General features: G+C 61.7%; 60 protein-coding genes (1 of these 60 only partly in view). 27 read left to right on the top strand and 33 right to left on the bottom strand.

The features are described 5' to 3' along the window. A protein-coding gene (rpoD, locus tag AB8A23_RS00300) for an RNA polymerase sigma factor RpoD (protein ID WP_089262093.1) crosses the window boundary here: on the top strand, window positions 1-975 show its 3' portion. The gene continues 1,155 nt to the left of window position 1, outside the view; 975 of the gene's 2,130 nt are visible here — the last part of the coding sequence; its start codon lies beyond the left edge, outside the window; the stop codon is at window positions 973-975. Between the two features lie 190 nt (window positions 976-1,165). Here the strand turns inward: rpoD and AB8A23_RS00295 are convergent, their stop codons facing one another. Continuing rightward, the gene (locus AB8A23_RS00295) at window positions 1,166-1,990 is read right to left on the bottom strand and encodes a LytTR family transcriptional regulator DNA-binding domain-containing protein (protein ID WP_439057224.1); all 825 of its coding nucleotides are present in this window, start codon (window positions 1,988-1,990) and stop codon (window positions 1,166-1,168) included. A gap of 120 nt (window positions 1,991-2,110) precedes the next feature. Here AB8A23_RS00295 and AB8A23_RS00290 point away from each other — a divergent pair, with 120 nt between their 5' ends. From AB8A23_RS00290 to AB8A23_RS00275, 4 genes are all read left to right on the top strand, one after another. After that, a complete protein-coding gene (locus tag AB8A23_RS00290) occupies window positions 2,111-3,055 on the top strand; it encodes an alpha/beta hydrolase family protein (RefSeq protein ID WP_439057225.1) in 945 nt (314 codons plus the stop codon). Between the two features lie 199 nt (window positions 3,056-3,254). Beyond that, window positions 3,255-4,190 carry a non-homologous end joining protein Ku gene (locus AB8A23_RS00285; RefSeq protein WP_309947517.1) on the top strand — a complete coding sequence of 312 codons (936 nt, stop codon included), beginning with the start codon at window positions 3,255-3,257 and terminating at the stop codon, window positions 4,188-4,190. Next, window positions 4,187-4,534, top strand: a complete 348-nt coding sequence (locus tag AB8A23_RS00280; RefSeq protein WP_089262085.1) for a hypothetical protein — start codon at window positions 4,187-4,189, stop codon at window positions 4,532-4,534. Before AB8A23_RS00285 ends, AB8A23_RS00280 begins: the two co-directional genes overlap by 4 nt. Before the next feature lie 385 nt (window positions 4,535-4,919). Beyond that, a complete protein-coding gene (locus AB8A23_RS00275; protein WP_439057226.1) occupies window positions 4,920-5,330 on the top strand; it encodes a DUF4345 domain-containing protein in 411 nt (136 codons plus the stop codon). Between the two features lie 70 nt (window positions 5,331-5,400). On the opposite strand, the gene AB8A23_RS00270 is transcribed toward AB8A23_RS00275, so the two are convergent. Beyond that, a complete protein-coding gene (locus tag AB8A23_RS00270) occupies window positions 5,401-5,679 on the bottom strand; it encodes a hypothetical protein (protein WP_439057227.1) in 279 nt (92 codons plus the stop codon). 149 nt (window positions 5,680-5,828) lie between these two features. Here AB8A23_RS00270 and AB8A23_RS00265 point away from each other — a divergent pair, with 149 nt between their 5' ends. Together AB8A23_RS00265 and AB8A23_RS00260 are read left to right on the top strand one after the other, a co-directional pair. Then, window positions 5,829-6,413, top strand: a complete 585-nt coding sequence (locus AB8A23_RS00265) for a hypothetical protein (protein ID WP_439057228.1) — start codon at window positions 5,829-5,831, stop codon at window positions 6,411-6,413. Next, window positions 6,410-7,615, top strand: coding sequence for an ImmA/IrrE family metallo-endopeptidase (locus tag AB8A23_RS00260; RefSeq protein ID WP_439057229.1), 1,206 nt, complete (start codon window positions 6,410-6,412; stop codon window positions 7,613-7,615). The genes AB8A23_RS00265 and AB8A23_RS00260 overlap by 4 nt, the downstream gene beginning before the upstream one ends. 243 nt (window positions 7,616-7,858) lie before the next feature. On the opposite strand, the gene AB8A23_RS00255 is transcribed toward AB8A23_RS00260, so the two are convergent. Next, window positions 7,859-8,095 (bottom strand): hypothetical protein, encoded by a 237-nt coding sequence (locus AB8A23_RS00255; RefSeq protein WP_068733419.1) that lies wholly within the window; start codon window positions 8,093-8,095, stop codon window positions 7,859-7,861. Between the two features lie 829 nt (window positions 8,096-8,924). Here AB8A23_RS00255 and AB8A23_RS00250 point away from each other — a divergent pair. Then, window positions 8,925-9,752, top strand: a complete 828-nt coding sequence (locus AB8A23_RS00250) for a lytic murein transglycosylase (protein WP_309947500.1) — start codon at window positions 8,925-8,927, stop codon at window positions 9,750-9,752. 273 nt (window positions 9,753-10,025) lie between these two features. Continuing rightward, complete coding sequence (locus AB8A23_RS00245) at window positions 10,026-11,255, top strand: GGDEF domain-containing protein (RefSeq protein ID WP_439057230.1); 1,230 nt, start codon at window positions 10,026-10,028, stop codon at window positions 11,253-11,255. 5 nt (window positions 11,256-11,260) lie between these two features. Here the strand turns inward: AB8A23_RS00245 and AB8A23_RS00240 are convergent, their stop codons facing one another. Continuing rightward, window positions 11,261-11,446, bottom strand: coding sequence for a hypothetical protein (locus AB8A23_RS00240; RefSeq protein WP_439057231.1), 186 nt, complete (start codon window positions 11,444-11,446; stop codon window positions 11,261-11,263). 10 nt (window positions 11,447-11,456) lie between these two features. Beyond that, complete coding sequence (locus AB8A23_RS00235; protein ID WP_439057232.1) at window positions 11,457-11,762, bottom strand: hypothetical protein; 306 nt, start codon at window positions 11,760-11,762, stop codon at window positions 11,457-11,459. Between the two features lie 173 nt (window positions 11,763-11,935). Between AB8A23_RS00235 and AB8A23_RS00230 the strand changes: the two genes are divergently transcribed. Beyond that, window positions 11,936-12,454 (top strand): DUF4112 domain-containing protein, encoded by a 519-nt coding sequence (locus AB8A23_RS00230; protein WP_414716915.1) that lies wholly within the window; start codon window positions 11,936-11,938, stop codon window positions 12,452-12,454. Between the two features lie 38 nt (window positions 12,455-12,492). On the opposite strand, the gene AB8A23_RS00225 is transcribed toward AB8A23_RS00230, so the two are convergent. The 6 genes from AB8A23_RS00225 to AB8A23_RS00200 all read right to left on the bottom strand — a co-directional run bounded on the left by AB8A23_RS00225 (window position 12,493) and on the right by AB8A23_RS00200 (window position 16,577). Then, window positions 12,493-12,777: a hypothetical protein gene (locus AB8A23_RS00225; protein WP_068733430.1), complete on the bottom strand. Its 285-nt coding sequence runs from the start codon at window positions 12,775-12,777 to the stop codon at window positions 12,493-12,495. Window positions 12,778-13,023: 246 nt separating this feature from the next. Beyond that, the gene (locus tag AB8A23_RS00220; RefSeq protein WP_139285870.1) at window positions 13,024-13,404 is read right to left on the bottom strand and encodes a hypothetical protein; all 381 of its coding nucleotides are present in this window, start codon (window positions 13,402-13,404) and stop codon (window positions 13,024-13,026) included. A 165-nt stretch (window positions 13,405-13,569) separates the two neighbouring features. Continuing rightward, the gene (gene msrB, locus AB8A23_RS00215) at window positions 13,570-13,983 is read right to left on the bottom strand and encodes a peptide-methionine (R)-S-oxide reductase MsrB (protein WP_093759446.1); all 414 of its coding nucleotides are present in this window, start codon (window positions 13,981-13,983) and stop codon (window positions 13,570-13,572) included. Between the two features lie 41 nt (window positions 13,984-14,024). Beyond that, window positions 14,025-14,741 carry a peptide-methionine (S)-S-oxide reductase MsrA gene (gene msrA, locus AB8A23_RS00210; protein WP_120288505.1) on the bottom strand — a complete coding sequence of 239 codons (717 nt, stop codon included), beginning with the start codon at window positions 14,739-14,741 and terminating at the stop codon, window positions 14,025-14,027. A gap of 217 nt (window positions 14,742-14,958) precedes the next feature. Continuing rightward, a complete protein-coding gene (locus AB8A23_RS00205) occupies window positions 14,959-15,348 on the bottom strand; it encodes a BA14K family protein (RefSeq protein ID WP_120288506.1) in 390 nt (129 codons plus the stop codon). A 119-nt stretch (window positions 15,349-15,467) separates the two neighbouring features. Continuing rightward, entirely contained in the window at window positions 15,468-16,577 is a 1,110-nt protein-coding gene (locus AB8A23_RS00200) for an ATP-dependent DNA helicase (protein ID WP_093759443.1), read from the bottom strand. Window positions 16,578-16,751: 174 nt separating this feature from the next. Here AB8A23_RS00200 and AB8A23_RS00195 point away from each other — a divergent pair, with 174 nt between their 5' ends. Next, window positions 16,752-17,138, top strand: coding sequence for a DUF4345 domain-containing protein (locus AB8A23_RS00195; protein WP_158596755.1), 387 nt, complete (start codon window positions 16,752-16,754; stop codon window positions 17,136-17,138). Then, window positions 17,135-17,317, top strand: coding sequence for a hypothetical protein (locus AB8A23_RS00190; protein ID WP_093759441.1), 183 nt, complete (start codon window positions 17,135-17,137; stop codon window positions 17,315-17,317). Before AB8A23_RS00195 ends, AB8A23_RS00190 begins: the two co-directional genes overlap by 4 nt. Here the strand turns inward: AB8A23_RS00190 and flbD are convergent, their stop codons facing one another. The 8 genes from flbD to AB8A23_RS00150 all read right to left on the bottom strand — a co-directional run bounded on the left by flbD (window position 17,318) and on the right by AB8A23_RS00150 (window position 25,294). Continuing rightward, a complete protein-coding gene (gene flbD / locus AB8A23_RS00185) occupies window positions 17,318-18,703 on the bottom strand; it encodes a sigma-54-dependent transcriptional regulator FlbD (RefSeq protein WP_068733445.1) in 1,386 nt (461 codons plus the stop codon). Window positions 18,704-18,756: 53 nt separating this feature from the next. Then, window positions 18,757-19,101 carry a flagellar motor switch protein FliN gene (gene fliN, locus AB8A23_RS00180; protein WP_439057233.1) on the bottom strand — a complete coding sequence of 115 codons (345 nt, stop codon included), beginning with the start codon at window positions 19,099-19,101 and terminating at the stop codon, window positions 18,757-18,759. A 21-nt stretch (window positions 19,102-19,122) separates the two neighbouring features. Continuing rightward, window positions 19,123-19,743: a FliH/SctL family protein gene (locus AB8A23_RS00175; protein ID WP_093759440.1), complete on the bottom strand. Its 621-nt coding sequence runs from the start codon at window positions 19,741-19,743 to the stop codon at window positions 19,123-19,125. Further along, window positions 19,743-20,834, bottom strand: coding sequence for a flagellar motor switch protein FliG (gene fliG / locus AB8A23_RS00170; RefSeq protein ID WP_089262059.1), 1,092 nt, complete (start codon window positions 20,832-20,834; stop codon window positions 19,743-19,745). Before fliG ends, AB8A23_RS00175 begins: the two co-directional genes overlap by 1 nt. 5 nt (window positions 20,835-20,839) lie before the next feature. Next, window positions 20,840-22,453, bottom strand: a complete 1,614-nt coding sequence (gene fliF / locus AB8A23_RS00165; RefSeq protein ID WP_120289119.1) for a flagellar basal-body MS-ring/collar protein FliF — start codon at window positions 22,451-22,453, stop codon at window positions 20,840-20,842. 171 nt (window positions 22,454-22,624) lie between these two features. Continuing rightward, window positions 22,625-22,900 carry a CtrA inhibitor SciP gene (gene sciP, locus AB8A23_RS00160; RefSeq protein ID WP_002714638.1) on the bottom strand — a complete coding sequence of 92 codons (276 nt, stop codon included), beginning with the start codon at window positions 22,898-22,900 and terminating at the stop codon, window positions 22,625-22,627. A gap of 146 nt (window positions 22,901-23,046) precedes the next feature. Next, window positions 23,047-23,760 carry a flagellar hook assembly protein FlgD gene (locus AB8A23_RS00155; protein WP_439057234.1) on the bottom strand — a complete coding sequence of 238 codons (714 nt, stop codon included), beginning with the start codon at window positions 23,758-23,760 and terminating at the stop codon, window positions 23,047-23,049. A 10-nt stretch (window positions 23,761-23,770) separates the two neighbouring features. Next, complete coding sequence (locus AB8A23_RS00150; RefSeq protein ID WP_439057235.1) at window positions 23,771-25,294, bottom strand: flagellar hook-length control protein FliK; 1,524 nt, start codon at window positions 25,292-25,294, stop codon at window positions 23,771-23,773. A gap of 320 nt (window positions 25,295-25,614) precedes the next feature. Here AB8A23_RS00150 and mnmA point away from each other — a divergent pair, with 320 nt between their 5' ends. From mnmA to AB8A23_RS00135, 3 genes are read left to right on the top strand one after another with little or no spacing between them, the layout of a single operon-like run. Continuing rightward, the gene (gene mnmA, locus AB8A23_RS00145; RefSeq protein ID WP_439060424.1) at window positions 25,615-26,811 is read left to right on the top strand and encodes a tRNA 2-thiouridine(34) synthase MnmA; all 1,197 of its coding nucleotides are present in this window, start codon (window positions 25,615-25,617) and stop codon (window positions 26,809-26,811) included. Between the two features lie 17 nt (window positions 26,812-26,828). Further along, window positions 26,829-27,467: a class I SAM-dependent methyltransferase gene (locus tag AB8A23_RS00140; RefSeq protein WP_089262053.1), complete on the top strand. Its 639-nt coding sequence runs from the start codon at window positions 26,829-26,831 to the stop codon at window positions 27,465-27,467. Window positions 27,468-27,517: 50 nt separating this feature from the next. Then, window positions 27,518-27,889, top strand: coding sequence for a hypothetical protein (locus AB8A23_RS00135; RefSeq protein WP_439057236.1), 372 nt, complete (start codon window positions 27,518-27,520; stop codon window positions 27,887-27,889). A gap of 15 nt (window positions 27,890-27,904) precedes the next feature. Here AB8A23_RS00135 and AB8A23_RS00130 read toward each other — a convergent pair whose 3' ends face one another. From AB8A23_RS00130 to AB8A23_RS00095, 8 genes are all read right to left on the bottom strand, one after another. Next, window positions 27,905-29,764 (bottom strand): bifunctional sugar phosphate isomerase/epimerase/4-hydroxyphenylpyruvate dioxygenase family protein, encoded by a 1,860-nt coding sequence (locus AB8A23_RS00130; RefSeq protein ID WP_439057237.1) that lies wholly within the window; start codon window positions 29,762-29,764, stop codon window positions 27,905-27,907. Further along, on the bottom strand, window positions 29,761-30,501 hold the full coding sequence (locus AB8A23_RS00125; RefSeq protein ID WP_439057238.1) for an ABC transporter ATP-binding protein: 741 nt from the start codon (window positions 30,499-30,501) through the stop codon (window positions 29,761-29,763). Before AB8A23_RS00125 ends, AB8A23_RS00130 begins: the two co-directional genes overlap by 4 nt. Window positions 30,502-30,513: 12 nt before the next feature. Further along, window positions 30,514-31,257, bottom strand: coding sequence for an ABC transporter ATP-binding protein (locus tag AB8A23_RS00120; protein WP_439057239.1), 744 nt, complete (start codon window positions 31,255-31,257; stop codon window positions 30,514-30,516). Beyond that, window positions 31,254-32,249, bottom strand: coding sequence for a branched-chain amino acid ABC transporter permease (locus AB8A23_RS00115; RefSeq protein WP_089262043.1), 996 nt, complete (start codon window positions 32,247-32,249; stop codon window positions 31,254-31,256). Before AB8A23_RS00115 ends, AB8A23_RS00120 begins: the two co-directional genes overlap by 4 nt. Next, the gene (locus AB8A23_RS00110) at window positions 32,246-33,121 is read right to left on the bottom strand and encodes a branched-chain amino acid ABC transporter permease (RefSeq protein WP_093759434.1); all 876 of its coding nucleotides are present in this window, start codon (window positions 33,119-33,121) and stop codon (window positions 32,246-32,248) included. Before AB8A23_RS00110 ends, AB8A23_RS00115 begins: the two co-directional genes overlap by 4 nt. A gap of 183 nt (window positions 33,122-33,304) precedes the next feature. After that, window positions 33,305-34,447, bottom strand: coding sequence for an ABC transporter substrate-binding protein (locus AB8A23_RS00105; RefSeq protein ID WP_089262041.1), 1,143 nt, complete (start codon window positions 34,445-34,447; stop codon window positions 33,305-33,307). Window positions 34,448-34,507: 60 nt separating this feature from the next. Beyond that, a complete protein-coding gene (locus tag AB8A23_RS00100) occupies window positions 34,508-35,398 on the bottom strand; it encodes a shikimate dehydrogenase (RefSeq protein ID WP_439057240.1) in 891 nt (296 codons plus the stop codon). Between the two features lie 104 nt (window positions 35,399-35,502). Continuing rightward, window positions 35,503-36,441 carry a LysR family transcriptional regulator gene (locus AB8A23_RS00095; protein WP_320446899.1) on the bottom strand — a complete coding sequence of 313 codons (939 nt, stop codon included), beginning with the start codon at window positions 36,439-36,441 and terminating at the stop codon, window positions 35,503-35,505. Window positions 36,442-36,705: 264 nt separating this feature from the next. Between AB8A23_RS00095 and AB8A23_RS00090 the strand changes: the two genes are divergently transcribed. Next, a complete protein-coding gene (locus AB8A23_RS00090) occupies window positions 36,706-37,917 on the top strand; it encodes a glycosyltransferase (protein WP_089262037.1) in 1,212 nt (403 codons plus the stop codon). Between the two features lie 10 nt (window positions 37,918-37,927). Here AB8A23_RS00090 and AB8A23_RS00085 read toward each other — a convergent pair whose 3' ends face one another. Next, window positions 37,928-38,350, bottom strand: a complete 423-nt coding sequence (locus AB8A23_RS00085) for a hypothetical protein (RefSeq protein ID WP_116661170.1) — start codon at window positions 38,348-38,350, stop codon at window positions 37,928-37,930. A 95-nt stretch (window positions 38,351-38,445) separates the two neighbouring features. Further along, a complete protein-coding gene (locus tag AB8A23_RS00080; protein WP_158596757.1) occupies window positions 38,446-38,583 on the bottom strand; it encodes a hypothetical protein in 138 nt (45 codons plus the stop codon). A 79-nt stretch (window positions 38,584-38,662) separates the two neighbouring features. On the opposite strand from AB8A23_RS00080, the gene AB8A23_RS00075 reads away from it, so the two are divergent. The 4 genes from AB8A23_RS00075 (at window position 38,663) to zigA (ending at window position 44,250) form a co-directional block, all read left to right on the top strand. Next, the gene (locus AB8A23_RS00075) at window positions 38,663-39,676 is read left to right on the top strand and encodes a nitronate monooxygenase (protein ID WP_120288515.1); all 1,014 of its coding nucleotides are present in this window, start codon (window positions 38,663-38,665) and stop codon (window positions 39,674-39,676) included. A gap of 218 nt (window positions 39,677-39,894) precedes the next feature. After that, the gene (gene ggt, locus AB8A23_RS00070; RefSeq protein WP_439057241.1) at window positions 39,895-41,472 is read left to right on the top strand and encodes a gamma-glutamyltransferase; all 1,578 of its coding nucleotides are present in this window, start codon (window positions 39,895-39,897) and stop codon (window positions 41,470-41,472) included. A gap of 235 nt (window positions 41,473-41,707) precedes the next feature. Continuing rightward, window positions 41,708-42,856, top strand: a complete 1,149-nt coding sequence (locus AB8A23_RS00065; protein WP_093759426.1) for a GGDEF domain-containing protein — start codon at window positions 41,708-41,710, stop codon at window positions 42,854-42,856. 182 nt (window positions 42,857-43,038) lie between these two features. Then, complete coding sequence (gene zigA, locus AB8A23_RS00060) at window positions 43,039-44,250, top strand: zinc metallochaperone GTPase ZigA (protein ID WP_439057242.1); 1,212 nt, start codon at window positions 43,039-43,041, stop codon at window positions 44,248-44,250. Window positions 44,251-44,254: 4 nt separating this feature from the next. Here zigA and AB8A23_RS00055 read toward each other — a convergent pair whose 3' ends face one another. The 3 genes from AB8A23_RS00055 to AB8A23_RS00045 are packed head-to-tail and all read right to left on the bottom strand — an operon-like array spanning window position 44,255 to window position 46,811. Beyond that, window positions 44,255-44,956, bottom strand: coding sequence for a DUF1045 domain-containing protein (locus AB8A23_RS00055; protein ID WP_184513635.1), 702 nt, complete (start codon window positions 44,954-44,956; stop codon window positions 44,255-44,257). Window positions 44,957-44,976: 20 nt separating this feature from the next. Next, a complete protein-coding gene (locus tag AB8A23_RS00050) occupies window positions 44,977-46,164 on the bottom strand; it encodes an alpha-D-ribose 1-methylphosphonate 5-triphosphate diphosphatase (RefSeq protein ID WP_439057243.1) in 1,188 nt (395 codons plus the stop codon). After that, window positions 46,161-46,811, bottom strand: coding sequence for a chloramphenicol acetyltransferase (locus tag AB8A23_RS00045; protein WP_089262021.1), 651 nt, complete (start codon window positions 46,809-46,811; stop codon window positions 46,161-46,163). Before AB8A23_RS00045 ends, AB8A23_RS00050 begins: the two co-directional genes overlap by 4 nt. A gap of 224 nt (window positions 46,812-47,035) precedes the next feature. Between AB8A23_RS00045 and phnC the strand changes: the two genes are divergently transcribed. From phnC to phnE (AB8A23_RS00025), 4 genes are all read left to right on the top strand, one after another. Next, on the top strand, window positions 47,036-47,845 hold the full coding sequence (gene phnC, locus AB8A23_RS00040) for a phosphonate ABC transporter ATP-binding protein (RefSeq protein WP_120288521.1): 810 nt from the start codon (window positions 47,036-47,038) through the stop codon (window positions 47,843-47,845). Window positions 47,846-47,958: 113 nt separating this feature from the next. Continuing rightward, complete coding sequence (gene phnD, locus AB8A23_RS00035; protein WP_093759422.1) at window positions 47,959-48,897, top strand: phosphonate ABC transporter substrate-binding protein; 939 nt, start codon at window positions 47,959-47,961, stop codon at window positions 48,895-48,897. A gap of 80 nt (window positions 48,898-48,977) precedes the next feature. Further along, the gene (gene phnE / locus AB8A23_RS00030) at window positions 48,978-49,862 is read left to right on the top strand and encodes a phosphonate ABC transporter, permease protein PhnE (protein WP_093759421.1); all 885 of its coding nucleotides are present in this window, start codon (window positions 48,978-48,980) and stop codon (window positions 49,860-49,862) included. Further along, on the top strand, window positions 49,859-50,707 hold the full coding sequence (gene phnE / locus AB8A23_RS00025; RefSeq protein WP_439057244.1) for a phosphonate ABC transporter, permease protein PhnE: 849 nt from the start codon (window positions 49,859-49,861) through the stop codon (window positions 50,705-50,707). Before phnE (AB8A23_RS00030) ends, phnE (AB8A23_RS00025) begins: the two co-directional genes overlap by 4 nt. Window positions 50,708-50,832: 125 nt before the next feature. Here phnE (AB8A23_RS00025) and AB8A23_RS00020 read toward each other — a convergent pair whose 3' ends face one another. Next, on the bottom strand, window positions 50,833-51,483 hold the full coding sequence (locus tag AB8A23_RS00020) for a glutathione binding-like protein (protein ID WP_439057245.1): 651 nt from the start codon (window positions 51,481-51,483) through the stop codon (window positions 50,833-50,835). A gap of 99 nt (window positions 51,484-51,582) precedes the next feature. Here AB8A23_RS00020 and AB8A23_RS00015 point away from each other — a divergent pair, with 99 nt between their 5' ends. From AB8A23_RS00015 to AB8A23_RS00005, 3 genes are all read left to right on the top strand, one after another. Continuing rightward, window positions 51,583-52,245: a TetR/AcrR family transcriptional regulator gene (locus AB8A23_RS00015; protein ID WP_439057246.1), complete on the top strand. Its 663-nt coding sequence runs from the start codon at window positions 51,583-51,585 to the stop codon at window positions 52,243-52,245. A 90-nt stretch (window positions 52,246-52,335) separates the two neighbouring features. After that, window positions 52,336-52,701, top strand: a complete 366-nt coding sequence (locus AB8A23_RS00010; protein ID WP_092139199.1) for a YciI family protein — start codon at window positions 52,336-52,338, stop codon at window positions 52,699-52,701. Next, window positions 52,698-54,032 carry an RNA polymerase sigma factor gene (locus AB8A23_RS00005; RefSeq protein ID WP_439066010.1) on the top strand — a complete coding sequence of 445 codons (1,335 nt, stop codon included), beginning with the start codon at window positions 52,698-52,700 and terminating at the stop codon, window positions 54,030-54,032. The genes AB8A23_RS00010 and AB8A23_RS00005 overlap by 4 nt, the downstream gene beginning before the upstream one ends. Window positions 54,033-54,054: the final 22 nt, after the last annotated feature.

Below are 54,054 nucleotides of genomic sequence, written 5' to 3'. Positions count from 1 at the left end.
CTCGGCGACAGCCACGGCGTCGCGCGCGAGGACTTCCTGCGCAACTATCAGGGCTCGGAGCTCGATCCGCGCTGGCTCAACCGCGTCTCGAAACTCTCGGCCAAGGGCTGGAAGAACTTCGTCGCCATCGAGAAGGACCGCATCAAGGAACTGCGCGGCGAAATCCAGCAGCTCGCGGCCCTCACGGGTCTTGAGATCGGCGAATTCCGCAAGATCGTGCACGGCGTGCAGAAGGGCGAGCGCGAAGCCCGCCAGGCCAAGAAGGAGATGGTGGAAGCCAACCTCCGTCTCGTGATCTCGATCGCCAAGAAGTATACCAACCGCGGCCTGCAATTCCTGGATCTGATCCAGGAAGGCAATATCGGCCTGATGAAGGCCGTCGATAAATTCGAATATCGCCGCGGCTACAAGTTCTCGACCTATGCGACCTGGTGGATCCGGCAGGCGATCACGCGTTCGATCGCCGACCAGGCCCGCACCATCCGCATTCCCGTGCACATGATCGAGACGATCAACAAGATCGTGCGCACCAGCCGCCAGATGCTCAACGAGATCGGCCGCGAGCCTACTCCTGAGGAACTGGCTGAGAAGCTGGGCATGCCGCTGGAGAAAGTTCGAAAAGTTCTCAAGATCGCCAAGGAGCCGCTGTCGCTCGAAACCCCCGTGGGTGACGAGGAAGACTCGCATCTCGGCGATTTCATCGAGGACAAGAACGCGATCCTGCCGATCGATGCGGCGATCCAGTCCAACCTGCGCGAAACCACCACGCGCGTTTTGGCCTCGCTGACGCCTCGCGAAGAGCGCGTGCTGCGCATGCGCTTCGGCATCGGCATGAACACCGACCACACGCTGGAAGAAGTCGGCCAGCAGTTCTCGGTGACTCGTGAGCGTATCCGCCAGATCGAAGCCAAGGCGCTGCGCAAGCTCAAGCACCCGTCGCGGTCGCGCAAGCTGCGGTCGTTCCTGGATAACTAACGGTCGCTGTCGATCACTCGATCCTTCTGATGATGCCCGGCCTCGCGCCGGGCATTTTCGTGTGGGCGTGCCGCGCTCTCACGCGCTCGTTGCCGAGGTATGTGGCTATAAATATGTTCATGATCTGTTCTTTTCGTCAAGAGGCTTTGTGTCGCGCGTGTCCTTCACCCGCTGCGGAGCGGATGGCGGATTACGTGTCGCCAATCGGCCCTGCGCGCGCTGGTTCGACGCCGCGGTTGTCCGGCGCGGTCTCTGTCGTGAGCCAGCCGGCCTCGCGCACCATGGCCACGGCCGAGCGCGAGACAGGGGCGGTGATCCCGTTGACGAGTTGCAGGCGCAGATTGCGGCCCTCGGTCACGACGCGCACAACGGCCTTTCGCGCGACCCACCATGACCGGTGCACCTGCAGGCCGTCAGCGGTGCCGAGAGCCGTCATGGCCTGATTGAACGTTGCCAGCACCAACCGGGAGTGGCCGGCGATATGGTGGACGCGGACATAGTGATCTTCCATCTGCAGGCAAAGCACCGCGAAGGGCGGCGCACCGAGCAGGCCGAAAGCCGTTGGCGGCGCGTCGTCGGCTTCCTTGGCCTGGTGCCGCTTGTGTCGTCGCGCCTGAAGCAACAGGGTGAAGCCGAGCACGACGGGAAGGGCGGTGATCAGTCCTTGCACATACCAGTCGAGCGGGCCCAGCCTTCTCAGGAACGGCCATATCGATACGCCGATCCACGCGGTCCAGATCTGAAATGGGACGGTCAGGATGGCGGCGCCGAGGACGATCGCCGTCCACGTCATCCACGGCCTCAACTGGAATCGCAGCACCACGCGGATCAGGGAGCCATACAGCAGGACTCCCGGCCAGAAGCAGGCAAGCTGAAACGCCACGCGCTGCCATGCCGGTCCATTCAGATAGCTGCCGAATGGTCCGATCAGGCCGAGGAAGATGGCGCAGACGGTCGCGATCGCCAGGTCGACGGCCCAATCCCGCAGAAAATCACGTTGCCAAGCGTTGCTCATGACGTCTCATCGCAGCGGTCCGCCCACCGGCGAACCCGTTCGCCCATTGGCGAACAACGGCTGGCGCAGGGCGTCGCCCTTTGCAGAACTCGGGTGTCATCCCAATCCGCAGGAGGTTCCATGCGCAGCATCATCGCACAGGTTTTCGTCGCATTCATTGCTATCGCCGCCGCCAGCCAGGCCGACGCCGCGGTCGGCTTCCAGCATTTCAGCATCAGCGATCCACAAGGGCCACCCATCGAGGTCGGCGTTTGGTATCCCACCGGCGCTGCGCCGAAGCTGCAGGCGCTTGAGTCCGATCAACAGATGGTTGCCCGCGATGCGGCACTCGCGGGCGACCGCCTGCCGCTGGTGGTCATATCCCATCTCGACACCGCCATGGCTCTGGCCAATGCAGGTTTCGTCGTCGCCGCCCTCACGCATAACGGCGATAGCTGGCGCGACCCGGGCAACCCCACCGCGATCTGGGAACGGCCGCGCCAATTCAAGCTGGTCACGGATTATATGCTGGACGCATGGGGTGACCATGGGCGTATCGATGCGACGCGCGTCGGCGCGTTCGGCTTCTCGGCCGGCGGATTCACGGTGCTCGCGGTGGCCGGTGGCGAGCCGGACCTGCGGACTCTCGGGGATCACTGCAGGGCGCATCCCGCTTTTGAAGATTGCCAGATCGTCGAACGGCACCCGCTTCCGCTGGATGCCGATATCGTCTGGGCCCACGATCCGCGCATCAAGGCGGTTGTCTCCGCGGCGCCCGCCCTTGGTTTTGCCTTCGGTCGCAAGGGCCTGGCGGCGGTCCGTCAGCCGGTCCAGCTTTGGCGGGCCGAGGACGACCAGGTCCTGCCACATCCCTATTATGCGGAGGCCGTCCGCCTCGCTTTGCCGACGTCGCCCGAGGCGCATGTCGTGGCGAATGCCGGGCACTACGATTTCTTGACGCCATGCTCCGCGCAACTGGCAACACGCGTGCCGGCGATCTGCACCAGCAGGCCGGGGTTCGACCGCGCTGCATTTCATGAGCGCTTCGATCGCGACATCGTCGCGTTCTTTACACGGGCGCTGTAGTCGCGGCCTGGATTTGGTCAGCCCGACAGCTCTCGTCATCGAGATGGGCGCGCGCACCTGCGGTGCGCGTCGGCGACCTCGGCCGCGTGCTGTCGATTGCAAAGGTCGGCCTGCCGAACTGGTTCCGGCACCGGGAACAAATCAGGCGGGTCCCGCTTGAGTCGGGATTGTGTCGCGTCGTGTGAGTTGGAGTATTGTCATGGCCCCGCGTGCCAATTGGAAGGGCTTTTTGCGCCTGTCCCTCGTGAGCTGTCCGGTCGCGCTGTTTCCCGCCACGTCGGATTCCGAGAAGATCAGCTTCAACCAGATCAACCGCAACACCGGCCATCGCATCAAATATCTGAAGGTCGATGCGGATACCGGCGAGGAGGTGGCGGCGGACGACATCATGAAGGGCTTCAAGGTCGATACCGATACCTATGTCGAGGTGTCGAAAGACGAACTCGACAACATCGCCCTCGACTCCACCCGGACCATCGAGATCGACGAATTCGTGCCGAAGGCCGATATCGACCCGCGCTACGCCATCCGTCCTTACTACCTCGTGCCCGACGGCAAGATCGGCCATGACGCCTATGCGGTGATCCGCGAGACCATCCGCGACATGGGCAAGGTGGCCATCGGCCGGCTCGTGCTCACCAATCGCGAGCACATCATCGCGCTGGAGCCGCTGAAGAACGGGCTGATGGGCACGCTGCTGCGCTATCCCTATGAGGTGCGCAGCGAGGCGGAGTATTTCGACGACATCCAGGACGTCAAGGTTACCAAGGACATGCTCGATCTGGCGCGGCATATCGTGGAGCAGAAGGCCGCCGAATTCGAGCCCGGCAAATTCGAGGATCGCTACGAGTCCGCGCTGGTCGATCTCGTCAACCAGAAGCGCAGCGGTGTCGCCCTCAAGCCGCATGGCAAGGCGCGGCCCGGCACCAATGTGGTCGACCTGATGACCGCCCTGCAGCAGAGTCTCAAGGGCGGCGGCGCCGCGCCGAAGCCGAAGGCGAAGAAGCCGCCGAAGCGCGCCACCGGCCAGAAGGAAATGCTGCTGCCGATCACCGGCAAGAAAGAGCCCGCGCCGGCGAAGAAGGCGGTGCGGCCGGTGGCCAAAGGGGTGACCAAGGGCAGGAGGGCGGGATGACGCGCGCCTGGACCCCGTCGCTGGTGCCGGATGCCGGCGAGCAGACCGTCTATCTCGTGCTGGATTGTTTCGACCGCGCCGGCTGCGCCTGGCGCGAGGCCGATGTCGCGGCGACCGATCTCGAAACCGTCATCGCCGACCTGATGTCCGGCCAGTACAACGATCCGCAGCGCGTGATCGCCTTCAACACGGCCGAGCGCTGGGCCGACGACGTGTCGGAAGACGTCGCCCGCGAGATCCGCCGCCGCGCCGACCGCAATTACGAGGACGTCACCTCGTCGCTCGACGACTTCGTCCAGCGCCACGCCGGCCGCGAGCAGCAGCTCACGCTCAGGCTGGCGTGACAAGGGGCCTGAGATACTTCTCCGCGACGAAGGGATGACCGAATAAACAAGGCGGGACCGCAAGGTCCGCCTTGTTTATCGTGCGCGCTCTTAACCTCTCCCCGCCATGCGGGGAGAGGTCGACCGGCGGTGCCGGTCGGGTGAGGGGCCGTCACCAGCGCAGCCGCAATCGCCACCTTTCGGGTCGCACCGTCTCGAACCGGGAGAATGTCCGCATCCCGCCTGGCACAGCTCGCTGTGCGCGGGAGCGGGAGAGGGGCGCCGCACACGACGCAGCCCACGTTGATAATTCCGCCACACCCTTTGATTGTGCCGCGTCCCGCGCTAGCGTCACGCATTGCCCGATCAATTGTCTTGAAGCACATTTTCATCCGAGGACATTGCCATGACGTCGCTCGCCCCGATGCTGCTCAGTCAGCGCGTTGCCCAGGTCTGCCTGTTTCTGGTGGGCGCCATCGCCAGCTTCGGCGGCTCGCTGCAGATGTATCTCGGCCAGCCCGAGACCGCGCCGCGGCTCGACAACGTGCATCGCTTCATGGGCGGCATCTATCTGATGTCGGGCGTCATGGGCCTGTGGGCGGCATCGACCATTCGCGAGCACAACACGCTGGTTGTCCTGATGGCGGCGACGGTGTTCGTCGGCGGCCTCGGCCGCGTGCTGTCGATCGCGAAGGTTGGCCTGCCCGAACCGCATGCTTTGTGGATCACCTATCTGGTGCCGGAGCTGGTGCTCCCGTGGATCATCATCGCGGCGCAGGTGATGACGAACAGGCAGATGGCGGGCGGGGCGGGGTGAGCGTGTAAGTGTTGGCAAGAAAACGGCCGTCGATTTACTGATCTGACGGCCGATTACTTTGTATTGGTAACTAAGCCGCCTTCTTGATGCGGCTGTTGATCCAATCCCAGGCTTCCTTCGGCAACCAACCGGAATTGTCATTGGTGACACCGATAATCAACATATAGTCGTTCTTGTCGACATGGGGCTGGAGATGGTTCCAGATGCCGCTCGCGTTGCGCGTCGTGTCCACCAACCAAGTGGAGCCAAGATAGTGCCACCAACTGCTTCCGCTCGACTTGATAGCTTCGTAGAGTCCTGAGTAGTCACGGCCCGGCATTTTCAGATCGTAGTTGATTGCGTAGATCATTTTATATCCCTCGGTGCGCCGGCAGCATCATTGTTGCCGGATACCCCCGAAGGCGACAGATTGGGGTCTTTTCAGACAAACTAAAAAAATATTGAAAGGCTGTCTGAGGGCACTGTTTGGCGGCGCATAGAGTGTCAAAGGATGCTTGCATGGCGACAACTAGTCTTTTGACGGATGACGCGTACTCGGTAGTCGAGATCACCGAGATCATCACGAATCTATCCGACGCAGAGTTGCTGAGAATTGCGAAGGCATCACAATACCTGAGTTTTGGTGGATCTCGCTCACCTCAAGATCTTCGCCAAGAAGCGATCAAGAGAGCAGTCGCGGGAAGCCGCAAATGTCCTCGGCGATTGAATGTTGTGATTTTTCTATACGGCGCAATGCGCAGCATAGCGTCAGCAGACCGCAAAGCGCTTTGTCGTTCGCAAGAAATCTCAGCAGTTCCCAAGCAGGGGTCCGAAGGAGTGACCGTCCTTGAAGGACGAGACTATCGCCTTAGTCCTGAAGATGAACTCTTACAGCAAGAAGGGCCGGAGGAAATCAGGAGGGTGCTATTTTCTCTTTTCGAAGATGATCTTGTCGCTCAAACTTTGGTCGAGGGCATGATTGAAGGCATGGAAGGTCGGGAATTGCGCGAGTTTGTTGGTCTAAGTGAAGTCGACTTTGCTACGAAACGTCGTCTTGTTCGCCGCCGAATTGACAAGGCTTTCCCGAAGGGATGGAAGCGATGAGCAGGAATAGAAAAGACGAAATCTTTCTCTCGTTGGTGGATGACCTTTTCCAAGATCTCCAGGCGACTTGCGATGATGATATCGTTTCTGAATTCATCGAAGATGTTGGTGAAATAGATGCGGTGCTGGCGGATATTCGGTCCGAGATTCATGCTGCCATAACCAGCGTAGCCAAAGATAAGTTGTCGCATGCTCGTTCTGCTGTCCTTGATTATAAGGCGCGTCCTGTTGTGAACGAGGTCGATGCCAAGAATGCGAAGAGACTGCTTGATGAATTTCTGTCGTCTGAGGACGGCCGGTCCCGGTTAACTATGGCTGCTCGTAAGGGGAGAGGTTCTGCAGAAACGGACATGATCAGCGCCTTGTCGGACCTGTGTCACTTGCAGAGCTGCGGTCATTCTGGGGAATCTTACAATTTTGGAAGTTCGCCGAAAGCAGAGCATATTTTGAGGGTGCTTGGCGTCACAGACCCTGCGGAAATAGATGTGGAGGCTATCGCTTGGCATCTAGGGGCGGAAGTTCGCTATGAGGCGCTCCAAGGATGTGAGGCTAGAATTATTGGAACAGACAATGCTGCTGTCATCACAGTAAACAAAGCATCATCTCGGCAGAGGCAGAGGTTCTCTATTTGCCACGAACTTGGACATTGGATTTATCATAGGCGGCGCATACTCCTCTGTCAGGGGAGCGATATTGAGCGGCCAAGTTTGGAAACCTCAAGCGTTGAACGGGCGGCAGATCGTTTTGCTTCCGAGTTGCTGATGCCTAGTTATTTATTCGTCCCTATGGCGGAGAGTTTTGGGCGCCCAAGTATGAGTGCTGCATGCAAGCTGTCCAGATCATTTAATACCAGTCAAACTGCGGCGACTATTCGCTTAGTAGAAACAAGCGCGCTTCCCATGTTTTTGGTTTGCCACGCGCCGAATGGCAGGAAGTGGTTTGCCCGCTCTAAAGTCGTTGCAGACGATTGGTTTCCAAATAATGATCTCAGTCCGGAAAGTTCGGCCTTCACTATGATTTATGGCAAGGCTCCTAATGCTATGCCGACTAAATCTGTTAGCGCGTCGGCGTGGTTTAGCAGGCGTGACGCATCTAGATATGAGGTGACCGAGGAGTCTTTTCGTGTGGGGAATGACGAGGTGCTAGTATTACTTGCGTTCAAGAATCCTCATAAATTTCTTGAGGATCAGTCACATTCGTGATGCGTGTGACTAGCTAGGCATGCATGTGCCATACTAGCCATGCTTAAAGCTTGGCTATATTTGCATGCCAAGCCCAAATTTCTTTTTGATGTTATTCCGGGAGGCCGCTCTCCAGAATGGCATGTGTCCGGAATTCTGGATTGGCTCAAGCTCGGAGACTCTAAAGTCGAGATTCCGAGCTCGGTCCCAGATGGCGCGCCCGGAATGACACTGGGAGGATACCGAGGGGAAAGAGGAGAGGCGCTACTTCTTCTTCGCGCCCACGCGCTCGACGCTCTTGATCTCCAGCGCCGGACGGCCGGACTTTTCGGCGATCTCGCGGTCCTGCTCGGCGATGGCGGCTTTGGCCGGCTCGTCGCCGTCGAGTCCCCCAAGCAATTCGGAGGGCACGCGGCGGTTGGAGCGCTGCGAGCCGTCTTCATAGAAGACGTTGAAGAAGGCGAATTCGCCTTTGGGATTGGTACCGGGTTTTTTGGCCATGGCGGTTAAGTGGGGGATGGCGCAGGCGAAGTCAAAGCCTTAGCGCGCAAAGCGTGCATGCATCTGTGGGCAAAAGCGGGCAGTGGTTACCGGCGGGGCGCGCCGCCCGGCCGGCGACCAAAAGTTCATGGTTTGTTCTTGACGTTTCAGGAATAAGGATTATTATCCCCTCCGTCCTGCCCCACCGAGAGGGGCGATCGCGATCGTCACGTTCGCGGGGTGGGATGCGGTGGACGCCGGAGATGCGGCGTCACGCGGTTCATGGGGGAACGTCTGTCTTCGGGCAGGACGGATCTGCGCCAGCACTGCCACTGGCAAGGAGACGGCCGATCTTGGGATGGAAAGACTCCCTGGACAGCGTGACGGACGACCAAGTCAAAACGCGTTCGGCTTACTCGCTTGAGGCTACCCTGTCCCTCCGCCCTGGGACATTAATTTTGGTGATGGGACCGTTCGCCATGGCAGATGTGCAAGCAACCGAAAAAACACCGTATGCGGAACGTCGGGCACTGGCTCGGCGCCTCCGAAAGTCCTGATGCACTCACAATTGCGGAAGACCGCATTCGCATCAGGCCCACGGGTGCAACGGGCACCTGGCGTTCCGCACGCCCTCTCTCAGGAGGGTGGGAATGCGACAGACGAGGGCGCCCCCGCGCCGCAAACAACAGGGGTGATGACGCATGTCTGAAGATCCCACGCACGTCATTCCGGGTTCACGCTTGCCGCCTTCGGCGTCGCGCGCGCCCCGGAATGACGAGGACAAGGCGCGCCGTTGTTCGGACACACCGGTCATGCCACACTCCGGTATCGCCAACCCAACAGGTTTTTCATGACCAATCGTATCACCGCCATTGCCATTGCCGCTGTGTCCTTCGTCTCGGTTGCGCTGACGGCCACATCCTCGCAGGCCGCCAAATGCGGCGGCGACTTCCAGGGTTTCATCGCGGCCATGTCGCAGGAGGCGGCCGCCGCCGGCGTGTCGCAGGGCGTGATCTCGCAGGCCTTTGCCGGCGTGACGCAGGACCCCGCGGTGCTGTCGTTCGATCGCCGCCAGCGCGGCACCTTCAACAAGAGTTTCGAGCAATATGTCTCGACCCGCGTCGGCCAGGGCCGCATCTCCATGGGCCTGCAGATGATGCAGCGTCACGCCTCGCTGCTGTCGCGCATCGAGCAGCGCTTCGGCGTGCCGCCTGAAATCGTGGTGGCGATCTGGGGCCTCGAGTCGGATTTCGGCAAGGGCGACATCGGCAAGATGCCGGTGATCCGCACGCTCTCCACCATGGCGCATGACTGCCGCCGCACCGAGCTGTTTCAGGGCGAGCTGATCGCGGCGCTGAAGATCCTGCAGCGCGGCGACCTGCCGCAGCGCGACCTGATCGGCGCCTATGCCGGCGAGCTCGGCCAGACGCAATTTTTGCCGTCGAGCTACATCAAATACGGCGTCGATTTCGACGGCAACGGCCATGTCGATCTCCGCCATTCGGTGCCGGACGTGCTGGCCTCGACCGCGAACCTCTTGAAGACCGCGGGCTTCAAAGGCGGCCAGCCCTACGGCGAGGGCACGGCGAATTTCGAGGCGATGCGCGAGTGGAACAGGGCCACGATCTACCGCAAGACCATCGGCTATTTCGCCGATCGCCTCGCGGCCGGCCGATAGGTCGTGGCACGATAGGGAGGGCGCGCGCGGTTTTAAACTTTTGTTAAGCCGCGCGGCCGCCGGGCGAACTCTGGGAACCCCGATGGTGAAAGTCGGATTAACTCATTCCCTTTCACTCTTTCAAAACCACACTGGGGATTATCTGCCGCGAGTCAGATTCCGTTAAGCGTCGCCGACGCATTTTACCACCTGCTGGGAACGAGTGGTGAGAGTGATGGCGGGGATCGACAGCAGCGCGCAGAAGCGCGACGCACAACGTGGCGGGTGCCGCCGATGTTGAACGTCGGCACGCTGTTCACGGTGTTCACCGTCAACTTTTTGGCCCTCGGCGTGGTCTGGGCCTATGTGGCCACCAGCTATCCCAATCTGCACGCCGCGCGTTACTGGACAGCCGCCGCGTTCGCCGCGGCGCTCGGCAACAGCATCTCGGTGCTGCGCGGCGTCGGCGTCGATCCGCTGATCGCCATCGTGCTGGGCAACGGCCTGCTGCTGCTGGCCACCAGCCTCGCCGCCATCGGCATGAATCAGTTTTACGGCCGCCCGGCGGGCTGGCGCGCGCAAGCCGTCATCATCGCCGCCAGCCTGGCCGGCCTGCTGCTGTTCACGCTGTGGCACGACAACATGACGATGCGCGTGCTGATCTATTCCGCCGGCCAGTCGGTCACCGTTGTCATGACTGTGCCGCTGTTGTTGTCGCGCAAGGATGGCGGCGGCAATGCCGGCGCCCGTCTCGCCGGCTGGCTCGCCATCACGCTCGTTGCTGCGCATGCCGTGCGCTCGGCCGCGGCACTGGCGAATATCGGCGGCAATATGACCTTTGCCGATTTCAACAATCTCCAGGCCATGATGGTGCTGGTGCTGGTGTTCCTGGCGATGTCGTGGAATTTCGGATTCCTCCTGATGGCCATCGACCGCCTGCGCGGCGAAGTCGCCGAACTCGCACTGGTCGACGATCTCACCGGTGTCGCCAATCGTCGTCACCTGGTGCAGCGTCTCACCGAGGAATGCGCGCTGGCGCGCCGCACGCAAAAGCCGTTCGCGCTGCTGGCGATCGATCTCGACGGCTTCAAGGAAATCAATGACGGCCACGGCCATGCCGCCGGCGACGATTGCCTGCGACACTTCACGCTGATGACCCAGAGCAAGCTCCGCCCCGGCGATCTGCTCGCGCGTTCCGGCGGCGACGAGTTCAGCATCATCCTGCCGGCGACGACGCTACATGAAGCGGCAAACATCGCGCGCCGCATTCTCGATGTGTGCCGCATCGACGCCGCAGGCTGTGCGCCCGGCGAGATTCCGATTGCGGCATCCATCGGCGTGGCGCAGTGGCACCCGCAGGTCGGGCAGTATCCGGAGCGACTGATCGCGGCGGCGGACCAGGCGCTCTATGCCGCCAAGAACGACGGCAAGAACCGCTTCGCCCTATGCGATCTCGAAGCGCCGTCGATGGTGCCGGCTCTCAACATGGACGAAGCCATCGACCGCGCCCGCAAGCTGGCCTGATCGCTTCAGTTCATCGTCTTGTCGTGGGTGATGTCGATGATCGCGCCGGGCAGGCGGACGGGGCGGCCATGTCCGTCCAGCGTGCAACTGCCGCGCGCGAGAACCCAGCTGATCCGGTCGTTCTTGATCAGCCGACACTCGCACTCAAAGATGCCGCCTGATCGCATTGCGGCCGCGACCGCCGCGTGCACCCGATCAACGTCATCGGGATGGACTGCCGCGGTTCGGCAGACCACGCGCGGCCGTTTCGGGATCGACATTGAAGAAGCGGGCCGCCCCGGCATCGAGATAGTTGCGGTCGTTGCTGATGTCCCAGTCCCAGAAACCGGCGATCAGTTCACGGGCGGCGAGCCGGCGCGGCATCGGCATCTCGAACGCGTCGTCCTCGGCCGTGGTCTGGTAGGCCTCTGCTGCCGCGAGCCGCAGGATGTAGGAGAGAAATTCGTGCTTCCGCTCCCGGGCGAAGCTTGCAATATCGAGGCACACGTCACCCAAGGGTCGTCGCATCGCTCATCCCCACCCGTTCCCGGCGGGGCCAGAATATAGCGGGCTCCTTGCAATTCAACCGGTGGTTGGAGAATTTCTGCGCGGCAAATATGGAGATCGCGGTGAATCGCCCGATGAGGCGTGACGCGATGCCGCTTGCAGAGTTGGCGCCTGTCCCCCATGTCATGGCCATGATGAGCACAGGTCAATCAACCACTTACGACGCCGGCCGCCCGCGCAAGCCGGCGTCCGCGCATGGTCCGATCATCGATCAGGATGGTTTTGAGGTTCGGCCCGAGCAACTTCGGCCGGATGTGCAGGGCTTTCGGTTCGACTTCGGAGCGGGCGCCAATCCGTTTGCCAATCTCACGCGCGAGCAACGGCTGGCGCGGCTGGATGCGCTGGCGAAACTGCTCGACGTCGCCTTCATCGTACCGGGCACCAAGATCCGCTACGGCATCGATGGTCTGATCGGCTTGATTCCGATCGTGGGCGACATCATCACCACGGCGATCTCGCTATGGGTGGTGCGCGAGGCGCGGGCGCTCGGTGCGCCGTGGCATCTCACGGCGCGGATGCTGGGCAATGTTGCGGTGGACGGCGCCGTCGGCATCGTGCCGTTCATCGGCGATGCGTTCGACGTGATGTTCCGGGCCAATGTCCGCAACGTCAGAATGCTGCGCAAGTGGCTCGAAAAACAGCCCAGACTCTAGTTCAGAGTCCGGGCTGCGATCGTCTCAATTCGTGAAGCTCAAGCTGCGTCGGCGTCGTCGGTCGCAGGCTCTTCGGCGCGCACGCGGCGCTCCAGCGGGAAGTCCTGGCTCTCATAGAGCGAGCGAATGCCGCTCTGGTCGAAACGCGCTTCCTCGACCTGCAGATAGGCGCCGTTCAGCGAGTCAGCCGGTAGCTCCTCGATCGCGAACTGGACGGCGGCGGCGGCCGTATCGAAACGACGATAGGCGAAACCGGCACGTTTTTTCTTGCGGATCGCGGCGGGGAAGAGTTCGGCTGCGGTGTTGTAGCTGAAAGCTGCCATGGTCGGGGACCTCATCTGAATACGCAACGAAACGACGCTTCATTCGCAATGCAGCCGATCCGGCGGCGCGCGGAACATCATTTCAGGACAGACCCCAATATAAGCACGTTTTGGCCGATTGCGACACCTGCGATACAGCATGATGAATCGCCGTGCGCAGACGGTATTGCCGTAATAGCTTTGTGATTTAAAGAGCTTAGCGCGCGCTTAAGGCATGGGCAGCGGCGCGCGCGGCGCAATATTTGCCTATTGTCCGGTCACGTCCGGCAGCGGCACGATTTTCAGGGGGGTGGTATAGGGCTCGACCCGCAGGGCCTCAGTCGACATAAGCCCCACCTGCCGCAAAGGCGCCTGCTCCAGCGCCCCGGCCTCAGCCTTGCGCACGGCGTACTGCCAGGCCGTCAGCGTACCCTTCTGGACCAGATGCTTGGCGACGCCGCCGGCGTTCTTGGCTTCGAAAGTGGAAAGCTGGTCATCGTTAATGCCGATGATGATCTCGTCCTTGGCCGTGATCACCTTGAACAGCGACACCTTGTCGGTCGCCAGTGCGGGGTGGGACACCAAGCTTTCGAGAATGAGACCCGCAAGGGCAATGCCGAGCAACAAACGGTTTGAACGGGTAGACATCTTGGTACTTTCTTATTCTTCTTCGCAAACGTGCATGCCGCTGAGGCATGTTCAAGTAACAGGCAATAGGCGAAGCCGCTTACGGACAAGTATTGGACAGAAATGCCCCGCGAGACTTCGATGAGTCGCACGGGGCACTGAAACAGTTCGATAGGGGATACGTATTTATTTAGGCTGAAGTTTCAAGGCCGCAGAGTTGATGCAGTATCGCAATCCCGTGGGTCCGGGGCCGTCGTCAAACACATGTCCGAGATGACCATTGCACTTGGAGCACAGCACTTCCGTGCGGATCATGCCGTGGGTCACATCGCGTTCTTCGTCGATATGACTTTCTCGTGAGGGCTGCGTGAAGCTCGGCCAGCCGCAGCCGGAATCGAACTTGGCATCGGACTCGAACAGTGTCTGGCCGCAGCCGGCGCAGACGAAGGTGCCCGGCGTGTGGTCATGTTCGTACTCGCCGGTGAACGGTCGCTCCGTCGCCTTTTCGCGCAGTACGGCATACTGCATCGGGGTCAGTTCGCGGCGCCATTCGGCTTCGCTCTTTTCGACCTTGCCGGATGTGGTCTTGGTGTCGGTCATTCTTTCTCCTTCCCGATTGGCCGTGGCTGCGAGCGCTCAGGTCAGTTCGTGACCTTCGACGCGCTCACCAGCGTCGGCTTCTCGATATAGTTCTGGGCAAAGATCTTCTTCAGGTTCTCGACCTTCGGAATATCGTTATAGGCAATATAGGGCTGGTTCGGGTGCAGCGTCAGGTAGTCCTGATGATAAGCTTCCGCCGGATAGAAGGCTTCGAGCATTCCGAGCTTGGTGACGATCGGCTTCTTGTAGACCTTCGCAGCGTTGAGCTGGGCGATATAGGCTTCCGCTACTTTCTTCTGCTCCGGCGTCGTCGCGAAAATTTCCGACCGATATTGCGTACCCGAATCCGGGCCCTGGCGATTCAGCTGGGTCGGGTCGTGTGCCACCGAGAAATAGATCTGCAGGATCTTGCCGTAGCTGATCTTTTGCGGGTCGTATTTGATCTCAACCGCTTCGGCGTGCCCGGTCGAGCCGGTGCTGACCGCGGTGTAATTGGCCGAGCTCTTGGAGCCGCCGGCATAGCCGGACACAGCGTTCACCACGCCCGCAGTATGCTGGAATACGCCCTGGACGCCCCAGAAGCACCCACCCGCAATCACCGCAGTCTGAATGCCGGTCGCGGCCGGTGTGTCCGCGGCGGGTGCGGGAATGATGACAGCCTCTTCGGCGGCAAAAGTAGGAGCCACGAGGGCGGTCGAAATCGCCAATGCGCCGGCAAAGGCGCAGAGGGAGAGGCGGCTGAACAGGGAGCGGCGCATAGCAGGTCCTCTTGGATGGTCGATGGCCGGATGACCGGCAGTCTAGACCGGAGCCCGTGGTTCGCAATCGGCATTTCCGGTGGGCACATCCGAGATACGGAAGAGGGTGCCGGTTGTTACGCGATGCCGCACACGAATTCGTGAGGATCTGACGAAGGCACGAAAAAGCCGCGGGACGTGAGTCTCGCGGCTTTTGTTTGGGGACGGCGCTGTCCGCCTATGGGCAGGGATAGCGATTGCCGTCGTTGTTCAGATAAGTGCCTGACGCCGGATCGTAGGAACGATAGCGCTGCGAGCAATAGGCTGCGTTCTGCTGGGCTGCCGCGTTGGCCTGGCTGGCCGCAATCGCGCCGCCGATGATGGCGCCCGCCGCGAGGCCGCCGACGACGGCGCCAGCGCTGGGTCCGCGGCGATAGTAGCCAGGACCGTAGCCGTAGCGTGGGCCATAACCGTAGCGGCGATAATACTGCACGTTCTCGGTGGCCGACGGTACGGCACTGGCGAGGCCAGGCTGACTAAGCAATGGCGCTGATGTTGCCGGCGCCGAAAACGCCAACGCACTCGCACCGATCATCGTGGCCATCGTCAGGATTTTTGCGGGATGCATATCGAGCTCCTTATTATGCGTAAGTGGCCCAAACGTTCGGGCGGGCATCTTGTTCCACGAAGCCTAGTGAGCCGAGACGCGTCAGATCAGCGCATGCGATTGATTGCAAAATACGCGCGTTAAACCACGATGCTTAAGCGCTTCGCGGCGCGGGTGATGCCCGTGTAGAGCCAGCGGGCGCGGCTCTCCTGAAATGCAAAGCTCTCGTCGAACAGGACGACGTCGTCCCATTGCGAGCCCTGGCTTTTGTGCACGGTCAGCACGTAGCCATAGTCGAATTCATCGTAAGGCTTGCGCTGCTCCCATGGCAACGTTTCAACACCGCCCGAGAAACAGTCTGCGCGCACGGAGACCTTGGTGACCTTGCCGCCAAAATCCTCGTCCGGCGAAATCCGCATGGTGATGATCTGCGACTTCGAGGCAGCGCGCGCCTTCACACGCCACAGACCGCCGTTGAACAGCACCTTCTTGCGATTGTTGCGCAGGCAGACCAGCTTGTCATTGGCCACCGGCAGCAGGTCCTCGATGCCTAGTTTCTGCCGCACACGCATATTGTAGGCGCGGCGCGTGTTGTTGCGGCCGACCAGCACCTGATCGGCGGCCATCACGCGGTCCGGATCGAGTGCCTTGCGCGACACGATTTCGCTCAGGCCGTATTGCCCGGGCTGCAGCGACCGACCCTCGCGGACATCCATCGACATGCGCACGATCGGATCGTGCTCGGCCTGGCGATGCACTTCGGTCAGCATCACGTCGGGCTCGGTCTCGGTGAAGAAGCCGCCACCCTGGATCGGCGGCAACTGCGCGGGATCGCCGAGCACCAGCAGAGGGCAGTCGAATGACAGGAGGTCGCGGCCGAGTTCGGCGTCCACCATGGAGCATTCGTCAATGACGATCAGCTTGGCCTTCGAGGCCGGTGCGTCATCCCACAATTCGAAATTAGGCTGCTCCTCGCCGCTCTCACGGGCGCGATAGATCAGCGAGTGAATCGTGGAGGCGCCGTCGCAGCCCTTGTTGCGCATCACCAGCGCAGCCTTGCCGGTGAAGGCTGCGAATTTCACCTCGCCGTCCACATTGTCGGCGACGTGCCGCGCCAATGTCGTCTTGCCGGTACCGGCAAAGCCGAACAGCCGGAACACCTGCGGTGTGCCGTTGCGGCCTGGCTTCGCCTTCAGCCAGTCGTCGACAGCTTTCAGCGCGGCATCCTGATGCGGGGTAAAGGTCGGCATTGCGTCTCTGGAAAGCGGTGCGCAGCCATTTTGCCGCGACTCAGCGGGGAAAGCTAACCATTCAGGCGTCTGACGCAAGCCGGAGACCCCCAAGTTGTGTGCGCCAACGTGGCCGGTTGCTCATTGTCGTTCTATGACGCAGTTATTAGGCTGCTTGAGCCCAGGGAGCCCATTTTGGAACGCAGACTGCTTCAGATCGCGCTGGCGATTGTCGGCCTCGTGGCCATCCTGTTCGGCCTGACCGGCGTGCTGTTCGGCACCAGCCTCTCGGGCGTCAGGCTCGGCGTGACGATGGAAGGCTATGTGCGCTTCATCAAAGGCGTGCTGGTGGCGGTCGGGCTGATCTACTGGTCGGCGATCCCGCAGATCGAAAAACGCTTTGAGCGGATTTCGATCGTGACCTTCATCCTCGTGTTCGGCGCTGCCGCGCGTCTACTGGCCGTGCTCAGTCATGGCTTTCCGACCGTGGGACTCCTGATCAGTCTGATCGGCGAACTCGTGGTCGTCCCGATGATCTGGCTGTGGCTCCGCCATCTCGTGCGGCGGGGTGCGGTCGCATGAAGCGGATCGGCATTGGGATCGTCTATGTGATCGGCGCGATTTCGATCGGTTATCTCGCGCTCTACGCCTATGCGATGTTCACCCGGCAGGAGCTGACGCCGGGCGATCCGATCAAGATTTTTCGCAAGCAGGACGCGCCGAGCTATTCGCAGGGCGCGTCGTTGTCGTTCTTCGCGTAATTACATCGCGCCCATGGCCGCACGATAGTCGCCGGCGCCTGCTCCCGCCGGTGTGATCGGCAACCCGCCATCGGCATATTCGTTGAGCTTGTTGCGCAGCGTGCGGATCGAGATGCCAAGAATGTTGGCCGCATGGGTGCGGTTGCCGAGGCAGTGCTTCAGCGTCTCCAGGATCAGATCGCGCTCGACATCGGCTACGGTACGGCCGACCAGTGCGCGGGTCACGGTTTCTGCCGCCATGGTTGCATGCGCCACGGCCGGCGGGGTCTTGGCGAGATCGAGACGATCGCCATCCGGGGTCAGGATGGCATCCGCGCCGATCTCGTCGCCGTTGGCCATCAGCACCGAACGGTGGATCGTGTTTTCGAGTTCACGGACGTTGCCCTGCCAGCGATTGGCGGTGAGCACGCGCCGCGCCTCGGCGGAGATAGGACGCACCGGCACGCCATTGGCGTCGGCATATTTCTTGGCGAAATGTTGCGCCAGTTCGAGAATGTCGGCCGGGCGATCGCGCAGCGGCGGGATCTTCAGGTTCACGACGTTGAGGCGGAACAGCAGATCTTCGCGGAACGTACCTTCGCGCACGGCGTCGGACAGATTGCGGTTCGACGTCGCGATGATGCGGATGTCCACCGGCACCGGCTTGGTACCGCCGACGCGGTCGATGACGCGCTCCTGAATGGCGCGCAGCAGCTTCGACTGCAGCCGCACGTCCATTTCCGAGATTTCGTCGAGCAAGAGCGTGCCGCCGGTGGCTTCCTCGAATTTGCCGATGCGGCGTGCGATCGCGCCAGTGAAGGCGCCCTTCTCGTGGCCGAACAGTTCGGACTCCAGGAGATGCTCGGGGATTGCAGCGCAGTTAATGCTGATGAACGGCTTCTTGGCGCGGTTGGAGCGGGTGTGGACGTAGCGCGCGAGCACTTCCTTGCCGGTGCCCGATTCGCCCGTGATCATCACCGACGCATCGGAGCCGGCGATCTGCTGCGCCAGCTTGACCACCTTGCCCATCATCTCGTCGCGATAGATCAGGTCGCGGCTGTCATTGGCGACAGCAGCGAGAACGGCGGCGATCAGTTCCGGATCCGGCGGCAGCGGGATGTATTCTTTGGCGCCGGCATGGATCGCGGCGACCGCGGCGCGGGCATCGGTGGTGATGCCACAGGCGACGATCGGTACATGGATGTGTTCGGCTTCCAACCGCATCACGAGGTCGCGGATGTCGAGGGCGACATCCACCAGCAGGAGGTCTGCGCCCTTGCCGCCGCGCAACACGCCCATCGCCTGATCGTGGCCTTCGGCATGAACCACGGAGGCGCCGTTATCCATGGCGATCTTGGTGGCGGTGGTGAGTTGGCCCTTGAGGGTACCAACGATGAGAAGCCGCATGGTGATCTCCTGTTATATCCTGGTCGCGCCCTTGAGGCGCCGTTTGTCTCGAATTAGCTGCGTTCAGCCTTGATGATTTCAGTCATGGTGACGCCGAGTTTTTCTTCGACGAGGACGACTTCGCCGCGCGCCACCAGGCGGTTGTTCACGTATATGTCGATCGCTTCGCCAACGCGGCGGTCGAGTTCGAGCACGGTGCCGGGCCCGAGCTTCAGCAATTCGCCCACACCCATCTTGGAGCGGCCGAGCACGGCCGAGACCTGGACTGGAACGTCGAAAACCGCTTCGAGATCGGCGGCAATACGCGTGACCTGTTCTTCGTCAGCATAGCCCACGTCCCCCATTGCGCCGGGATCGGGGGCATTGAGATCGGGAAGCGGCACCTGTGGATCGCTCATATTCTAGTCCTCACAGCCCTGTCAGGCCTGATTGCGCGACGCCATGTAGCGTCCGACGAGTTCGTTGATCTTGGCGTCGATGGTTGCGCGCTCCAGCACGACGCCGCCATCCGCCCATTCGATTTTGCAGTCGCCGTTCTCGATATCCGGCTCGGCGAGGATAACGAGGCGACCGGCGAAGCCGCTTTGTTTGGCCTGTTTCTCGATGCGTTCGCGTGCTTCGTCATAGAGCTGGTCGTTGATGCGCACCACGAGATGCGGCGTCGACACCAGATTCTTGAAACAGTCGTGGACCAGGGCCATGACTTCGGTGAGCGGCTCAACGGCGATCAATTCACTGCAGAGTTTGCGTGCCACCGACACCGCGACATCGACAGCTTCGGTTTCCATCTTTTCTTCGATGGCCCCGAAGCGCGACGAGATCGAGGAGATCGCAACACCGATCTGTTCCAGCGCCAATGCGGCGCGACGGTCGCTTTCAGCCTTGGCTTCGCGCTGGGCCGCATCGAATCCGGCGCGATAGGCCTGGGCTTCGGCGTTGGCAACCTTCTCCGCGATCTCGGCGGGCGTGATCGCGGGCGCACGCGTCTTGTCGGGCGCTGCGAAGTCCATATCGAACAGAAATTTTGCGGGGGCGGCCATCAATACACCAGCTCGTCGTCGGCGCGGTTCTTGGTCAGCACGATTTCGCCCTTGGCGGCGAGATCCTTGGCCAAATTCACCAGCAGTGCCTGTGCCTCGTCGACATCGCGCAGACGGACCGGGCCGAGCGCGGCCATATCGTCGGTCAGCATCTTGGCGGCGCGGGACGACATGTTGCCCATGAAGAAGGCGCGCACTTCCTCGTTGGCGCTCTTCAGTGCGATACCCAGTTTGTCCTTGTCGATGCTGCGCATCAGGGTCTGTGCGGAGCCGGCATCCAGCTTGATCAGGTCGTCGAAGGTAAACATCAGGGCCTTGATGCGCTCGGCCGCCTCGCGATTGTCTTCTTCCAGCGAGGTAATGAAGCGCGTTTCGGTCTGGCGATCGAAATTATTGAAGATTTCCGCCATGACTTCGTGCGCGTCGCGACGACGGGTCTGCGAGAGGTTCGACATGAATTCGACGCGCAGCGTCTGTTCGACGCGCTCGATGACTTCTTTCTGCACCGCTTCCATCTTGAGCATGCGGTTGATGACGTCGAGCGCGAGATCCTCGGGCAGGATGCCGAGGACGCGCGCCGCATGCTCCGGCTTCAGCTTCGATAGCACCACGGCGACGGTCTGCGGATATTCGTTCTTCAGGTAGTTCGCGAGAACCTCTTCCTGCACGTTCGAGAGTTTTTCCCACATGTTGCGGCCTGCAGGGCCGCGGATTTCTTCCATGATACCGCTGACGCGCTCGGACGGCAGATACTGGGTCAGCAGACGCTCGGTGGCATCGAAAGTGCCCATCAGGGCGCCGGAGGCGGACATCCGCGATACGAATTCGAGCAGCAGATCTTCGACCGTCTCCGGCTCGATGGTTCCAAGCGACGACATGTGAAGTGAAAGCTCACGCACTTCGTCGTCGTCGAGCTGCGCCCACACCTTGCCGCCATACTGTTCGCCCAGCGCCAGCATCAGGATGGCTGCACGCTTCGGGCCGCTGAGCGGCTTCGCGGGCGCACGGCCGCCCTGGCGCTGTGCGAGCGAAGCGACGACGCTGGCGATGTCGCTGCTGTTGTCGCCGGTGGTTTGCGGAACGGATGCCATTCAGATCACGCCGGTTCCTGCAGCCATGCGCGAACAATGGCTGCGGTTTCGTTGGGGTTACGATCGGCCAGTTCGCCCACGCGATGCACGGATTGCGCGTGGACCTGACCCTGGATGGTGGCGACGTCGATCATGTTGGGGCCGCTGGCGGGAATGACGGTCTGTCCGTCAGCGCTGAGGGCGACACCGTCGGGAAGAACGAGAGCGTTGGCTGCAGGGAGCGCCGGGACGGGCTCAGAGGCGAGGACGCGGCGGACGAGCGGGCGGATGACCATGAACATCACGACCAGACCGAGCAGCATCATGACCGCGAGTTCGATGACGTGCATCACGTCATCCTTGGTGAATTGCATCATGCCGAGCAGACCGGTCGGCTCCGGCGTCGGAACGACAGTTGGGCCCTCGGCGAATTTCAGGTTGACGACTTCGACCTGATCGCCGCGCTTCTGGTCGAAGCCAATGGCCGAACGGACCAGCGCTGCGATGCGATCGAGTTCTTCCTTGGGGCGTTGGGCGTAGACCTGCTCGCCCTTCTCGTTCTTGCTGTAGCTGCCGTCGACCAGTACCGCGACCGAGATGCGATTGACACGGCCTGCTTCGGTCACTTCGGTCTTGGTGATGCGGGAGATTTCGTAGTTGTTGGTTTCTTCCGACTTCTTGCTTTGATCCTTCGCCGTCCCCGTGTTGCCGGCCGCCTGATTGCCTGGCAGTTCGTTGTTGACGGTGACTTGGCCATCCCGCTCGCCGACGGCGGAGGATTCTTCGCGGCTCTGGCTGGAGCGCAAGACCCGGCCTTCCGGGTCGAATTTGTCGGAGGTCTGCGTGACCTTGTTGTAGTCGAAGTCGGCTGTGAGCTGGACCCGGGCCCGGCCTGCGCCCACCACCGAGGAAACGATCGCTTCGACCTGGCTGCGCATCCGCTTCTCGAAGCCGGCGCGGCGCTCGTCGCCGGTGGCGCCCTCCATGGTCGCGTCGGCTGCGCCGTCGGCGAGCAGTTGTCCCGCTTCGTCGACGATCGAAACCCGGGCCGGCTTCAGGCCGTTGACGGCCGAGGCGACGACATGGCGGATCGCCCGGACCTGCTGCGGGTCGAGGGCGCCGCGGACGCGGACGACGATCGAGGCCGAAGGCTCGGGAGCTTCGCGGGAGAACAGAGGGCGTTCCGGCAGGACGAGGTGGACGCGTGCAAACTGCACCCGGTCGATCGCCCGGATGGTTCGCGCCAATTCACCTTCGAGAGCGCGCAAGTGATTGATGTTTTGGACAAAACTTGTTGTGCCGAGAGCGTCGGACTTGTCGAAGATCTCGTAGCCGACGCCGCCACCCTTGGGCAGGCCGCCTTCGGCCAGTTTCATGCGCAGGCGAGTTACCTTGTCCTTCGGCACCATGATGGCGGCACCGTCGTTCTTCAGCTCATAGGGGATAGCCTGGCGTTCCAGGTCCTTGATGATCGCCGAGGAGTCCTCGACGCTCAGGTCCGTGAACAGGGTGGTCATCTGCGGCGTGGTGACCCGCATGATGACGAAAGCAAAGAAGCCGATGAGTGCGGCGGTCACCGCAACCATCGCCATCAGGCGCGCCGCGCCGAGACCCTTAAGGAAACTTAGAAGACTCTGCACGAACCAGCCCCTGAGATTCGGCCTTAAAGACCGACTGGGCAAATTTTGCCGGGGTATGGTTTCGATATGGTTAACGGCGGTTAACGGGTGGCAAAAATATGGCCAAATGACGAAAACCGGCTTCCCATGAGGGAGCCGGTTTTCATCGAATTGGAGATATTAACGATTCGTTTACTGACGATACTGCTGGATGCGGGTGGTCCGCAGTCCTGCCAGACCGTGCTGGTCGATCGAGAACTGCCAGGAGAGGAATTCGTCGACTGTCAGCGTATAGCGGCTGCAGGCTTCCTCAAGAGACAGAAGGCCACCGCGGACGGCGGCGACAACTTCGGCTTTACGGCGGATGACCCACCGTTTGGTTCCGGGCGCGGGCAGATCCGCAATTGTTAACGGACTGCCGTCAGGCCCGATGACGTATTTGACCCTCGGGCGATGGGGTTCTGTCATGGCGTACTCACAAACTCTCAACCACTGAACTCACTTCAACAATCTACGCCCAGCGACTTAAAATTTGCCTAAGCCTACAACTCCAATGCGAATAGAACTGGATTTGGTTCGAAATAATCGTCCCGAGAAGATGATGCGGCGCAGCGTCAGGTTGTCGGTGTGGTTGGCGTCGTCGGAGTCGTCGGACGCACCACGCGCTTGATCTTGTCGACGGTATAGTTGGCGCCGTTGATTGAGAGCAGGGCGGGGCTCGCTGACAGATCGACGGAATCCACAACGCCCTGGACTTCCGTGGAGATGGCGACGTCGCGACCGTTGTCGTCCTTGCCCGTTGCCGTCAGCGTATAGGCCCCTTCGGGATACTGAACGCCATCATTGCCTTTACCGTCCCATACGAAAGTGCCGTTGCCGGACTTCAACGTATACTTGCCGGTGTAGACAACGTTACCAGCTGAATTCGTAATGTTGACGGTGGCTGTCGAGTCTTTGTCGGCGAGTAGATTCCATGTCGCCGACGTCTTGAATTGCGCCGTGCTGCCATCGACAGCGACGTTGTTACCGACATAGATAAGCGCCTGCGTCGCTTCTGTAGCTTTGCCGAGATCGACCAGGGCTTTCAACTGATCGTTCGACTTGAGCTGCTGTTCGACGCCCGCGAACTGCACCAGCTGCTGCGTGAACTGGTTGGTATCGAGCGGATCGAGCGGGTTCTGGTTCTGCAGCTGCGTCGTCAGCAGTGTCAGGAACGTCTGGAAATTATCGGCAATGCCGGTGGTCGTCGAGCCGGAGCTGCTGCTCGAGTTCGATACCGGTGTAGTACCGGATACGACAGGGCTTGGAGTCGTTGCATCAACTGCCATGGTTCACTCCTCAGATACTGATGTCGACGCCGCTGCTGGATCCCAGCATGCGGCCATAACCGCGGCCCGCAGCGATCGCAGGCACGGACTCGTCTTCGTGGATCACAAGGCGCTGGGTGTTGCGGCCCGAATTCTCGCCGCTGTTCTGTTGCTGGCCTTGCGATTGATCGCGCAGGCTGAATTGTAATCCGCTGTCGTTGGTCTTGAGACCGGCCTGTTCGAGCGCGCGCTGCAATTGCGGTGCATCCTGGCGCAGCATGGTCAGGGTTTCCGGCTTCTCGACGGTGAGGTGCGAGGTGACATTGCCATGCTTGTCGACTTCGAGGCGGACATCGATACGGCCAAGCTCGGCAGGGTCGAGCCGGATGTCGAAGCTGCTCTTTCCCGATTTGGCGTTCTGCGCGATCTCGACGGCGACGCCGTCCAGAGGCACTGGCGCGTTGGTTGCGACCGCGGCGGTCAATTGCGGGGTCGCAGCTGCAAGCGGCGTCGGTGCGGTCTGCAACGGCTGCTGCTGCAAGCTATTGGTGGTCGGCGCAGTCACATCCGGTACTGCAGCCTGAGCGGTGTGTTCGGCGCGACGCTCATGGCCAGCGCCAGCCGCAGGCTTTGTAGCTTCCGGTGCAACGGCGGTCGCGTCAGTTGCTACGCCATCGACGAGTTTGTCGCCCGGCTTGGCATCCTTGCCGACGGTCGACGCTGCGGCCGCGTCGGCTGGCTGCGCGGACGCGATCTCGGTGGTTTTGGTCTTGTCTTCTGATTTGACCTCAGCCGTTGATGCCGTTGTCGCATCGGCTGCGCTGGTCTTCTTCGCGCCGGCTTTGCCGCCCGCGGGTGTCGCGGATGCGATAAGTGCCGCGAAATTCGCGTCGGCTTCCGGGGGCGCCGCTGCAGGCGCCGCTTCGGCGTCAACCGTTGCGGCTTCGGTCACTGCCGTCTGGGCTTTCAAAACGGCTGCAGCGATGGCGAGAGGCTGGGCAACGCCGGTGGTTTCGGGCGCTGTTGGAGCTACTGCAACATCGGTCGTGGCCGCAGGCACGGGGATCGCGACGGCGACGGCGGCGACCGCGACGGGCTTCTCGGTTGAGGCCGTTGCGTCGGCGTCGGTCGTTGCGGTCTTGTCGGTATCCTTGGACGAGGCGTCCTTGATGTCGGTCTTGTCGCCTGTCTTCGCGTCAGTCTTGGAATTGGCCTTCGTGTCGCTCGGGTCGCTCTCCTTCGCCTTGCGGGAGTCCTGTGCGGCATCGGCTGCCTGGGTGTCGCGGTCACGTGCATTGGCGGCCGCGTCGTCGGCGCGATCGTCGGCCTGCCGTGTGCGGTCATTGCTTGAGGAGCGGGTGTCGTCACGCCGTGCGGGTGCTGGCAGATCAGGCTGGGCTGCCGCGGCGCGGTCGCTATTGGCGCTGGCAACGGTGTTGCTGTCGACCAGCGAGCCGAAGCTGTCGGCGTCCGACCGCTGATCGTCGCGGGACGAATTCGATCGTGCGTTCTGAAACGAGACGTTTGAGACGATATCGGACGTGACGCTAACCACGGGCGGCCTTTCCAGAAGAGTTCTATCCTCCTTTCAGCAAGGACCGGGCCACCTCTCGTTTTATAAAAATATCTATATAAATCAGTATGTTGTAATTCGGATGGAACCTCCGTGGGGACCGTCGCGGCATTATCTTTTCTGCCCGGCGGCAAGAATTGCCGTTTCCGGCGAGGCGCCGTGATTGATTGAGCGCAAGGCGGCCTATATTAAAGTGCCATATCCCAACCCATTGTCGGACCGACCTTAAGTTCCGGGATTTGGCTCCGTTTTCCTGATCGCGACGGTTTGCAGCCAGCGCGGTCGCATCAGTGACCGAAACCATGCTCAACAGTCTCGATCTCGAAGGCCGTCCGCAGGACATCAGGGTCGTGGTCGCCATGTCCGGCGGCGTCGACTCCTCGGCGACGGCTGCGCTGTTGAAGTCGCAGGGCTACGACGTCGTCGGTATTACGCTGCAACTCTACGATCACGGCGCCGCCACCCATCGCAAGGGCGCCTGCTGCGCCGGCCGTGACATCCATGATGCCCGCGACGTGGCCGAGCGGATCGGGATCCCGCATTATGTGCTGGATTACGAAAGCCGGTTCCGCGAGTCCGTTATCGACAATTTCGCCGCGAGCTATGCCTCCGGCGAAACGCCGGTGCCGTGCATCGAGTGCAATCGTTCCGTCAAGTTCCGCGACCTGCTGGCGACCGCGCGCGATCTCGGCGCGCAGGCGCTGGCGACCGGGCATTACGTGGCCTCACGCCGCCTTGCTGACGGCTCGCGTGCTATGGTCTGCGCTGCCGATGCCGATCGCGACCAGAGCTATTTCCTGTTCGCGACTACGCAGGAACAGCTCGATTATCTCCGCTTTCCGCTCGGCGACATGAGCAAGCCGCAGACCCGCGAACTGGCCCGGCAGTTCGATCTGTCGGTCGCCGACAAGCAGGACAGCCAGGACATCTGCTTCGTGCCGTCCGGCCGCTACACCGACGTGATCGAACGTCTGAAGCCGAATGCGCTCGAACCGGGCGAGATCGTCGATATGGATGGCCATGTCATCGGCCGCCACGATGGCATTATCCATTTCACCATCGGCCAGCGCCGCGGCCTCGGTATTGCAGCGAGCGCGCCGCTCTATGTGATCAAGCTCGATGCCGTCACCCGGCGCGTGGTCGTCGGCCCGCGCGAGGCCTTGCGGATGCACCGCATTGTGCTGCGCGACGTCAACTGGATCGGCGGCGGGACGCTCGATAGCGCTGTTGGCAATGGCCTCGAGCTGTTCGTCAAGGTGCGCTCGACCCGTGGACCGCAGCCGGCCTGGCTGCGTGCTGTGAATGGCGGCTACGAGATCGAACTGGTCGGCGGCGAGGAGGGCGTGTCGCCCGGCCAGGCCTGTGTGTTCTACGACGCGCCGGACGGGCAGGCCCGCGTGCTCGGCGGCGGCTTCATCAAGAGCGCTGCGGCGAAAAGCCCTGTCAGCACCTCCCCCCGCGATGCTAGTGTCCCTGCCGTCGCAGCAATGCGTGTGTAAGAGTTCAGGGTAGGGGCATGGCTGGCGATATCGACCGCGCGGGGGTCGCGAAGGCTTACGGGCGCTGGGCGCCGATTTACGATCTCGTTTTTGGCAAGGTGTTCGATAGCGGTCGGCAATCGACGATTATCGAGGCCGATCGCATTGGCGGCCGCATCCTGGATGTCGGCGTCGGCACGGGTCTGTCGCTGGTCGATTACGCCCGCACCACGAAGATTTGCGGCGTCGATATTTCCGAGCCGATGCTGCGCAAGGCGCATGAGCGCGTCCGCACCCACAATCTCACCAATGTCGAAACGCTGGCGGTCATGGATGCGAAGAACCTCGCATTCCCCGACAATCATTTCGATGCTGTGGTGGCGCAATATGTCATCACTGCCGTACCCGATCCGGAAGCGACACTGGACGATTTCATCCGCGTGTTGAAACCAGGCGGCGAGCTCATTCTCGTCAATCACATCGGCGCCGAAAGCGGTCCGCGCAAGATTTTCGAACTGGCCTTTGCGCCGCTGGCGCGCCGACTCGGCTGGCGACCGGAATTTCCGTGGAAGCGGCTGGTGGACTGGGCAACGGTCCATGGCGGGATCACACTGGCCGAGCGGCGGCCGATGCCGCCGATGGGGCATTTTTCGCTGATCCGCTACATTAAATCCTGACTGTGGAGCGCGGGACCGGAACCTCCGTTCGCGCCCGCGGTTGGCTCCGGATGCAGATCAAACAGTCGCTCGTCATCGCAGGTCTAGTCATCGCCGGTTCCTGCGCCGCCTTCGCGCAGGCGCCGCCGACGCCTGCCACACCTCCCGCACAGACCGCGCCGCCATCGGCCGAGCGCGCAAATGCCAATTGTGCACCCACACAAACGACCCCACAGGGGACGGTTGCTCCGAGCGGTACGACGACCGGCCAGAGCCCGGAGCCGTTGGGCGATAAACTCGCGAAATCAGATGGCGTTCTGTGCCCGCCGAGCAATGTCGATCCCGCGATGCGGGCACGCGCGCCGAATTCAGATAGCAGCAATACGCCGGTGATTCCCCCGCCCGGCAGTCCCGGTGGCGATCAAAGCGTTCGGCCGAAGTAAGCCTTAACGAGTTCGTCAGGCGCGCGGCACGGACACAGGCCGCGCGTCACGCGTTTGAGCTGCGAGACGGATACCGGCGTTAGCCGCACCAAATCCCTGATAGTTGCGGCGCTCGACAATCTCGAAGAAGAAGCGCTCATCGAAGCTCGGCGTGTAGATCTGGAAGAATTCGCCGTCGCCTTCGCGATCATACAGGATCTGGTTGTCGCGCAGCGCAGCCATCAGCTCGGCATCGAGCCCATATTTGGCTTCCACGTCATCGTAATAATTGTCGGGAATGCGCAGGAATTTGGCGCCGCGTTTGCGCATATCGGCCACAGCAGCAAAGATATTGTCGCACAAGAACGCGATATGTTGCACGCCGGAACCGAAGAACTCCGAGATGAAGCGGTTCGACAGCGTGCGCGTTGCGGATGATCCGTTCAGGATGATGCGCAGCGACTGATTGGCTGATATCAGCGCCTGGCTTTGCACGAGGCCGACCGGATCCGGAATTTCCATCTGCGGCAGGCGCTGCAGGTCGAGAATGCCGGTGTAGAACAACAGCCATGACAGCATCTCGTCATAGGGCATCGATTGCGAGATGTGATCGACGACGGAGAGATGGTCTGTACCGGCATTGCTCTGCAGCGGCTCGAAATCTACGTCCCAGTTCTTGCCGGCCGCTTCCAGGAAATAGAGAAGACTTCCGCCGACGCCGTGGATCGCCGGAATTTCCAGTTCGCCCGGTCCGACCGGCTGATAGAATGTCCGCGCCTGCAAGGCTTCCGCGCGCGCCATGGCCTGCTTGGTATTGCCGACCTCCAGTGCGATGGCGCACACGCCGGGGCCATGCGTTACGTAATGCGAATGCGCGAAACCGTCCGGCTCTGAATTGATCACGAGTTCGATGGCGCCTTGCGACCAGCGTTCGACGTCCTTGCTGCGATGGGCGCCAGTCTTGTGAAAGCCAAGTTGGCTGAGCAGCGTCGCAAGGTCTGTCGCCTTGGTCTCATTGACGGCGAATTCGATGAAGCCGACGCCGCGGGTGGATGTCTTTGGCTGCAGGGCGTCGGCCGGTGTCTTTGCCAGTTGATCCTGCAACAGGATCAGTGAGCGCAATCCGTCAGTGGCTGTGCGAACGGCAGAGCCTGCGCGGAACTGGTCGTTGAAAATCTCGAGGGACCACGCGCCGCTATAGCCGGTGGCTTGCACCGCTTCCATGAACTCAGCCACGGGCAGGTCGCCCTGACCGGGAAAGCAGCGAAAATGCCGGCTCCAGGACAAGACATCGAGGCCCAGCTTCGGCGCGTCGGCGAGTTGCACCAGAAAGATCTTGTCCGCCGGGATCGATGCGATGGCGCTGACGGGAAATGCCGGAGCCAGTGCATGGAAACTATCGAGGATCACGCCGATGGACGGGTGATTGGCGCGGCGCACGATCTCCCAGGCATCGCGATAGTCGTTGACATGAGCGCCCCATGCGAGCGCCTCGAAGCCGACACGCATGACATGCTGCGCGGCGAGGTCCCCAAGCTCATGGAAATCCGCTGCGGCTCGGTCGATACCGCCAAGCGAGGCCGGCGAGATGTTGCTGCAGATCAGCATCAAATCCGTCTGCAACTCTTTCATCAGGTCGAACTTGCGCGCCGCGCGCGCGAAATTGCGACTGCGCTGCGGCTCCGGCATGCCCTCGAAGTCGCGGAAGGGCTGGAAAGCGCAGATGGTCAAGCCGAGGTCGCGGCACATCTGGCCGACATCCCGCGGGCTTCCATTGAAGGACAGAAGGTCCGCTTCAAAGATCTCGACCTCGTCGAAGCCGGCAGCAGCGATGGCGCGGAGTTTCTCATCCAGTGCGCCTGATAGCGAGACGGTAGCGATCGAGAGCTTGTTCATGCCGCGGTCTCCGTCATGGCGCCGCCGAGGAACAACTGTCCGATGCGCGGATCGTTGAGCACACGGTCGGCCTTGTCCATCAAGCGGGTCTGGCCGAGTTCGAGCACGATGCCGAAATCGGAAATCTCGAGTGCCGAGCGTGCATTCTGCTCGATCATCAGGATCGAGACACCGCGGTCACGCAGCTCCTTCAGAATATTGAACGTTTGCAACACCATCAGCGGCGACAGCCCGATGGAGGGCTCGTCGATCAGCACCAGCTGCGGATTGAGCAGCAGGCCGCGGGCGATTTCGAGCTGTTTCTGCTCGCCGCCGGACAAGGTTGACGCTTGTTGCTTGGCTTTGGTGCGGAGCACTGGGAATTTGTCGAGCGCGGCCTCGATACGGGCCGGCAGATCGGTGATGTCGCGGCCGGCGGCGACGGCACCGAGTTCGATATTGTGACGGACCGTGAGTTCCGGAAAGATGTTGCGGCCCTGCGGGACATAGCAGATGCCTGCCGTCAGCAGTGCGCGCTGGCTGAGACCGGTGACATCCTTGCCTTTGAATATGACTTTACCTTCGCGCAACTTCAGCAGACCGAAGATCGCCTTGAACACCGTGGACTTGCCGGCGCCGTTTGGCCCGATGACGGTGGTGATCGACCCACCCGGCACCGAGAAAGTGGTGCCATTCAAGATCGTCATCTTGCCGTAGCCGCCGACAAGGTTCTGAACGTCCAGGATTGCATCGCTCATAGCGTTATATCCTCAATGTCCCAAATAGGCTTCGATCACGGCAGGATTGGCGCGGATTTCGTCCGGTCGCCCCACCGCAAGAACCTTGCCTTCGGCCATCACCATCACGCGTGTGCAGAGCGACATCACGAATTCCATGTTGTGCTCGATGACAACGAAAGTGGCGCGCTTCTCCCGGTTGATCGCCGCGAGGCGATCCTTGAGATCCGCGAGCATGGTCAGGTTGACGCCGCCGGCAGGCTCGTCGAGCAGCACGAGGCGCGGTCCGCCCATGAAGGCCATCGCGGCATCGAGCAGTTTCTGCTGGCCATAAGAGAGGCCGCCGGCGGGCTCGTCGGCGAGATGGTCGAGCTTGAAGAAGCCGATCATCTGGTTGGCCGCCTCGGTCAGTCCGGCATCGGATGGGCCGAGCAGGCGCGAGAACATGTTACCCTGGTGCTCCTGACCGGCAAGGATCAGGTTTTCGCGCACCGACAGCTTCGGGAATACCTGCAGCAATTGAAACGTGCGGCTGACACCGAGGCCGTTCAGCTCTGACGGCCGCATGCCGGTGACCACCTTGCCGTCGACCTTCACTTCGCCGGCGCTTGGCGTGAGCTGGCCGAGGATGCAGTTGAACAAAGTGGACTTGCCGCAGCCGTTCGGCCCGATCAGGCCGAGGATTTCGCCTTCCTGCACATCGAACGAGACGCCGTTGACGGCGGTGATGCCGCCAAAGCTCTTGCGGATATTGCTGACTTCGAGAACCGCGGTCATGGCGCTGTTTCCAGTTTCGCTTTGGCGACCGCACGTAATGCGGACGCTGCCTTGGTGCGGCGTTCGGAGATGTAACGATCGAGAATGCCGAGAATACCGGTGGGTGAGTAGATCAGCAGCAGGATCACTGCGATGGCATAGAGCATCAGATAGTAACCCTGCGTGAAGCGCAGCCATTCAGGCAACAGCACGGCGATCATCGCGCCAAGGAACGGCCCGAAGAAGAAACCGGAGCCGCCGACGATCACCATCATCAAGAGATCGAGCGACAGCGACAGGTGGAACGGCACGGGATCAACATATTGGGTCAGCGGCGCATAGAGCGTGCCAGCGACGCCGCCGAGTGCGGAACCGATTGCAAAGGCCATCAGCGTATAGCGCCGTGTGTCGATGCCGAGCGAAAGCGCACGAACGGGATTTTCGCGCAGCGCAATGAAAGCGCGGCCCCACGGCGAACGGATCAGCCACCAGACGGCCAGTGAGACGATGCCGAGCGATCCCAGACAGACATAATAGAACGGCAACGGCCGCCGCGTCGGATAGCCGAAAATCTCCGGGCGAGGGATGTTGCTGATGCCGTAGATGCCCTTGGTCAGCCAATCCTCGTTCCGAAACACGAGAAAAGCGAGCGTCGAAAAGGCGAGGGTGACAAAAGCCAGATAGTGATGCTGTACACGGAGCGCGGGGTAACCGAGAATCCAGCCGATGGCGAAGCACAGCACGATGGCAACGCCGAGCGCTCCGATGAGCGGCAGACCATTCGATGTCATGATCGCAGCCGTATAAGCGCCGATGCCGACAAAGGCGCCCTGCGCCAGCGAAACCTGCCCGGCATAGCCGAGCGTGAGGTTAAGCCCCATGGCGGCGATGGTCATCACCGCCCACTGGCTCAGGATGAACAGACCGTAGCGGTTGAAATTCATCGGGACGATGATCAGCGCGGCAATGACAACGATGCCGAAGCCGATCTTGAGGGTCTTCGCCGCGGTCATACGGTGCGCTCCTCGGGCCGGCCGAGCATGCCCTGTGGCCGAAACAGAATGATCGCGATCAGCAGAACCAATGGCACGGCGGCACGATACTGGGTGGAGACATAGGCGGCTGACAGATTGTCGACGACGCCGATCAGCAGGCCGCCGGCAATGGCGCCGCGGACCTGGTTGAAGCCGCCGACAATGGCGGCGATGAATGCGGCCTGGCCAAGCACTTCGCCGTTGGAGAATTTAGCGAGATAGATCGGAGTGATGAGGAGTGAAGCCAGCGCGACCAGAAACGCGTTGATCAGGAAGGTCAGCAGGATCATGCGTTCAACGGGCACGCCGATGATGCGCGCGACGGTCGGGTTTTGCGCGGCAGCCTGCATCTGGTGACCGATGGAGGTGCGGTTCAGCAGCGTTGTCAGGCCGAGCACGGCGAGAATCGCCAGCACCAGCACGCCAATGCTCTGCAAGGCGACGACGCGGCCGAAAATCGTGACGTCACCGCCCGGGATGATCGATGGAAATGGCGAGGCTTCGGCACTCCAGAATTGCTTGGCGGCTTCCTTGATGCCGATGGCCAGGGCCATGGTCGCAATCGCCAGCGGCAGCACGCCATGGCGCAGCATTGGATCGACCAGCAACATTTTGAAGCCGAGGCCCAGCAGCAGCAGCGACAGCGCGATGCCAATCAGGATCGCCAGCCAGAATGGTGCACCGGCATGCATCACCGCCAGCATCAGGAAGGCCGGCAGCATGACGAATTCGCCCTGCGCGAAATTGATGGTCTGTGAGGTCTGCCACAGCAGCGTGAAGCCGACGGCGACGATCGCGTAGATCGCCCCGGTGGCAAGACCTGCGATGAGGAGATCGAGAAGGTTGGACATGTGGTTCTCCAAATGGCCGGCAGCTAAAGCACCGGCCGCGCGCTCCCTCGCCCCGCCTGCGGGGAGAGGGCTGGGGTGAGGGGCTCTTGCGAGTGAAACACTCGCTCCCCCTCACCCGAAGCCTCGCTTCCGCTCGGCTCCGACCTCTCCCCGCAAGTGGGGAGAGGTTAAGTACGCGAGGCCTCAGTTGCCGAGCTTTGGCAGCACCTGCTTGACGACCTGCTTGCCCTCGACGATCTCGACGAGGAAACCCTGTCTATCGATGTCGCCATTGGCGTCGAAAGTCGCGTCCATCAGGATGCCCGGCTCCTTGGCGGCGGTGATAGTGAAGCCGTGCAGGGCATCGGCGAAGCCCTTGGAATCGACCTTGCCCATCTTCTCGGTGGTGGCCTTGATCATGTAGATCGCGAGCCAGCCCTTGAGGCCGTTATGGTCTGGGACGTAGTTGTACTTCTTCACGAACTTGTCGCGGAACGCCTTGATCAGTTCGACCGGCGCGTCGGTGGTGAGGCCGACATGGCCGCGCGCGCCATTGGCCGCGTCGCCGGCGAGTTCGACGACCTTCTGTCCGACCAGTGTGGTTTCGCCGACCAGCGGCACAGTGATGCCCTGGCGTTTCAACTCCTTCAGTATGCGCGCGCTCTCTTCTTCGTTGACGTAAACGAAGACTGCATCCGGCGCTGCCGACTTGATCTTGCTGACATCGGCCGCGAAGTCGGCCTGGCCGGCTTCGGTGGAGAGATCGGCCGCGACTTTGATATTGTACTTGGCGAATTCCTTGCTGATGGAATCGCGCCCGCCTTTGCCGAAGTCATTGTTAACCCAGACGATGGCGACCGACTTCGCCTTCAATTCGTCATTGATGTATTTGGCGACCTTGGGCATGGACGACTGCTGGCCAAACGACGTCCGGAACAGAAACTTGTTGCCGGTTGTCGTGAGTTCAGCGGCTTCGCCGCCCATGATTTGTGCGATGCCGGCTTCGGCGGCGAGCGGCGCGGTGACCTTCACCGAACCGGAATAGCCGGGCCCGAGCAGCACATAAGGCTCGGCGTCCAGCGCCTTCTGAACCTGGGCGCGGGCGACACCGGGGTTGGACTGCGAGTCTGCATGGGTCACTTCCAGCTTGCGGCCGAGTACACCGCCCTTGGAATTGATTTCTTCGATCGCGAGATCGATGCCGTTCTTCCAGTTGGTGCCGACGGTGGCGCCGCCGCCGGACAATTCGGCGACATTGGCGAGTTTAATAGGTGCTCCGGACTGCGCGATGGCAGCACCGGTCAATACAGTCGCGAGCAGGGCGCTCGCCAAAAACACTGGCTTCATGGAATCCTCCTGTTGCTATTGTTGTGTTTGTGGGCGCGGCCTTATGAGCGGCCGCTTCATTCAGGCTGCGTTTGGTGTCGGGTACCTTTTGACCATGACGGCGTCGAAAGCAATTCCCATTTCAGTCGGTGAAGGCGCAAATCCTGTAAACAACTCAAAGGCATCGGCGGCCTGGTAGATCGCCAGATCGCGGCCGGTCATGACCGGCGCGCCTTTGGCCTTGGCCGCGTTGAGCAGCGGCGTCCACAGCGGGGAGTACACCGCATCCGCAACCCACGCTTCCGCATGCAGCAGCGCATCGGGCACTGGCGTGCCGCAGTTGGGCAACATGCCGATGGGGGTGCCGTTGACGATGCCGACCGCGCCGCGAACGGCGTCATCGACGCTGTCCGCCACGCGGATGCTTTGCTTGTTGTGGAGCAGGGAAACGAGATGCCGGGCCTTGGCCGCGTCCGTATCAAAGATCCTGATCTCGGAAACGCCGAGATCAGCCAGCGCAAAGGCGATGGCCTTGCCGACGCCGCCGGTGCCGATGACCGCGACCGGGCCGTGGTTGGAATTGGCGACCAGTTGTCTGGCTGCGCGGGCAAAGCCTGTGGTGTCGGTGTTGTGGCCAGTCAGCCTGCCGTCGCGGACCACGACCGTGTTGACGGCGCCGATGGCCTTGGCCCCGCGCGAGAGCTCGTCGAGCAGATCGACCACGGCTTCCTTATAGGGGAAGGTCACGTTTATGCCGGCAAAACCGAGGCGACGGACGCCGTCCAGAATGGCGCGCAAATCGCCGCGGTCGGCACCGGGGATCTCGATCAGCTGATAGTGACAGCGGGCGCCCATGGCCTCGGCGGCCCGCTCATGCATCGCCGGTGACGCTGAATGCGCGATCGGCGCGCCGAGCAGGCCGGTAAGGAAGCGCTGGCCCGTCGCTGGGGTATGGGGCGTCGAAGAGGTCATGAACGGATGGCCAATACTGTCAATTATCATCAGAAACGGGACAGAAGATAGCGCGGCGGCGATCTAACACAATTACCCTGTTATACAACAAACATAACATGATGTTATTTTTTACGGACGCGCGAGGCCGGCTTTGCAGCGGCAATTTTGTGAGAGCCGACTGCGCGCATCTCGGTGCGCAGGCAGTCGATAAAATGCTCGATATGCAGTGACAGCGGCGCGCCGCGTTTCACGGCGATGTAGGTATCGAACCGGGTGGGTTCGACGATGCGGATCACCTCGACGCCGGGATAGCCGCCATGGGCCACCGTGAATTGGTCGATGACCGCGATGCCCAATCCTGCCTTCACCAGGGCACAGACCGTGGTGCCAAATCTCGCTCGAATGGTGATGTCGTATTTGAGTTTATTGCGGGCGAAGATCTCGGCCATGATCCGACCGTAGGGGTCGTTGGGGTCGATGCCGATGAGGGGATACCGGATGATCTCCTTGGCCGACACCTGCTTGCGACCTGCGAGTTCGTGTCCCTCCGGCACGATGCAGAACAATTCGCCGGACGCCAGCGGCATGAAGTCGAGCCCGGGATGTTCGAGCCGATAGCTCATGGCGACGCAGTCGCCGCGACCGAGCAGCAGATAGTCGATCGCCTCCTCAAGCTTGAGAATGTTGATGTCGATCCGCAGACCGGGATAACGCCGCCGCACCTGCTCGATGGCACGTGGCACCATCACCTGCGAGATACTGGGAACCGATCCGATGCGCAGTTCCGACAGTGTTCCGTGGCCGATCTTCGAGATGATCTCGGTGAGATCGTCGACTTTCTTGTAGACACCGTTGATCTGCTCGAAAATATTCTGCGCTTCAGGCGTCGGGAAGTAGCGTCCGTTCTGACGCTGAAAGAAGCGGATGCCGAGCGACTTCTCGGTGTATTTGACCAGGCGGCTGATGCCGGGCGCGGACACATTCAGGAGTTTGGCAGCGCCGCCAATGGTGCCCGTCACCATGACGGCGCGGATCACTTCAACCTGGCGTAACGTCATCATGCGCAAAAACTCTCGTTATGCTGAATGGCGCGGATGGTGCGCCAGAATGCGCGCTCGTCTGCCCTGGATGGACATGGTACCGACCGCGTCCTGCGAACCGGGTAGCATTTTCTGCAGAGGCTATCAGAACGCATCTGAATTGATTCAATTATTACCGACAGTTCGCAATCGAATTAACGCAAGTTGTAGGAGTGGATTGTAGAAGGGGCGCATTGGTCTATTTTCAGGTCAGCCCACATTCGTCGTTTCCGCCGTTGAGGTCCTATGCGCGTCGCTGTCGTCCACGATTGGCTCTACACGCTGGGCGGTGCCGAGCAGGTGCTGCGCGAGATATTGCAGTGCTATCCGGAAGCGGATGTGTTCACGCTGTTCGATGTGCTGACGCCGGAAGATCGCGCCAAGATTGGCTTCAAGAAGGCGCGTACCAGCTTCCTGCAGAAGATGCCGTTCATCCGCAAACGTCATCGGTCATATTTGCCACTCATGCCGATCGCGATCGAGCAGTTCGATCTGTCGGGCTACGACCTGGTTATTTCCAGCAGTTATGCGGTGGCCAAGGGCGTGATTACCGGTCCGAACCAGCTCCACGTGTCCTATGTGCATTCGCCGATGCGTTATGCGTGGGATCTGCAGCACGCTTATCTGAATGAAAGCGGCTACACCGCCGGCATCAAGAGCGCGTTGGCGCGGGCACTGCTGCACCGCATCCGGATCTGGGACGTGCGCACGGCCCACGGTCCGGACGCCATGCTGGCGAACTCCAATTTCGTCGCCAAGCGGATCAAGAAGGTCTATGGCCGCGACGCCAAGGTCATCTATCCGCCGGTGACCATGTCGAAGCTGCCGCCCGATCTGCCGGTCGGGGACCACTTCCTCGCGGCAAGTCGCCTGGTGCCCTACAAGAAGATCGAGGCCGTGATCCAAGCCTTTGCCGAACTGCCGGATCAGAAGCTGATCGTTGCAGGCGACGGCCCGGATGCGGAACGGCTGAAGGCAATCGCTGGCCCGAACGTGACATTTGTCGGCTTCGTCAGTGATGAGAAGCTGCGCGAATTGATGGCAACGGCGCGTGCCTTCGTCTTTGCCGCCGAGGAGGACTTCGGGATCATCGTTGTCGAAGCGGAATCCGAGGGGGCGCCGGTTCTGGCGTTCGGCCGCGGCGGCGCGCGCGAGACGGTTTCGGCCTCTCCCGAATTGCGCACCGGCATGTTCTTCGATTCCAACGAGCCGAAAGCGATTGCGGAATGCGTCCGTGCCTTCGTGGCGAATGAAAGCTCATTTTCGCGTGCTGACTGCCGGATGCAAGCCGAGAAATTCTCGGCTGAGCGTTTCCGCAACGAACTGATGTCATTTGTGAACGACCACATGCGGACATTCAGCGGTGAGCGGCGGCGCAATCGCGATGGCAGTTCGCCGGATGCGGCAGGCTTCAAGCGGCGCTGGAGCGATGCCAAGGATTCCGCTCGAAGCGAATAGGCGTCTGCCGTTACGATGATGCCCGCGACCCCGGCCCTTTGTAATCCGGAAACCGCGACAACATGGCGGTCTTCAGGAACTTGAAGTGCGAGATGCTGACAGCAAGGTCACGCAACCGGCGCTGGCCGTTTGAAATTTCGGTCTCGAACAGGTCCAGGTGATCGCTGTCGAGCTTCTCCCGGGTCAGATACTCATCGTCCCCATTGCCGAAGGTTACAGCCGCGCGCGCCAGCACATCGTCAACGCGACGGGTGAGGCCGGCCTGCTCGGCTTCGGCATTGCTGAGTGCGCTATCGAGGGCCGAAAGGACGTAATCCAGCCGCTCGCGATCAGTTTCGGCATCGCGCTCAGCCGAACGCGCCCTGAACTCACGCTCACCGACAAGGCTGCGAAGATAGTTCTGGGCACGAGCCCGCAGGAACATCTGGAACATGCCGTATCCGGTCCAAGCGCGCGCGGCGGTATGCCGCGCAATGGCGCAGCTTGGCCGATTATGGTGATCAATCGGTTAAGAAATCGGATACGTAATCAGGCAGGCCTGCAGAACATCGCGATCGCCAACTCGATCCGCGTGTTGAGCATGCGCCGGTTGAGGCGATAGCTGTTATCCGCCATCAGCCTGAAGTGATCATTGGCGAACACCATGCCGGGCAGTAGCCGCATCATGCCGGACATTCCGTCCGGCTTATAGCGGTCGCCAGGGAATTCCGGCTATCCTCCCGAAAAATGAGAGGGATGGGAACAAATGCCGCTGTCTTCGGGCGACCGCCACGGGATCGACGACCTCAGCGGCAAAGCGAGTGCCGCGCGGTTTACGGAAACAATTCGGCCGCGGCTGTCGGTGCCTTTGGTCGCAGCGCCGATGTTTCGCGTGTCAGGCCCGGAACTCGTCATTGCCGCGTGCAGGGCTGGCGTGATCGGTTCGTTTCCGACGGCCAATTGTCGAACCGATGATGAACTCGATGGCTGGATAGCGCGCATTCTCGGCGCGCTCGGGCCGGACGACGCGCCGTTCTGTCCGAATCTCATCATTCGTCGCGAGAGCTTGCAGGATGATCTGGCGACGGTGATCCGGCATGGCTGCGAGATGGTGATCACCAGCGTCGGACCGCCGGATGCGGTCGTCGGTCCGCTGCATGAGGCAGGCTGTATGGTGTTTGCCGATGTAGCTTCGATCCGGCATGCGAAGAAAGCCATTGCAGCGGGAGTCGATGGGCTCGTCTTGCTAACGGCGGGTGCCGGCGGGCAGACCGGCTGGGTCAACGGTTTTTCGTTTGTGCGTGCGGTTCGCTCGTTCTGGGAGGGGCCGGTCGTGCTGGCCGGCGGTGTGTCGGACGGGCAGGCGGTGTTTGCCGCCGAGGTGCTCGGCTGTGATCTCAGCTATATGGGCACCAAGTTCATTGCCACCAAGGAGAGCATGGCGGTGGACGAGTACAAGCGGATGCTCGTCACGTCCGAGCTCGACGATGTCCTGCTGTCACGGGCTTTCACCGGCCTGGAAACCAATACGCTGGTTCCCTCGATTGTCGCCGCGGGCCTTGATCCGAAAGATCTGCCGACGGACATGACCAAAGAACGCGCCGATGCGCTCTATGGCCGGCAGGCGACGTCCGGGGTCAAGCGATGGCGCGACGTCTGGAGCGCAGGCCACTCTGTCTCTGGTGTTGCTGCAATCGAGCCCGTAGCGACGCTGGTCGCCCGCACGCGCGATGAATATGAGACTGCGCGCTCAGCGCCGCGCCGTTCAGTCGGGAGCTAGCTAGTCAGATGCACGGCTGGGTTGCGGCGCGATATCGTATTCGCGGTAGCGGCTGCCAGTCTCATTGTTGTCATAACGGCTACCGCACTGCCGATTCACACGCTAAACCACACGCCATCCCCGCGCGCCTGGGGCCGATCTGCTCGGCGCTCGGCCGCATCTCTCCCGCCTCATCGCGCGATCTGCGCCAGGCGGCTTCGTACCGATAGAGGACTCTCATGCGTGATTTCATGGCCGTTGCCCGTTCCGTCGCCGTTGCCGAGCACGGGATGGCGGCAACCTCGCATCCGTTGGCGACGCTGGCTGCAGTGGAAATGCTGAAGTCGGGCGGTAATGCCATCGATGCGGCGCTGGCGGCGGTCGCCGTGCAATGCGTGGCCGATCCTGCGATGACGGGCATCGGCGGCGATTGTTTCGCCCTCTATTCGCCAAAAGGCGGCGCGCCGATCGCGCTGAATGGCTCCGGCCGTACGCCGGCCAAGATCGATTCCGAGAAATATGCGGCATCCGGCGCCCGCGACATTCCCGAGACGTGCGTCGAGACCGTCACCGTGCCCGGCGCCATCGATGCCTGGTGCACGCTCAGCAAGGATCATGGCTCGAAGCCGCTGGCCGACGTGTTTGCCGCCGCCATCGATGCCGCCGAGAACGGCTTCCTCATCACGCCGCGCGTGTCCGCCGACTGGGCCAAATGGCGCCGCAAGCTGGAACTGCATCCCGACGCGACCGCGCAATACCTGCCGGGCGGCCATGCCCCCGCGGTCGGCGACAAGCGCGTCCAGCCGGCGCTCGCTGCCACGCTGCGCCGGGTCGCGCGCGAGGGCCGTAACGGCTTCTACCAAGGCCAGGTGGCCGACGACATCATCACCACGCTGCGTGCCGTTGGCGGCGTGCACGAGGCCGATGATTTCAATGAGCAGCGCTCCGACTATGTGACGCCGATCTCGGCCAATCATCACGGCTATGATGTCGCCGAATGCCCGCCAAACGGCCAGGGACTCGCCGCACTGATGATCCTGCGCGTGCTGGCCGGCTACGACATGGCCAATCTGAGCGAGGCCGACCGCATCCATGTGCTCGCCGAGGCGACCAAGGCGGCCTATCGCACGCGCGATGCGTATTTCTGCGATCCGGCCTATGGCCAGGTCGATGTCGAGCGCTTCCTGTCGGACAAATTTATCGGTGACCTTCGCGCCAAGATCGACATGAAGCACGCTTCGCCGGAAGAGCATTGGGACTCGGTCATCCACAAGGACACCGTCTATCTGACCGTGGTCGACCGCGATCTCAACGCCGTGTCACTGATCAATTCGCTGTTCGGCCCGTTCGGTAGCGGCATCTATGCGAAGAAGTCTGGCGTGCTGCTGCATCACCGCGGCTGGAGTTTCCGCGCCAAGCCCGGCCATGTGAATTCGCTTGGCCCGCGCAAGCGGCCGATGCACACGATCATCCCGGGCATGCTGATGAAGAACGGTCGCGCGGTCATGCCGTTCGGCGTGATGGGCGGCCATTATCAGGCCACCGGCCATGCCCAGTTCATATCCGATGTGATCGACCGCAAGATGGACATCCAGGCCGCTGCCGAGGCGCCGCGCTCGTTCGCGACCAACAACCTGCTGCAGCTTGAAAAGACCATCCCGGAAGCGGTGCGCAACGATCTGGCCGCCCGCGGCCATACGCTGCAGATGATGGATACCGGCATCGGTGGCTGCCAGGCCATCCAGATCGATTACGAGCGTGGCGTGCTGCTCGGCGCCTCGGACCACCGCAAGGACGGCCTCGCACTCGGCTTCTGATCGATCAGGACAAGGCGCGATGGCGAATTTCAGGTCCCATCGCGCCGTGACTGGTCCGGAGTTCGCCAGTCTTCTACCGATAAGCTCGAATTCTCTGCATCCAGCGGAAGAGGCTCTGCGCCTGGCGGACAAGCGTGCGATTGGTAACTGCCGGTTAACTCAGTTAGATTTTGACCGAGTTCGCCGATGAAAATTTCAGACTTTGGCGGTATCGGGTGCTTCGGGGAGAAGCGACGTGGTCAAATTCTGGAGATCAATTTTCGTAGGCGTTCCGGACCATGTCCGGATCGAACTCATCGACATGCTCTTCCAGACGCGTGTGCCGCTCTCGATTGCCGGCTTCACACTGGCCATTGTCTCGTGTCACGTCGCCATTAGTTCTGCGAATCCATGGTTCTACGGGTTGAGTGCAGCCGGAGTGATCGTCACGATCTTCCGCGTGGCCACCGAAGGCGTCTATCATCGCAGTAAGGGTCAACGCAGCTTCACCATCGCCGCGGCCGAGCGATGGGAGCGGCTTTACGCGTGGAGCAGCTACGTCTTCGCAGGGCTGATCGGAATACTCGGCGCAGCAACCTTCTGGGCGAAGAATCCGGCTCATCAACTCCTGGCGACCGCGTTGGTGTTCGGCTATGCGGCCGGCATCGTCTGTCGGATTTCCGTCCGGCCGGGGATCGCATTGCCTGCCTTGATGCTGGTCGCCTTGCCGACGGCGTTCGCGGCGCTCGCCCGCGTCGATAGCAATCTGGCTTTCTATGCGGTGATCCTGATCGCGTTCCTGCTCGGCAGCTTCGAGACCGTGCGTTTCATCTATCGGCAGAATATCGAGCAGATTTCGCTCAAGCATGAATTCTCGACCCTCGCGCGGCACGATGCGCTGACGGGCCTGGCCAATCGGCTTGGCTTTCAGGAACGCCTCGCGATCATCGCCGCGCGCGCCAGGGCGGTGGGCTGTCTCATTGCCGTTCACAGCGTCGACCTCGATCGGTTCAAGGAGGTCAACGACGTGCATGGCCATCCCGTAGGCGATGCGCTGCTGCAGGCGGTCGCGAGCCGGCTCAGCGGAATTTTGCGCGACGGCGACTTCGCGGTGCGCATGGGCGGTGACGAATTCGTCGTGGTGCAATCCGTCGTTGGCAATCGCGAGGAGGCAATGTTGCTGGGCCGCCGCATCATTCGGACGCTCTCGGAGCCGTTCATCATCGATGGCCTGGAACTGACCGTTGGCGCCAGCGTCGGAATAGCCATCGGCCGCGAGGGTGACGATCCCTGCGATCTCACACCTGCTGCCGACAGGGCACTTTACGCATCGAAAGCCAGCGGTCGAAACCGCGTGACCTTTGCCAAGCCGGTGGATGCCGAGACAATCGCGCGGGCAGGCTAGCGTCCACGCAATGAGCGTGGGCTGAGCCGCGCCAGATAAGATTTTCTGCAGATCGGAAAAGCTGACAGCGCATCGACAGGATCGGTGCGAGCGGGTTGACAGGCATAAAGGAATGTAATGTTATAACATTACAAATATAAAGAGCCTGATGTACCGTACCCTCAAAAGACTGTTCGATCTCGATGCAAAAACTCCCCGTCACAGTCTTGTCCGGCTTCCTCGGGGCTGGAAAGACAACTTTGCTGAACCACGTGCTGAACAATCGTCACGGCCTGAAAGTGGCGGTGATTGTGAACGACATGAGCGAGGTGAACATCGATGCGGCCCTGGTTCGCGATGGCGGTGCCAACCTGTCGCGGACGGATGAGAAGCTGGTCGAAATGACCAATGGCTGCATCTGCTGCACGCTCCGCGACGATCTGCTGAAGGAGGTGCGGGCGCTCGCCGAGAGCCGGCGGTTCGATTACCTGCTGATCGAATCCACCGGAATTGCAGAGCCGCTGCCGGTGGCCGCGACTTTCGATTTCCGCGACGAGAACGGCGACAGCCTGTCGGACGTGGCACAGCTCGACACCATGGTGACGGTGGTCGATGCGGTGAACCTGTTGAAGGACTATTCCTCGACCGACTTCCTGCAGGACCGCGGCGAGGCCCTCGACGGTGACAAGCGGACGCTGGTGGATCTGCTGGTGGAGCAGATCGAATTCGCGGATGTCGTGGTGCTCAACAAGGTCAATGACGCCACGCTTGAGCAATGCAACAGCGCGCGCAAGATCATCTGTGCGCTCAATCCCGATGCCGATATCATCGAGGCAAACTTTGCCAATGTGCCGTTCGACCGCGTGCTCGATACCGGCCGTTTTGATTTTGAAAAGGCGCAGCAGCATCCGCTCTGGCACAAGGAGCTGTATGGCTTCGCCAACCACGTGCCGGAGACCGAAGAATATGGCGTGACGAATTTCGTCTATCGCGCGCGGCGGCCGTTCGATCCCATGAAGTTTCAGGCCTTCCTGCGCGAGAGCTGGGCCGGCGTGATCCGCAGCAAGGGGCATTTCTGGCTGGCAACGCGGCCGCAATGGGTCGGGGAGCTCAGCCAGGCCGGTGCCATCGTGCGCACCGAGGGCATGGGATTCTGGTGGGCCAATGTCCCCGTCGATCGCTGGCCGGACGATCCGTATTGGCGGCAGTCCCTGAAGAAGAACTGGAACGAGATCTATGGCGACCGGCGTCAGGAGATCGTCTTCATCGGTTCCGACATGGATGAGAGCGATATCCGTCGTCGGCTCGATGCCTGCCTCGTGCCCGGCAAGCCCGGCATGGATATCGCAGGCTGGGCTGCGCTGGTCGATCCGTTTCCGGCATGGAAGCGGACGGACGAGATGGCGTTCTCGTGACGCGTCAAGTCGCCGTCAGCGGCGCGTGGCACAGCACCTGGAAGCGCGACGTCGCAGATGTCTGGTGAAATAGGCCGATGCGGTCGATCCGCAGTGAGGTGAGATCAAGTGTAGCGAACCGCTGCTGCAGCATCGCCAGTACCGCGGCGCTGCGCTCGGGTGCAAGCCGTCCGGTCAGCGTCATGTGAAAGCGGAAGTCGTCGCGCACATAGGGATAGCCGAAACGATCCAGCTGCTCGACCTGCCGCGGCGTCAGGTTCTCCGGTTTGCGGCGCGCGCGATCGTTGGGCGTCATCGGTGCGCGGAACACCTCGAATCCCTCAACGCAGGCCTGAGCCAGTATGGAAAGTTCAGCAGAGGGCGCATCCGGCACCACAGCCGTGAAGCCGCTGATGATACGAACCACCGGCGAGATTTTCGGAATGGCGCGGGGCATTCGCGCGAAGTCATCGAAGGCTGCGATCAGGTCGGCTTCGGTGGCTTCTGGTGCTAGCGAGAACGGTGCCTTCAGCGTGGCGTGAAAGCCGTATTTGCGTGGGTCCTTGATGACAGCCGGCCAGTCCGGCGCCTGTATGATGAGGTCACCGGGAACCAGCACGTCATTGCCGGTGAAAGGATCGTAGCCGAGGATTTCGGCGCCGAAGCGGGAGAGGGCACTGTCGGTGTCGGGGGCGTAATAGATCGCGTAGCGCGGGAATTCATTCATGGCCGCACCATAAAGCCGCGTCACGCTGCGGCAATAGCTTTGCGTTGCGCGGCACGCACCGGCTGAAGCCGTGTGGCATCGGTGAGATGCACGAGCTTGCCCTTTACAATCACGGCGACGATGCGCGGCCGCAGCGCGACGCTGTCATCGACGAGCAGGAGATCGGCACGGCGCCCGCCTGCGATCTCGCCGCGATCGATAAGTCCGGCGGCCTTTGAGGGCGCGGACGAGATCAGCGCCCAGGCCTGCGGGAGTGACAGGATACGATCCTCGACCAGTCGGAATGCGGCCAGCAATTGCGCGGGATAATAATAGTCCGATGCGAGGATCGAGCAGAGGCCCTTGGCGATCATGTCGGACGCCTTGGTCCAGCCGGTATGGCTGCCGCCGCGCACCACATTGGGCGCGCCGAACACGATGAAATCGCCGGCATCGGCGGCGGCTTGTGCGGTTTCCACGTTGATCGGGAATTCGGCGATATTGACGCCGAGCCTGCGGAAGTCATCGCGCATCGCAGGCGTTGCGTCATCATGCGAGAGCGTCGGCACGCCGGCAGCGCTCGCCGCTTTGGCGAGGCGGGCAATCGAGGCAGGCACCTCATCGGTGCGCGACAGCACGCGATCGACCAGCTGGTCGAAGGCATCGCTCGTGAGGCCGGTGCGTTCGACCATCCGCGCGCGCTTTGCCGGCTTTGAGATGCCGGCGATGTCCATATGATCGTTGAAGGCGAGCAGATCGATGCGGCCGGCCTGCAGCCAGCCGACGATCTCATCTTCGGCGTCGAGATTGAACGTCTCCTGCCGCAGATGGAAGCGCGTGTCGGAGGCGAGCTTCGGCCGCAGCGTCTCGATGGCATCCAGCAGCTTGCGGGCGTTCTCCGCGCCGCGCAGGCCCGGCTCCCAGGACCACGTGGTGCCGTGAAACACTGTGGTGATGCCATTGGCGATGGCCTGCCGGTCGCTGTCGATCAAGGCGACATCGACCGGGAAGTCGACGCCGGGGCGCGGCATCAACTGCCGCTCGAAGGCGTCGCCATGCAAGTCGACGATTCCCGGCAGCACCAGCAGATCGGAGGCATCGAGGCCGAGCGCGCCATGGGGCGCATCCGATCCGATGTCCGCAATCACGCCATCCCCAATCTGCAGCGAAGTCTCGGCGATGTCCTGGCCGAGCAAAGTGCGTCCGCCGTCGATGAAAAGTCCAGTCATGTCACTGCCATCTGCCTGGGCGCCTTGACGCCTTTATACTTGCTCAAGAAATCCTCGACCGGGAGCTTGCGGAAATCCGGTAGCGCCTGTCGTAGCATCTCGTGGTCCCAGTTCCACCAGGCGAGGTCCATCAGCCCGTCTTCCACGGCTTCCGAAAATCGTCGCCGCACCGGCCGCGCCGGATTGCCGGCGACGATCGTATAGGGGGCGACGTCCTTGGTCACGATGGCCCCGGCGGCGATCACCGCGCCGGTGCCGATATTGCGGCCGGGCAGCACGATGGCGCCATGGCCGAGCCACACATCGTGGCCGATAGTGCAATGATGTTCGCGTCGCCAGGCAAAGAAGTCGGCGTCGTCGCTCTCGCCGGGGAAGTAGGCACTGGCGCGATAGGTGAAGTGGGCTTGCGTCGCCCGGTGCATCGGGTGATTGCCGGGATTGATCCGGATCATCGCCGCAATCGAGCAGAACTTTCCGATCGTCGTGTAGGTGATCTGGCCGTCATTCACGACATATGAATAGTCGCCCATCGTCACCTCATTGAGGATCGTGCGCGCGCCGACTTCGGTATAGGCGCCGAGCTCGGTATCGACGAGTTTCGCGGTGGGATCGACCGCTGGCGTGAGCGAGAGTTGTTTTCCGGCCATGTGACGCTCGTGCGACGGAAGAGGAATCGGTGGGTGATATATTAGAGTGTGCGCTGGCGCGCGGGCACCTCTTCGGTCGGTTTCGTGACGGCGTCGTGACGTTCACATGAATTCGGGCGTCCTTTTCCCGCAACGACGATAACCCGTATGCGCAGGGCACATGTCACATCATTGTTAAACGCGGGCGTTACCGGTGGCGATGTCTATTGTCATTGGAGTGGCTCATGCTGGTGGTGGATAAGCTGACGTGCCGTTTCGGCGCCAAGGCTGCCGTCGATAACGCGTCGTTCGAGATCAAGCCCGGCGCATTCGTCGGCGTGATCGGTCGTTCCGGTGCCGGCAAGTCGACCATGCTGCGCATGATCAATCGCCTGTGCGAGCCGACCGAAGGCCGTATCGTATTTGATGGCACCGATGTTACCGCACTCAAGGGCCGCGATCTGCGCAAGTGGCGCGCGCGCTCGGCGATGATCTTCCAGCAGTTCAATCTCGTCGGCCGTCTCGACGTGCTGACCAATGTGCTGATGGGCCGTCTGGCCGAGATGCCGCAGTGGCGCTCGCTGACCCAGATGTGGCCTGAGGACGACCGTGCGCTGGCGATGTCGGCGCTGGAACAGTTCGACATGGCGCAATATGCCTCGCAGCGCGCCGATCAGCTCTCCGGCGGTCAGCAACAACGCGTCGCCATCGCTCGCGCCTTGGTGCAGCAGCCCGACATTATCCTCGCCGATGAGCCGATCGCCTCGCTCGATCCGCGCAACACCCGCATCGTCATGGATGCATTGCTGCGTATCAACAAGCACTTCGGCATTACCGTGATGTGCAACCTGCATTCGCTCGATCTGGCGCGCACCTATTGCGATCGCCTGATCGGCATGTCCGCTGGCCGCGTCGTGTTCGATGGCGCGCCTTCCGCGCTCACCGAACATATCGCCCGCGAACTCTACGATCTCGAAGCCGACGAGGTGATGGGATCGGCGCATATGCCGACGCCCGCCCGCGTTCCCGAATACGGCGTTGCCGCCGTCGCGTGATCGCCGTGCGTTGAAAGTATCGCGGTGACGTCATCGTAACGATGGCATCGCCGCGATAGACGCGCCTTCTACCAAGAAAAAACGTTTCACCTCAGATCAAAACAGGGACTGTCATGATCAACCGTCGCTCCATTCTGCTCAGCGCCGCGGCGCTGGCTTTCGCCGCCACCTCGGCCTCGGCCCAGGATTACAAGGCCAAGTATCCGGAACTGACCTTCGCCATCATCCCGGCGGAAAACGCCTCGGGCGTCACCGAGCGCTGGGCGCCCTTCGTCGCCTATCTGTCGAAAGAACTCGGCGTGAAGGTCAATTTGCGCATCGCCAATGACTACGCAGCCGTCATCGAAGGCCAGCGCTCCGGCAACATCCACATCGCCAGCTATGGTTCGGCCTCGTTCGCGCGCGCCCGCCTCACCGGCGTGAAGACCGATGCCTTTGCCAACGACATCAACATCGATGGCTCGACGGGCTATTACTCGGTGTTCTTCGTCAAGGCGAACAGCGCTTACAAGACCATCGATAATCTGAAGGGCAAGAACCTCGGTCTGGTCGATCCGAATTCGACCTCCGGCAACAACGTGCCGCGCTTCGAGCTGGACAAGATGGGCATCTCCGATGCCGACACCTATTTCAGCAAGGTCGTGTTCACCGGCAGCCACGAAAATGCGCTACTGGCGCTGTCGCAGGGCACCGTCGATGTCGCCGCCAACCAGTGGACCAACGACAACGACTCGACGCTGCAGCAGATGCTGACCAAGGGCATGCTGAAGAATGCCGACGGCACGCCGATGAAGAAGGAAGACTTCCGCATCATCCACAAGTCGGCCCCGATCATCAACGGCCCCTATGCCTATAGCTCCGACCTGCCGGAAGAGCTGAAGGTCGCCATCGCCAAGGCCTTCGTCGATGCACCGACCAAGGACAAGGCGGCTTTTGATCGCCTGTCGGACGGCCAGAAGAAGGGCTTCCACGCCGCGACCACCAAGGATTGGGACGCGACCATCGACCTGATCAAGTTCGTGGACGCGCTTCGCAAGAAGAAGGCGTCCTGATCGCCAGACGATTGAAGGGAGCCGGATCAGAAATGGTCCGGCTCCTTTTCTGTGTTTGATCCCAGATAGGCCCGCACATCATGTCCGCCGCCGTTTCCATTCTTCCGGCTCCGCAGCTCGCTGCGCTGAACGACGCCTATCGCAAGGCGGTGGCACGCCGGCGGTTGCGCACGCTGTTCGTTGTGGTGGCTTGCTTTGCAGCGCTGTTCGTCGCGGCGCTGGGCGCCGAGGTTAATCTCAGGACCTTCATCGAGAAGATCGGCAACTTCGGCAGCTATTTCGATCGCATCTTCACGCTCGAAGCCGGCACCCGGGTCTGGACAGATGTCAATGAATGGTTCTGGGGTTGGAAGAAGTGGCTGTCGCTGCTCGGCGAGACCGTGCTGATTAGCTATGTCGGCACGCTGATCGGCGCCGTGCTGGCCTTCGGGCTGAATTTTCTCGCGGCCGAGAACACTGCGCCCTCAGTGCCGCTGCGCTTTGCCGTGCGCCGCTTCATGGAATTCTGCCGGACCGTGCCGGATATCGTGTTCGCGCTGATCTTCGTCATCGCCTTTGGCCTCGGCCCGATGGCCGGCGTGTTGGCCATTGCGATCCACTGCGTTGGGGCGCTCGGCAAGCTCTATGGCGAGATCGTCGAGAATATCGACATGAAGCCGGTGGAAGGCATTCGCTCGACCGGAGCGGGCTGGATCGACTGCATGCGCTTTGCGGTGCTGCCGCAGGTCGCGGCCGGATTTGCGAGCTACACGCTGCTGCGCTTCGAGATCAATGTGCGTGGTGCCTCCGTGATGGGCTTCGTCGGCGCCGGCGGCATCGGCCAGGAACTCGTCGTTGCTGTCAGAAAGTTCTACTATTCCGACGTCAGTGCGATCCTGCTGATGATCATCGTCACGGTCTTCATCATCGACATCGGCACGGGCTGGCTGCGCGGCCGTCTGTTCGGCAAGGAAGCCAGATCATGAACAGGCAGCCTGACATCAATACCCCCGCATTGCGCGGGCGCTATCCCGATGTCTTCAACCGCCCGATGGCCTCGCGCGCTGGCGTGCCCGCCATCCTGGTCGCGGCGCTGGCGCTTTTCATCTTCGGGCTCAATGAACTCGATTTCTCGCCGGCGCGGATGTGGACCGGCCTGCGCGAACTCGGCTGGATCACCATGATGATGATCCCGCCGAATCCCGGTTCGTCGCTGCCTGCCTATCTGCAGGCGATGGGCGAGACGCTGTCGATCGCCTTGCTGGGCACGACTTTGGCCGCGGTGTTCGCGCTGCCGGTCGGCCTGCTCGCCGCACGCAACGTCATTCCGTCGGCCTGGCTGCGCTTTCCGGTCAGGCGGTTTCTGGATTCGATCCGCGGTGTCGATACGCTGATCTGGGCACTGGTCTGGATCAATGTCGTCGGTCTCGGCCCGTTTGCCGGCGTGCTGGCGATCGCGATTTCGGATTTCGGCGCGTTCGGCAAATTGTTCTCGGAAGCTATCGAAGCCGCCGACAAGAAGCAGGTCGAGGGCATCCGCGCTTCCGGCGGCAGCGCGATGCACGAGATTCGTTTCGGCCTGATGCCGCAGGTTCTGCCCGTTATCGCTGGGCAGGTGCTGTATTTCATCGAGTCCAACACCCGCTCCGCCACCATCATCGGTATCGTTGGCGCGGGCGGCATCGGTCTTCAGCTCGCCGAGCAGATCCGCGTGCTGGAATGGCAGAAGGTCTCGTTTCTGATCCTGATGATCCTGGTCGCCGTGGCGGCAATCGACTGGATCTCCAGCCGATTGCGCTTTGCCATCATCGGTCGCCGCGCGGTGGCCTAACAACACATTCTGTCATGGCCGGGCTTGTCCCGGCCATCCACGTCTTTGTATGCGGCCAAGACGTGGATGCCCGGCATGGCGCCGGGCATGACGAGTTCTAGTTAGATCCAGGGTGGATTAGTTGATCACGCCGCCGCTTTGTGGCGCTCCTGTTCGGCCTTGAACAGTTCGAACTCTTCGGCAACCGCGCGCACGATGCTCGGCCGTTCGCGCAGGCGCTTGTGATAGGCCTTGATCGCCGGCCAATTGTTCAGATCGATTTCCGGCAACACCATCGTCCAGTTCAGCACCGTGACGAGATAGGCGTCGGCGACGCTGAACCTGTGGAGCAGGAAGTCGCGTCCGGTGAGATGGTTTTCGAGATAGGTCAGCCGCGACAATCCGCTTTGTAGTGCATAGGCCTTCATCTCCGGGGGCGCCTTCTTGGCCAGCAACGGGACGAACAGCCCCTTGTGCAGTTCCGTGCCGATGAAGCAGAGCCACTGCTGCAGCCGGCTGCGGTCGATGCCCGAACCCGCGGCGATGGGGGACTGCGGAAACCAGTCGGCGACATGCTGCAGGATCGCGGCATTCTCGGTGAGGATGACGCCATCGTCGGTGCGCAGTGTCGGCACCAGGCCGAGCGGATTCACGTCGCGGAAATCCGAACCGTCGTTGCGCACTTCCTTGTTCAGTGGATCGACCTCGAAGAATCGCGCGTCGGCGCCGGCTTCGGCCTCATACAGCGCGATGCGGGTGGCCATCGAACAGGCCATCGGGGAGAAATACAGATCCATGGAAGCCTCCTTGAGATGGCGGACTGTTACGACCTGTCCGCCGGTTGATTTTCGTACCGTCTCGCATAATATAAATTCGGTCAAGGAATTTAATGCGAAATGGTACAAAAAAAGAAAAAACCTGTTGTCGAGGCGAAGCCGGAGGTGGCCACCGAGCCGAAGCGCCGCGGCAGGCCACGCGCCTATGAGCCCGACGTGGCGATCGGGCAGGCGCTGGCGCTGTTTCGCAAAGGCGGTTATGCGGCGACGTCGCTGGACGATCTCAGCGAAGTGACCGGCATGAACCGGCCGTCGCTCTACGGCGCCTTCGGCGACAAGCGCGCGCTCTATATCAAGAGCTACCAGCGCTATCGCGACGACTACACCGTCCGGGTCATCGCGATCTTCAAGGCCGATATCGACATCCGGGAGCGGCTGCGCCGGTTCTTCGATGCGGCACTCGACATCTACACCACAGGCGATACCGCGCCGCGCGGCTGTTTTGCTGTCATGACGGTGGCGTCCGACGCTATCGCCGATCCGGAGATCGGCGCGATGATGCGCGAAAATTTTGTCGAGCTCGATGACGCCTTTGGCTGGTGTTTCAAGACCGCCGTCGCGCGCGGCGAATTGCCGGAGACGATCGATGTTCCCACGCTGTCGCAGATGGCGTCTGCGATACTGAATATGCTCTCGATTCGGTCCCGTGCCGGTGTTCCGCGCGCAGAGCTGGAGGCGTTCCTGCAGAAGGCGGTCGGCCTGTTATGCCGGTCCTCCGCATGACGTGTTCCACGTCGCCGCGCTCCCAACAATAATTTCCGCTAACCTGTCGGGATCGCACGATGCCGACCGTCTTTCATCCAAGGAGACCCCATGCTTTACGCCATCCTCTGCTACCATGATGAAGCCGTTGTCGGCGGCTGGTCGAAGGACGAAGACGACGCCGTGATGGCGAAGCTTGCCGTTGTGCACGGCAAGCTCGCGCAGCAGGGCCGGCTCGGCCCGGTGGCGCGCCTACTGCCGACTACCGCAGCGACAACGCTGCGCAAGGACGAGCCGCCGGTGGTGCTGGATGGCCCCTTCGCTGAAACCAAGGAACAGTTGCTCGGCTTCTATGTGGTCGAGGCAGAAAATCTCGACGGCGCGCTGGAGATTGCGCAGGACCTCGGCCGCGCCAATCCCGGCGGCGCCTATGAAATTCGCCCGATCGGCGTCTTCCACGGAGCGTTCCAGCCATGACCGATGTCGCCTGGATCGATGCGGCGCTGACCTCGGCGCGTCCCCAGGCGCTCGGTGCGTTGCTGCGCTATTTCCGTAACCTCGACACCGCGGAGGAGGCGTTCCAGAACGCCTGCCTGCGCGCGCTGAAGACCTGGCCGCAAAATGGCCCGCCGCGCGATGCCGCGGCCTGGCTGATCATGGTCGGTCGCAACGTCGCTATCGACGATATCCGCCGCGGCGCGAAGCAGCAGCCGCTGCCGGAGGACGACCACGCGATATCCGATCTGGACGATGCCGAGAGCGAACTCGCCGAGCGTCTCGATGGCTCGCATTATCGCGACGACATTCTGCGGCTGTTGTTCATCTGCTGCCATCCGCAACTCCCGGCGACGCAGCAGATTGCGCTGGCACTGCGGATCGTCTCGGGCCTGACAGTGAAGCAGATCGCCCGCGCGTTCCTCGTCTCGGATGCCGCGATGGAACAGCGCATCACCCGCGCCAAATCTGCCGTCGCCAAGGCCAATGTGCCGTTCGAGACGCCGGGCGCGCCGGAACGCAGCGAGCGTCTCGCTGCCGTGGCCGCCATGCTCTATCTGATCTTCAACGAGGGTTATTCGGCGTCAGGCGAGAGCATCGATCTGCGCGCGCCGTTATGCGAGGAAGCAATCCGCCTGGGCCGGCTGCTGCTCAAGCTGTTTCCAGCCGAGCCTGAGATCATGGGCCTCGTAGCGCTCATGCTGCTGCAATATGCCCGCTCGGCGGCGCGTTTCGATGCCAATGGTGCGCTGGTGCTGCTCGACGATCAGGACCGCACGCTGTGGAACAGCAAGATGATCGCCGAAGGCCTGGCGTTGATCGACAAGGCGATGCGCCATCGCCGCACCGGCGCCTATCAGATCCAGGCTGCCATTGCCGCGTTGCATGCCCGCGCGGCGAAACCGGAAGACACCGACTGGGCGCAGATCGAGTTGCTTTATGGCTCGCTGGAAATTCTGCAGCCGTCGCCGGTGATCACGCTCAACCGCTCGGTGGCGGTTTCGAAAGTGCGCGGTCCCGAAGCCGCGCTGGAGATGATCGCGCCATTGGCCGCAAAGCTCTCGAACTATTTCCACTTCTTCGGGGTGCAAGGCGCCTATCTGATGCAGCTCGGCCGCAACGATGAAGCGCGAGAAAGCTTCAACCGCGCCATCGCGCTGGCCAATACGTCGGCGGAGGCCGATCACATCCGGATGCATCTCGATCGGCTGATGCTGGAGAGCAAGCCGCCGAACAGTAGCCGCAAACGAAAGACGGGCGAGACGCTTTCTGCTCCCTCCCCCCTTGCGGGGGGGGGCCGGGGGGGGGGGTAACTACAAGCGATGGCGTGTGTGG

Source organism: Tardiphaga sp. 619_E2_N8_4 (genome assembly GCF_051810905.1).
Lineage (GTDB): Bacteria > Pseudomonadota > Alphaproteobacteria > Rhizobiales > Xanthobacteraceae > Tardiphaga > Tardiphaga robiniae.
The sequence above is the reverse complement of the archived record's forward strand: the minus strand, read 5'-3'. Positions and strand labels throughout refer to the sequence as shown.

What these genes read in the sequence shown, in the direction of transcription:
- phnE (WP_439057244.1), top strand. Translation starts at nt 49,859, where the DNA reads ATGAACAGGCAGCCTGACATCAATACCCCCGCATTGCGCGGGCGCTAT.
- AB8A23_RS00110 (WP_093759434.1), bottom strand. Translation starts at nt 33,121, where the DNA reads ATGTCCAACCTTCTCGATCTCCTCATCGCAGGTCTTGCCACCGGGGCG.
- ggt (WP_439057241.1), top strand. Translation starts at nt 39,895, where the DNA reads ATGCGTGATTTCATGGCCGTTGCCCGTTCCGTCGCCGTTGCCGAGCAC.
- AB8A23_RS00225 (WP_068733430.1), bottom strand. Translation starts at nt 12,777, where the DNA reads ATGGCAGCTTTCAGCTACAACACCGCAGCCGAACTCTTCCCCGCCGCG.
- fliN (WP_439057233.1), bottom strand. Translation starts at nt 19,101, where the DNA reads ATGAGCGATCCACAGGTGCCGCTTCCCGATCTCAATGCCCCCGATCCC.
- phnC (WP_120288521.1), top strand. Translation starts at nt 47,036, where the DNA reads ATGCTGGTGGTGGATAAGCTGACGTGCCGTTTCGGCGCCAAGGCTGCC.
- AB8A23_RS00125 (WP_439057238.1), bottom strand. Translation starts at nt 30,501, where the DNA reads ATGAGCGATGCAATCCTGGACGTTCAGAACCTTGTCGGCGGCTACGGC.
- AB8A23_RS00095 (WP_320446899.1), bottom strand. Translation starts at nt 36,441, where the DNA reads ATGATGACGTTACGCCAGGTTGAAGTGATCCGCGCCGTCATGGTGACG.
- AB8A23_RS00190 (WP_093759441.1), top strand. Translation starts at nt 17,135, where the DNA reads ATGAAGCGGATCGGCATTGGGATCGTCTATGTGATCGGCGCGATTTCG.
- AB8A23_RS00015 (WP_439057246.1), top strand. Translation starts at nt 51,583, where the DNA reads ATGGTACAAAAAAAGAAAAAACCTGTTGTCGAGGCGAAGCCGGAGGTG.
- msrB (WP_093759446.1), bottom strand. Translation starts at nt 13,983, where the DNA reads ATGACCGACACCAAGACCACATCCGGCAAGGTCGAAAAGAGCGAAGCC.
- AB8A23_RS00075 (WP_120288515.1), top strand. Translation starts at nt 38,663, where the DNA reads ATGCCGCTGTCTTCGGGCGACCGCCACGGGATCGACGACCTCAGCGGC.
- AB8A23_RS00020 (WP_439057245.1), bottom strand. Translation starts at nt 51,483, where the DNA reads ATGGATCTGTATTTCTCCCCGATGGCCTGTTCGATGGCCACCCGCATC.
- AB8A23_RS00290 (WP_439057225.1), top strand. Translation starts at nt 2,111, where the DNA reads ATGCGCAGCATCATCGCACAGGTTTTCGTCGCATTCATTGCTATCGCC.
- AB8A23_RS00100 (WP_439057240.1), bottom strand. Translation starts at nt 35,398, where the DNA reads ATGACCTCTTCGACGCCCCATACCCCAGCGACGGGCCAGCGCTTCCTT.
- AB8A23_RS00090 (WP_089262037.1), top strand. Translation starts at nt 36,706, where the DNA reads ATGCGCGTCGCTGTCGTCCACGATTGGCTCTACACGCTGGGCGGTGCC.
- AB8A23_RS00155 (WP_439057234.1), bottom strand. Translation starts at nt 23,760, where the DNA reads ATGGCAGTTGATGCAACGACTCCAAGCCCTGTCGTATCCGGTACTACA.
- AB8A23_RS00055 (WP_184513635.1), bottom strand. Translation starts at nt 44,956, where the DNA reads ATGAATGAATTCCCGCGCTACGCGATCTATTACGCCCCCGACACCGAC.
- AB8A23_RS00280 (WP_089262085.1), top strand. Translation starts at nt 4,187, where the DNA reads ATGACGCGCGCCTGGACCCCGTCGCTGGTGCCGGATGCCGGCGAGCAG.
- sciP (WP_002714638.1), bottom strand. Translation starts at nt 22,900, where the DNA reads ATGACAGAACCCCATCGCCCGAGGGTCAAATACGTCATCGGGCCTGAC.
- mnmA (WP_439060424.1), top strand. Translation starts at nt 25,615, where the DNA reads ATGCTCAACAGTCTCGATCTCGAAGGCCGTCCGCAGGACATCAGGGTC.
- AB8A23_RS00080 (WP_158596757.1), bottom strand. Translation starts at nt 38,583, where the DNA reads ATGATGCGGCTACTGCCCGGCATGGTGTTCGCCAATGATCACTTCAGG.
- AB8A23_RS00295 (WP_439057224.1), bottom strand. Translation starts at nt 1,990, where the DNA reads ATGAGCAACGCTTGGCAACGTGATTTTCTGCGGGATTGGGCCGTCGAC.
- AB8A23_RS00275 (WP_439057226.1), top strand. Translation starts at nt 4,920, where the DNA reads ATGACGTCGCTCGCCCCGATGCTGCTCAGTCAGCGCGTTGCCCAGGTC.
- AB8A23_RS00135 (WP_439057236.1), top strand. Translation starts at nt 27,518, where the DNA reads ATGCAGATCAAACAGTCGCTCGTCATCGCAGGTCTAGTCATCGCCGGT.
- AB8A23_RS00120 (WP_439057239.1), bottom strand. Translation starts at nt 31,257, where the DNA reads ATGACCGCGGTTCTCGAAGTCAGCAATATCCGCAAGAGCTTTGGCGGC.
- AB8A23_RS00200 (WP_093759443.1), bottom strand. Translation starts at nt 16,577, where the DNA reads ATGCCGACCTTTACCCCGCATCAGGATGCCGCGCTGAAAGCTGTCGAC.
- AB8A23_RS00175 (WP_093759440.1), bottom strand. Translation starts at nt 19,743, where the DNA reads ATGGCCGCCCCCGCAAAATTTCTGTTCGATATGGACTTCGCAGCGCCC.
- msrA (WP_120288505.1), bottom strand. Translation starts at nt 14,741, where the DNA reads ATGCGCCGCTCCCTGTTCAGCCGCCTCTCCCTCTGCGCCTTTGCCGGC.
- phnE (WP_093759421.1), top strand. Translation starts at nt 48,978, where the DNA reads ATGTCCGCCGCCGTTTCCATTCTTCCGGCTCCGCAGCTCGCTGCGCTG.
- AB8A23_RS00235 (WP_439057232.1), bottom strand. Translation starts at nt 11,762, where the DNA reads ATGCGACGACCCTTGGGTGACGTGTGCCTCGATATTGCAAGCTTCGCC.
- AB8A23_RS00260 (WP_439057229.1), top strand. Translation starts at nt 6,410, where the DNA reads ATGAGCAGGAATAGAAAAGACGAAATCTTTCTCTCGTTGGTGGATGAC.
- AB8A23_RS00245 (WP_439057230.1), top strand. Translation starts at nt 10,026, where the DNA reads ATGTTGAACGTCGGCACGCTGTTCACGGTGTTCACCGTCAACTTTTTG.
- AB8A23_RS00140 (WP_089262053.1), top strand. Translation starts at nt 26,829, where the DNA reads ATGGCTGGCGATATCGACCGCGCGGGGGTCGCGAAGGCTTACGGGCGC.
- AB8A23_RS00270 (WP_439057227.1), bottom strand. Translation starts at nt 5,679, where the DNA reads ATGATCTACGCAATCAACTACGATCTGAAAATGCCGGGCCGTGACTAC.
- AB8A23_RS00230 (WP_414716915.1), top strand. Translation starts at nt 11,936, where the DNA reads ATGAGCACAGGTCAATCAACCACTTACGACGCCGGCCGCCCGCGCAAG.
- AB8A23_RS00255 (WP_068733419.1), bottom strand. Translation starts at nt 8,095, where the DNA reads ATGGCCAAAAAACCCGGTACCAATCCCAAAGGCGAATTCGCCTTCTTC.
- AB8A23_RS00265 (WP_439057228.1), top strand. Translation starts at nt 5,829, where the DNA reads ATGGCGACAACTAGTCTTTTGACGGATGACGCGTACTCGGTAGTCGAG.
- AB8A23_RS00005 (WP_439066010.1), top strand. Translation starts at nt 52,698, where the DNA reads ATGACCGATGTCGCCTGGATCGATGCGGCGCTGACCTCGGCGCGTCCC.
- AB8A23_RS00205 (WP_120288506.1), bottom strand. Translation starts at nt 15,348, where the DNA reads ATGCATCCCGCAAAAATCCTGACGATGGCCACGATGATCGGTGCGAGT.
- flbD (WP_068733445.1), bottom strand. Translation starts at nt 18,703, where the DNA reads ATGCGGCTTCTCATCGTTGGTACCCTCAAGGGCCAACTCACCACCGCC.
- AB8A23_RS00115 (WP_089262043.1), bottom strand. Translation starts at nt 32,249, where the DNA reads ATGACCGCGGCGAAGACCCTCAAGATCGGCTTCGGCATCGTTGTCATT.
- zigA (WP_439057242.1), top strand. Translation starts at nt 43,039, where the DNA reads ATGCAAAAACTCCCCGTCACAGTCTTGTCCGGCTTCCTCGGGGCTGGA.
- phnD (WP_093759422.1), top strand. Translation starts at nt 47,959, where the DNA reads ATGATCAACCGTCGCTCCATTCTGCTCAGCGCCGCGGCGCTGGCTTTC.
- AB8A23_RS00085 (WP_116661170.1), bottom strand. Translation starts at nt 38,350, where the DNA reads ATGTTCCAGATGTTCCTGCGGGCTCGTGCCCAGAACTATCTTCGCAGC.
- AB8A23_RS00130 (WP_439057237.1), bottom strand. Translation starts at nt 29,764, where the DNA reads ATGAACAAGCTCTCGATCGCTACCGTCTCGCTATCAGGCGCACTGGAT.
- AB8A23_RS00250 (WP_309947500.1), top strand. Translation starts at nt 8,925, where the DNA reads ATGACCAATCGTATCACCGCCATTGCCATTGCCGCTGTGTCCTTCGTC.
- AB8A23_RS00010 (WP_092139199.1), top strand. Translation starts at nt 52,336, where the DNA reads ATGCTTTACGCCATCCTCTGCTACCATGATGAAGCCGTTGTCGGCGGC.
- AB8A23_RS00220 (WP_139285870.1), bottom strand. Translation starts at nt 13,404, where the DNA reads ATGTCTACCCGTTCAAACCGTTTGTTGCTCGGCATTGCCCTTGCGGGT.
- AB8A23_RS00050 (WP_439057243.1), bottom strand. Translation starts at nt 46,164, where the DNA reads ATGACTGGACTTTTCATCGACGGCGGACGCACTTTGCTCGGCCAGGAC.
- AB8A23_RS00105 (WP_089262041.1), bottom strand. Translation starts at nt 34,447, where the DNA reads ATGAAGCCAGTGTTTTTGGCGAGCGCCCTGCTCGCGACTGTATTGACC.
- AB8A23_RS00285 (WP_309947517.1), top strand. Translation starts at nt 3,255, where the DNA reads ATGGCCCCGCGTGCCAATTGGAAGGGCTTTTTGCGCCTGTCCCTCGTG.
- AB8A23_RS00045 (WP_089262021.1), bottom strand. Translation starts at nt 46,811, where the DNA reads ATGGCCGGAAAACAACTCTCGCTCACGCCAGCGGTCGATCCCACCGCG.
- fliG (WP_089262059.1), bottom strand. Translation starts at nt 20,834, where the DNA reads ATGGCATCCGTTCCGCAAACCACCGGCGACAACAGCAGCGACATCGCC.